Annotated in this window: 44 protein-coding genes (1 of these 44 running past the window's edge); 23 read left to right on the top strand and 21 right to left on the bottom strand. The window is 44.3% G+C overall.

The features are described from left to right. Nucleotides 1-351: the 3' portion of a response regulator transcription factor gene (locus P5Y91_RS07620; protein ID WP_182448468.1), read on the top strand. The gene continues 339 nt to the left of window position 1, outside the view; 351 of the gene's 690 nt are visible here — the last part of the coding sequence; its start codon lies off the left edge, out of view; its stop codon occupies nucleotides 349-351. Continuing rightward, the gene (locus P5Y91_RS07615) at nucleotides 351-1,238 is read left to right on the top strand and encodes a sensor histidine kinase (protein ID WP_118396512.1); all 888 of its coding nucleotides are present in this window, start codon (nucleotides 351-353) and stop codon (nucleotides 1,236-1,238) included. The genes P5Y91_RS07620 and P5Y91_RS07615 overlap by 1 nt, the downstream gene beginning before the upstream one ends. Before the next feature lie 20 nt (nucleotides 1,239-1,258). Here P5Y91_RS07615 and P5Y91_RS07610 read toward each other — a convergent pair whose 3' ends face one another. The 4 genes from P5Y91_RS07610 to pabB form a co-directional block, all read right to left on the bottom strand. After that, nucleotides 1,259-2,011, bottom strand: coding sequence for an ABC transporter permease (locus P5Y91_RS07610; protein WP_277839206.1), 753 nt, complete (start codon nucleotides 2,009-2,011; stop codon nucleotides 1,259-1,261). A gap of 54 nt (nucleotides 2,012-2,065) precedes the next feature. Then, on the bottom strand, nucleotides 2,066-2,974 hold the full coding sequence (locus P5Y91_RS07605) for an ABC transporter ATP-binding protein (RefSeq protein ID WP_118396514.1): 909 nt from the start codon (nucleotides 2,972-2,974) through the stop codon (nucleotides 2,066-2,068). 583 nt (nucleotides 2,975-3,557) lie between these two features. Next, complete coding sequence (locus P5Y91_RS07600; RefSeq protein ID WP_049488958.1) at nucleotides 3,558-4,172, bottom strand: alpha/beta fold hydrolase; 615 nt, start codon at nucleotides 4,170-4,172, stop codon at nucleotides 3,558-3,560. Further along, nucleotides 4,172-5,899, bottom strand: coding sequence for an aminodeoxychorismate synthase component I (pabB, locus tag P5Y91_RS07595; protein WP_118396516.1), 1,728 nt, complete (start codon nucleotides 5,897-5,899; stop codon nucleotides 4,172-4,174). The genes P5Y91_RS07600 and pabB overlap by 1 nt, the downstream gene beginning before the upstream one ends. Nucleotides 5,900-6,017: 118 nt before the next feature. Here pabB and P5Y91_RS07590 point away from each other — a divergent pair, with 118 nt between their 5' ends. The 6 genes from P5Y91_RS07590 (at nucleotide 6,018) to P5Y91_RS07565 (ending at nucleotide 16,370) form a co-directional block, all read left to right on the top strand. Then, nucleotides 6,018-7,073: an acyltransferase family protein gene (locus tag P5Y91_RS07590; protein ID WP_023919081.1), complete on the top strand. Its 1,056-nt coding sequence runs from the start codon at nucleotides 6,018-6,020 to the stop codon at nucleotides 7,071-7,073. 302 nt (nucleotides 7,074-7,375) lie between these two features. Then, nucleotides 7,376-12,775, top strand: coding sequence for a Cna B-type domain-containing protein (locus tag P5Y91_RS07585; protein ID WP_118396518.1), 5,400 nt, complete (start codon nucleotides 7,376-7,378; stop codon nucleotides 12,773-12,775). Between the two features lie 602 nt (nucleotides 12,776-13,377). Continuing rightward, nucleotides 13,378-13,980, top strand: coding sequence for a hypothetical protein (locus P5Y91_RS07580; protein WP_003008715.1), 603 nt, complete (start codon nucleotides 13,378-13,380; stop codon nucleotides 13,978-13,980). Then, nucleotides 13,980-14,771 carry an energy-coupling factor transporter transmembrane component T gene (locus P5Y91_RS07575; protein WP_171963570.1) on the top strand — a complete coding sequence of 264 codons (792 nt, stop codon included), beginning with the start codon at nucleotides 13,980-13,982 and terminating at the stop codon, nucleotides 14,769-14,771. Before P5Y91_RS07580 ends, P5Y91_RS07575 begins: the two co-directional genes overlap by 1 nt. Further along, nucleotides 14,747-15,583, top strand: coding sequence for an ABC transporter ATP-binding protein (locus P5Y91_RS07570; protein ID WP_049517909.1), 837 nt, complete (start codon nucleotides 14,747-14,749; stop codon nucleotides 15,581-15,583). Before P5Y91_RS07575 ends, P5Y91_RS07570 begins: the two co-directional genes overlap by 25 nt. Then, nucleotides 15,570-16,370, top strand: coding sequence for an energy-coupling factor ABC transporter ATP-binding protein (locus P5Y91_RS07565; protein ID WP_049497944.1), 801 nt, complete (start codon nucleotides 15,570-15,572; stop codon nucleotides 16,368-16,370). The genes P5Y91_RS07570 and P5Y91_RS07565 overlap by 14 nt, the downstream gene beginning before the upstream one ends. An 81-nt stretch (nucleotides 16,371-16,451) precedes the next feature. Here the strand turns inward: P5Y91_RS07565 and P5Y91_RS07560 are convergent, their stop codons facing one another. Both P5Y91_RS07560 and P5Y91_RS07555 read right to left on the bottom strand, forming a co-directional pair. Continuing rightward, on the bottom strand, nucleotides 16,452-16,580 hold the full coding sequence (locus P5Y91_RS07560) for a hypothetical protein (protein WP_014713855.1): 129 nt from the start codon (nucleotides 16,578-16,580) through the stop codon (nucleotides 16,452-16,454). Between the two features lie 14 nt (nucleotides 16,581-16,594). Next, nucleotides 16,595-16,756 (bottom strand): hypothetical protein, encoded by a 162-nt coding sequence (locus tag P5Y91_RS07555; RefSeq protein WP_182448469.1) that lies wholly within the window; start codon nucleotides 16,754-16,756, stop codon nucleotides 16,595-16,597. Between the two features lie 224 nt (nucleotides 16,757-16,980). On the opposite strand from P5Y91_RS07555, the gene P5Y91_RS07550 reads away from it, so the two are divergent. Continuing rightward, the gene (locus P5Y91_RS07550) at nucleotides 16,981-17,919 is read left to right on the top strand and encodes an AEC family transporter (RefSeq protein WP_118396520.1); all 939 of its coding nucleotides are present in this window, start codon (nucleotides 16,981-16,983) and stop codon (nucleotides 17,917-17,919) included. Nucleotides 17,920-17,967: 48 nt separating this feature from the next. Here P5Y91_RS07550 and P5Y91_RS07545 read toward each other — a convergent pair whose 3' ends face one another. From P5Y91_RS07545 to P5Y91_RS07535, 3 genes are read right to left on the bottom strand one after another with little or no spacing between them, the layout of a single operon-like run. Beyond that, nucleotides 17,968-18,300, bottom strand: coding sequence for a hypothetical protein (locus P5Y91_RS07545; RefSeq protein ID WP_049497946.1), 333 nt, complete (start codon nucleotides 18,298-18,300; stop codon nucleotides 17,968-17,970). A gap of 34 nt (nucleotides 18,301-18,334) precedes the next feature. Further along, complete coding sequence (locus P5Y91_RS07540; protein ID WP_049497947.1) at nucleotides 18,335-18,805, bottom strand: HXXEE domain-containing protein; 471 nt, start codon at nucleotides 18,803-18,805, stop codon at nucleotides 18,335-18,337. A 15-nt stretch (nucleotides 18,806-18,820) separates the two neighbouring features. Next, nucleotides 18,821-19,360 carry a TetR/AcrR family transcriptional regulator gene (locus tag P5Y91_RS07535; RefSeq protein WP_347272207.1) on the bottom strand — a complete coding sequence of 180 codons (540 nt, stop codon included), beginning with the start codon at nucleotides 19,358-19,360 and terminating at the stop codon, nucleotides 18,821-18,823. A gap of 132 nt (nucleotides 19,361-19,492) precedes the next feature. Between P5Y91_RS07535 and P5Y91_RS07530 the strand changes: the two genes are divergently transcribed. Both P5Y91_RS07530 and P5Y91_RS07525 read left to right on the top strand, forming a co-directional pair. Further along, entirely contained in the window at nucleotides 19,493-20,401 is a 909-nt protein-coding gene (locus tag P5Y91_RS07530) for a cation diffusion facilitator family transporter (protein WP_277839204.1), read from the top strand. Nucleotides 20,402-20,476: 75 nt separating this feature from the next. Beyond that, nucleotides 20,477-21,514: a zinc-binding dehydrogenase gene (locus tag P5Y91_RS07525; RefSeq protein ID WP_277839203.1), complete on the top strand. Its 1,038-nt coding sequence runs from the start codon at nucleotides 20,477-20,479 to the stop codon at nucleotides 21,512-21,514. A gap of 53 nt (nucleotides 21,515-21,567) precedes the next feature. On the opposite strand, the gene P5Y91_RS07520 is transcribed toward P5Y91_RS07525, so the two are convergent. The 4 genes from P5Y91_RS07520 to P5Y91_RS07505 all read right to left on the bottom strand — a co-directional run bounded on the left by P5Y91_RS07520 (nucleotide 21,568) and on the right by P5Y91_RS07505 (nucleotide 27,687). After that, nucleotides 21,568-24,282 carry a DEAD/DEAH box helicase family protein gene (locus tag P5Y91_RS07520; protein ID WP_118396532.1) on the bottom strand — a complete coding sequence of 905 codons (2,715 nt, stop codon included), beginning with the start codon at nucleotides 24,280-24,282 and terminating at the stop codon, nucleotides 21,568-21,570. A gap of 149 nt (nucleotides 24,283-24,431) precedes the next feature. Beyond that, the gene (locus P5Y91_RS07515) at nucleotides 24,432-25,850 is read right to left on the bottom strand and encodes a VWA domain-containing protein (RefSeq protein ID WP_037585379.1); all 1,419 of its coding nucleotides are present in this window, start codon (nucleotides 25,848-25,850) and stop codon (nucleotides 24,432-24,434) included. A gap of 271 nt (nucleotides 25,851-26,121) precedes the next feature. After that, nucleotides 26,122-26,931, bottom strand: coding sequence for a Cof-type HAD-IIB family hydrolase (locus P5Y91_RS07510; RefSeq protein WP_118396535.1), 810 nt, complete (start codon nucleotides 26,929-26,931; stop codon nucleotides 26,122-26,124). Nucleotides 26,932-26,943: 12 nt separating this feature from the next. Then, on the bottom strand, nucleotides 26,944-27,687 hold the full coding sequence (locus tag P5Y91_RS07505; protein ID WP_031574559.1) for a DeoR/GlpR family DNA-binding transcription regulator: 744 nt from the start codon (nucleotides 27,685-27,687) through the stop codon (nucleotides 26,944-26,946). Nucleotides 27,688-27,864: 177 nt separating this feature from the next. On the opposite strand from P5Y91_RS07505, the gene P5Y91_RS07500 reads away from it, so the two are divergent. The 10 genes from P5Y91_RS07500 (at nucleotide 27,865) to P5Y91_RS07455 (ending at nucleotide 43,135) form a co-directional block, all read left to right on the top strand. Then, entirely contained in the window at nucleotides 27,865-28,434 is a 570-nt protein-coding gene (locus tag P5Y91_RS07500) for a sugar O-acetyltransferase (protein WP_031574556.1), read from the top strand. Then, nucleotides 28,431-29,195 (top strand): nucleoside phosphorylase, encoded by a 765-nt coding sequence (locus P5Y91_RS07495; protein ID WP_070588686.1) that lies wholly within the window; start codon nucleotides 28,431-28,433, stop codon nucleotides 29,193-29,195. Before P5Y91_RS07500 ends, P5Y91_RS07495 begins: the two co-directional genes overlap by 4 nt. A gap of 31 nt (nucleotides 29,196-29,226) precedes the next feature. Continuing rightward, a complete protein-coding gene (locus P5Y91_RS07490) occupies nucleotides 29,227-30,609 on the top strand; it encodes a TrkH family potassium uptake protein (RefSeq protein ID WP_118396537.1) in 1,383 nt (460 codons plus the stop codon). Nucleotides 30,610-30,618: 9 nt separating this feature from the next. Further along, nucleotides 30,619-31,284 (top strand): potassium channel family protein, encoded by a 666-nt coding sequence (locus P5Y91_RS07485; RefSeq protein ID WP_049490379.1) that lies wholly within the window; start codon nucleotides 30,619-30,621, stop codon nucleotides 31,282-31,284. Nucleotides 31,285-31,699: 415 nt separating this feature from the next. Beyond that, nucleotides 31,700-32,458, top strand: coding sequence for a CPBP family intramembrane glutamic endopeptidase (locus tag P5Y91_RS07480; protein ID WP_118396539.1), 759 nt, complete (start codon nucleotides 31,700-31,702; stop codon nucleotides 32,456-32,458). 147 nt (nucleotides 32,459-32,605) lie between these two features. Beyond that, nucleotides 32,606-34,837 carry a glycoside hydrolase family 31 protein gene (locus tag P5Y91_RS07475; protein ID WP_118396541.1) on the top strand — a complete coding sequence of 744 codons (2,232 nt, stop codon included), beginning with the start codon at nucleotides 32,606-32,608 and terminating at the stop codon, nucleotides 34,835-34,837. Between the two features lie 68 nt (nucleotides 34,838-34,905). After that, entirely contained in the window at nucleotides 34,906-36,513 is a 1,608-nt protein-coding gene (locus P5Y91_RS07470) for an alpha-glucosidase (protein ID WP_118396543.1), read from the top strand. Between the two features lie 314 nt (nucleotides 36,514-36,827). Next, nucleotides 36,828-39,077 carry a 5-methyltetrahydropteroyltriglutamate--homocysteine S-methyltransferase gene (gene metE / locus P5Y91_RS07465; protein ID WP_049497962.1) on the top strand — a complete coding sequence of 750 codons (2,250 nt, stop codon included), beginning with the start codon at nucleotides 36,828-36,830 and terminating at the stop codon, nucleotides 39,075-39,077. 113 nt (nucleotides 39,078-39,190) lie between these two features. After that, nucleotides 39,191-40,066, top strand: a complete 876-nt coding sequence (gene metF, locus P5Y91_RS07460; protein WP_118396545.1) for a methylenetetrahydrofolate reductase [NAD(P)H] — start codon at nucleotides 39,191-39,193, stop codon at nucleotides 40,064-40,066. Between the two features lie 132 nt (nucleotides 40,067-40,198). Next, entirely contained in the window at nucleotides 40,199-43,135 is a 2,937-nt protein-coding gene (locus tag P5Y91_RS07455; protein WP_118396547.1) for an ATP-binding protein, read from the top strand. Nucleotides 43,136-43,260: 125 nt separating this feature from the next. Here P5Y91_RS07455 and hutG read toward each other — a convergent pair whose 3' ends face one another. The 8 genes from hutG to hutU form a co-directional block, all read right to left on the bottom strand. Further along, nucleotides 43,261-44,253: a formimidoylglutamase gene (gene hutG / locus P5Y91_RS07450; RefSeq protein ID WP_024054987.1), complete on the bottom strand. Its 993-nt coding sequence runs from the start codon at nucleotides 44,251-44,253 to the stop codon at nucleotides 43,261-43,263. Nucleotides 44,254-44,335: 82 nt separating this feature from the next. Next, complete coding sequence (gene hutH / locus P5Y91_RS07445) at nucleotides 44,336-45,877, bottom strand: histidine ammonia-lyase (RefSeq protein ID WP_031576511.1); 1,542 nt, start codon at nucleotides 45,875-45,877, stop codon at nucleotides 44,336-44,338. A gap of 216 nt (nucleotides 45,878-46,093) precedes the next feature. Further along, entirely contained in the window at nucleotides 46,094-47,437 is a 1,344-nt protein-coding gene (locus tag P5Y91_RS07440) for an APC family permease (RefSeq protein WP_049471849.1), read from the bottom strand. A 21-nt stretch (nucleotides 47,438-47,458) separates the two neighbouring features. Beyond that, on the bottom strand, nucleotides 47,459-48,037 hold the full coding sequence (locus P5Y91_RS07435) for a HutD/Ves family protein (protein WP_003008647.1): 579 nt from the start codon (nucleotides 48,035-48,037) through the stop codon (nucleotides 47,459-47,461). A gap of 15 nt (nucleotides 48,038-48,052) precedes the next feature. Beyond that, on the bottom strand, nucleotides 48,053-49,726 hold the full coding sequence (locus P5Y91_RS07430) for a formate--tetrahydrofolate ligase (protein ID WP_118396549.1): 1,674 nt from the start codon (nucleotides 49,724-49,726) through the stop codon (nucleotides 48,053-48,055). A 35-nt stretch (nucleotides 49,727-49,761) separates the two neighbouring features. Beyond that, entirely contained in the window at nucleotides 49,762-50,391 is a 630-nt protein-coding gene (locus P5Y91_RS07425) for a cyclodeaminase/cyclohydrolase family protein (RefSeq protein ID WP_024054843.1), read from the bottom strand. A 12-nt stretch (nucleotides 50,392-50,403) separates the two neighbouring features. Beyond that, a complete protein-coding gene (ftcD, locus tag P5Y91_RS07420) occupies nucleotides 50,404-51,303 on the bottom strand; it encodes a glutamate formimidoyltransferase (protein WP_118396551.1) in 900 nt (299 codons plus the stop codon). Between the two features lie 83 nt (nucleotides 51,304-51,386). After that, nucleotides 51,387-53,417, bottom strand: coding sequence for a urocanate hydratase (gene hutU / locus P5Y91_RS07415; protein ID WP_023919033.1), 2,031 nt, complete (start codon nucleotides 53,415-53,417; stop codon nucleotides 51,387-51,389). 199 nt (nucleotides 53,418-53,616) lie between these two features. Here hutU and hutI point away from each other — a divergent pair, with 199 nt between their 5' ends. Both hutI and P5Y91_RS07405 read left to right on the top strand, forming a co-directional pair. Further along, nucleotides 53,617-54,864, top strand: a complete 1,248-nt coding sequence (gene hutI, locus P5Y91_RS07410) for an imidazolonepropionase (RefSeq protein ID WP_118227865.1) — start codon at nucleotides 53,617-53,619, stop codon at nucleotides 54,862-54,864. A 291-nt stretch (nucleotides 54,865-55,155) separates the two neighbouring features. Next, the gene (locus P5Y91_RS07405) at nucleotides 55,156-57,540 is read left to right on the top strand and encodes a phosphoketolase family protein (RefSeq protein WP_118396553.1); all 2,385 of its coding nucleotides are present in this window, start codon (nucleotides 55,156-55,158) and stop codon (nucleotides 57,538-57,540) included. The last annotated feature ends 131 nt before the right edge of the window (nucleotides 57,541-57,671 follow it).

The raw sequence follows: 57,671 nt of genomic DNA, 5'->3' as shown, positions 1-57,671 counted from the left end.
CAGTTGAGAAATCAACCGACGGTAGTACAGGAAGCTCAAGTGTCGCAAAAGCTTTCCTTTAAAAATTTGGTCTTAAATCCAGAAACCTTTGAACTGGAGTCCGGCGAACAGACGCTTCGCTTGGGCAAAAAAGAATTTCAAATTTTTGAGACCTTACTGGCGCATCCAAAGAAAATTTTTACCAAAGAAGAATTGTATGAGGTGGTCTGGGAAGAGGTCTATCTGCCTGGTGACAATACCCTCAATGCCCAACTGAGCAATCTCCGAAAGAAAATTGCCCAGCTTGATCCAGATGAGGACTATATTGAAACGGTCTGGGGCTTGGGTGTTCGCTTGAAAGGAGACAAGTAATGTGGGTTTTAGTTCTAATTCTTGTCGTCCTTGTCCTTTTCTTGGGTTTGGGCTATGCTCGCTTGCTTTCTGCCTTAAAGGATTTGCAGGAGCAGATTCAAAAGAAGCTTCAAAGTGGGAGTGGGGTACGACTGACCTCCCAGGTCTCAAAAAAAGAATTGGTCGCCTTGACCAAGCAGGTCAGTGATCTCTTTGATCAGATCGAGCGGACCAATCGGATTGCCTTTCAAGAGAAAAAGACCTTGGATATGGCTATCAGTAATATTGCTCACGATATTCGGACGCCTTTGACCATTGCGTCGGGCTATACCCAACAAATCATCAAGGGTGGGACGCAGGAAGAGGAAAAGCTGAAGAAAATTGCTTCCAATCTTCAAGTCGTCTCAAAACGCCTGGAATCTCTCTTGGAATACAGACGCTTGATGGAGGGAGCCATTCAGCCTCGGATTTCAGACGTCGATCTCAGCCAAGTCCTAACTCAGCAGTTATTCCAGTATTACGATAGCTTGTCTGAGGCGGGGATTGCCTTAGAGGTAGAGCTAGAAGAGCATCTTCATTATGCTACGGATCCAGAGCTCTGGGAGCGCCTCTTGCAAAATATGCTCAGTAATGTCCTCAAGCATGGGAAGGATCAGGCGCGTTTAACCTTAATGTCGGACGCGGACACGATTCGGGTCGAGCTACGCAATATTGTGCAACAACCGATCCAGCACTTAGATCAATTAGCTAGTCGCTTCTACTCTGAAAATCTGTCGGATACAGAAGAGTCTTCCGGCTTAGGGCTCTACATCATTCAAAATTTTGTAGAGATCTTAGGGGGCGACTTGCAACTGGCAACAGAGGCAGATTGGTTTATCTTGACCATTACACTAAGAAAAAAGGCTTGAGCACCGCTCAAGCCTTTTTGTTATAAATCTTTGTGTTTAAAAGTAGCGAGTCCTAGGAAGCCAAAAACAAGGATGAATCCAAGGGCAATCGAGAGGGTGTTGTTTGTTGCTATCGTACTTTGGACCATGGAATATTGGAACTCCAAGTTTATAAAGTGGAAAATGTCAATATCTTTAAAGAAGAGCGCAGGCAGGCTTAAGAGGATATTTCCGATGAAGTAGCCAACGAAGGCCAAGGTGATGGATTGGCTGGCGTAGAGAAGGAAGGAAATGATACTGACCCAAGCCAAGGTGCAGAGGAACTGAATCAGCACAGTCAGACCAAAATGAGCCAAGAAGTGCTCTGGCATGGTGCCAAGTCCATTGTAGAGGGTCGCGATCAAGAAGACGAGACCATAAGAAACAAGAAATTGAAAGAGAGCAATGGTCAGGACGACTGCGCTTTTGGCAAAGTAGTAGCTAGTGCGAGAAACGCCATAGGCTAGGCTGTTTTTATATAAGTTTTGCGTTAAGTCTGTTCCCAGAACTAAGGTGATGACAATAATGGTAAAGAGGATGGTCACACTGATGCTGGAAGAGTAGTTGGTCAAGGCTTTAAAGCCCGTCCAAACTTCGGTTGCTTGGGGTAATTTGGATTCCGTATTGACGCCGACGTGGCCGGTAGCTCCAAAGATGACTCCAGACAGGATGTTAAGAACGAGAATGGCTTCTGTAATCCAAAAACCTTTGGAGCGAAAAAGTCTGTAAAAATCTGCTTGAATGGTATGCAACATGATAAATCTCCTAAATGAAATATGTGGGATAAGTAATACGAGACGGTGGTTTGACTAATCTACCAAGTCCGTAAAGAATTTTTCCAGATCTTGGCGGGCATAGTAGATTTCATCCACGTCGATATCCGCTTGAACGAGGGCTTTGACAATGATTTTAATATCGTGAGTCTGTCCGAAGATATGGATTTCTCCATCCTTATCGATGACCTTGATACGGTGATGGAGTTGATCCTGGATCAGTTGACTCGCAAGGGCTAGCTGGCTGGTCTTGAGGATGATGTAGTCTTCTCCTTGTTCTTCGAATTCAGCCTTGCTAATTTCTTTGATCAGGCGTCCTTGGTCGACAATGCCAAAACGATTGGCAACCAGATAAAGTTCGGACAGGATGTGACTGGAAATGAGGATGGTCATGCCGAGTTCATCATTGAGGCGCTTGATCATCTGACGGAATTCCTTGATTCCGACTGGATCGAGGCCATTGATGGGTTCGTCCAGAATAAGGAAATCTGGCTTAGCAATGAGCGCGATCGCTATTCCCAACCGTTGTTTCATCCCGAGTGAAAAATCACGGAATTTCTTCTTACCCGTATTATTCAGGCCGACATAGTTCAGGGTTTCTTTGATGACCTGGTCGGGATTTGGGATATGGCGAGCCTTGCAATAGTAGACCAGGTTTTGATAAGCGGTCATATGCTTGTGGGCCACGGGACTCTCAATGACGGATCCGACCCGTTTTAGGGCTTGCGTCCACTGGGAGCGATTTTTAGAAGCAAAGAGGGAGATGCTTCCGTCAGTTTCCTGAATCAGTTGGGTGATCACCTTGATGAGGGTGGTTTTCCCTGCGCCATTTTTACCGATCAGTCCGTAGACGTCGCCTTTGCGAATGGTGAGATTCACATCATTTAAGGCGTATTGATGACCGAATTTTTTACTCAAATGGGAAATTTCTAATACTTTTTCCATGGTTTTCTCCTTCGTCCAAATGACTAGTTGTTTTCTTTACACTCTTAGTATACAGCTTGCTTTTCAAATAACTATCAAGCAATTCTCAAATATTTCTAAAAAATTGCGGTAAAGACTTCTTATAAAATAAAAATGTTGAATAGGTGACTCTACAAAGAAATAAAAAGAATTTCTAATGTTGAAATTCAATCCAAAATATATTAAAACTTTCCGCTGTGAGAAAAGTGCTAGAAACGATCATGTTTCTAGCACTCGGGAGTTTTGGAAGTAAAACAGTTTGGGAAACTGTTTTAGCCTGAGCTTTGAAATTAAAAAGCGAAGGGGTTTAAAACAAATTGAACACGGGCTGCGGATTGTGTCAAAAAGATAAGTTCTCCTAGAATCTACAGATTTTGTGTCAAACCTCCTATTTTGACTTTATCCGCAGACGCCCTTTGTATCTTGATTAAGTCATGGAACTTCCTGGATTGCTGAAATCATCCACTGGATAATTTCACCTAACGTCCGTACTCACCTAAGGAAAGTTTTAAAAATGACTTTATATATATTATGAATAACTGTTCTAAAAGTTAGCCTCTTCATTTTAAAATTCAGCAACAAACTCTTTGATGGCTTGCGCGAGTTCATAGGGTTTCTCGGTATTGAGTAGATGACCTCCGTCTGCGATTTCTTGATAGCGGCCTTTTGGCAGGAGCTTGGCCAATTTTTTAGAAGAAGATTGATTGGCCCAATCTCTGCTGCCACAAATAACCAAGCTAGGGAGGGGGCAAGCTTTAGCGGTATCGGTTAAATTGAGCCCTTTTAATTCGGTCAAGATTTGAAGCATCTGTTGTTTATTGGCATCTTGTTTTTCAAAGACATGCTTGGGAAGTAGACGAAAGAGAAGGATCTGGAGCCGATAGAGGGGGTTGGTGTTGAGTTTGTATTGAGTTCCTGCAAGGACCAAGCCCTTGAGTTGCGGGAAGTCTTGTCTGGAGAGATCAAGAGCGAGCACGCCACCTAGTGAGAGTCCTACCAGAATAAAGGGTTCGCTTTCTTGCTGGAGGCGCTCCATCAACCTTTCTTTGACTTCCTGATAGCTTTCTTTTGGGTGGGAGAAAATATCAAAAGTTTTGGAGTGCAAGGGTGAAAGTGCAAATTGGACTCCTTGCCAAGAGAGGACATCTTGCCCTAGTCCATGTAAAAAAATAAGTTTCATCAGGAATCCTTTCTTTGAAAATCGAGTTCGTAGAGACCACGAAGAGCATTGCAGGCATAAATACGATCAGCGTCTGTTAAATCGTTCAGAGTTAAGAGTTTTTCTTCAACTTGCTGGGTCTCAAGAAGATGGCGCCGATAAATGCCATCGAGTAAGGGGAGGTGAGCTGGTGGGGTATAGAGTTGTCCCTCTATCTCCAGCACCAGATTGCCAATCGTCGTCTCTAGCAAGCTTCCGTCTGGCAGATGGAAAATTTGCTCGTGATCTGACTGGCTGAGATGGTCTCTCTGACTCGTTTTGAAATAAGTAAATGGCGTCGCTAAATCAAGCTTCTGCTCGGTCAGTTGGGCCTGTAGATAGCTAGCTGGCAAGTCTGTCAGTTCCGTGATCACTAGGTGGAAGGTTCCGTTTTTTTGCAAGGCAATCCGACAACGATAGTCAAGGTTGAGATCTAAATGAGCGAGCTCTTCTTGAAGTTCTTTCAGGAGTTTTTGCTCATCATAAGGATAGGCAAAGTAGCGACTAGCTTCTCTCAAGCGTGTTACATGTTGGTCTAAGAAAGACAACTCTCCTTGGTGGATGCGGCCGGTCGTCAGGAGCTCAAAGCGAGGCTCTTGCCGGTAAAGGACAGCCGATTTTTGCTTGGTTTCCTGGTATTCACTTTCCCATTGACTGTCCCAAGTGATACCTCCTCCTACGCCATAGATGGCTTGATCCCCCTGCATTTGAAGGGTCCGGATGGCTACATTAAAAATCCGTTTCCCTTTTGGAAGAAGGATGCCGATCGTTCCACAGTAGACACCTCGAGGAGCCTTCTCCGTCTTTTGGATGATTTCCATAGTGGAGATCTTCGGTGCTCCTGTAATCGAGCCACAAGGAAAGAGAGCTCGGAAGGTTTGGACCAGATCGACCTCAGCTCGCAAGCGACTTTCGATGGTCGAGGTCATCTGCCAAACAGTGGAGTATTGCTCGACTTGGCAAAGACGGGTCACCTGCTCACTTCCAATCTCCGAAATCCGGTTCATGTCATTGCGGAGGAGATCCACGATCATCATGTTTTCTGCTCGATTTTTGGGGTCGGCTTCTAACCAAGCAGCCTCTTGAAGATCTGATTGGTTAGTGAGACCACGGTGTGTTGTTCCCTTCATAGGGCGCGTGGTCAGTAGCCGGTCGTCTTGCTCAAAAAAGAGCTCAGGGCTGATAGAGAGAATGGAGACATCATCGTGCTGGATGAAAGCATTGTAATGGGCCTTCTGTTCTACCACCAAGCGATTGTAAATGGCCAAAGGATCAGCCTCTAGCTCTTGGGAAAGCTGGACGGTGTAGTTGACCTGGTAGGTATCTCCCTGGCGAATATGGTGATGGATGGTCTCGATGGCTTTTTGATAAGCAGGCGCCTCTACCTCTTCCTTCCAATTGGCTGGAAGCTCCACAGCCTCATAGTCCTCTGGAAAAGGAAGAGTTTCGACCTCCTCGTGGATAGTAAAATAGAGGAGATACTCTCCCATAAGAGGTGCTGGATGGACAGCAAACTTCTTCTCAAAAGCAGGAGCAGCCTCATAGCTGATATAGCCGACGGCATAAAAACCAGCCTCCTGGTAAGTTTCCACTTCTTTAAGAAGTGCCTCTACTTGGTCGAGGTCTCTGGTTTTTAATTCCTTTATGGGCTCGGTGAAAAGGTGGCGCAAACCAAGCTCTTTAAAATCAATGATGGTTTGTTTATGCATGCTTTGAGTATATCAAAAATAGAGGAAAAAAGGTAGATAAGGATGTAAGATTCCTTGCTTGGCCTTCCCTTTCATGCTAAAATAACCATAGAAACTGCTTTGGGCAAGGAGTAGGACTATGCAAAAGAATCCCCTCTATAACACCTCTAGTATCAGCTTTTTTCAATACCTCTTTGCGATTGCAGTGATTTTGGTGCATAGTGGTCGCTTGACCTCTTATGAGCCACTGCATTTTGGTCTCAAGAGTATGCTTGGCCGGCTAGCAGTGCCATTTTTTATCGTCTGTGCCAGCTTTTTCCTCAAGCAATCACTAGGGAATTCTAAGAAAATGAAGACCTATCTGGCCAAAATCGTAAAAACCTATTTGTTTTGGAGTTTTGTTTACCTTCCTTATGCCTGGCTCTTTTTCTCTAGTCTCCATCTTCCTATCTATCTTTTTCCAGCAGGTGTTCTCATTGCACTGATCTATCTGGGGATGTGCTACCAACTCTGGTATATCCCAGCCTTTTTGCTGGGTTTGTTTTTGGTCAATCAATTGGTCAAACACCTAGGTATGGTTTGGACGGGGGTGATCACCTTTCTTCTTTACTGCTGGGGCTTGATCGAGACCTATTCGGCTTATCTGGACACCACAAGTCTTCTCAAAGGTTACCAGCTCTACAGCAATTTATTTTTTACAGCGCGAAATGGTCTCTTTTACACGCCCATTTTTATTTATATGGGTTATTATCTGTATGACCATTTTCATGCACAAACTTTTAGAATTCACCGTTGGCAAAAGCTAGCTCTTGCCTTTGGATTGCTCTGTCTAGAAGGGATCATTATTTTTCAACACCAAGGAATTGATAAGAACTTTTTCTTTCTTCTTCCTTTTGTGACCGTTTATTTTGTCAATGCCTGCCTGCGATCGTCCTTTTTGAAAAGCTATAATTTACAGTATTTAAAGCAAATGAGTATAGCTCTTTACTTTTCGCATCCGATCTTTATCGAGTGGGCTCGCTATGGCTTTAGCAGCCTCCCTCTCTCTTATCCAGACAGGGGCAAGCTGATTTTTGTGACTGCCTTGTTTGGTAGTCACCTTTTTGGACTAGCTATGCTGTGGGTACGAGAGAGAAGGGAAAAACAAAAGATTCCTTCAAATGGTGAAGAGTTAGATAAAATAATCAACCAATAGTAGGGTGTACAAAACTCAAGCAGATGTGTTTGAGTTTTTTTGTATGAAGAAAATCAAGGAAGAATAAGAATTGGCAGACTGCTCCTCCTTGTTTATAAATGTTTTATTTTCTTGCCCTTGGATAGAAGAAAGGGGAAATCAGTACCAGATAGTGATTTATAATATAGACATCATTGCAAATAATGTCTATATTATTGAATAGTGATGATTTAATTTGAAAAGCAAAGGATATTTTAAAAAATAAGTGATAAAATTAAAGGGAGGGCCTTTTGGAAGGCTAACAAAAGTAAAGGAGATAAGACATGAAAAAGCTTCGTTCATTATGGAAAGACTTTTTGAAAAAAGGTTTTGCCATTTTAACAATTTTCATGATGCTAGGCCAGCTTGGTCAAGGGGCGATCACAGCCTTTGCCAATGAGCTAGCAGTCGGGGATAATGGGGCCTTGGATGTTACCCTTATGTATGGGGATAAACAGAACCATCCAGATGGGATGTCCTATTACACAGGGGATACCATGTCTGGTTATATCCAGATCACCCCTAAGAATTTGACAACGGATATTAATGAAGTAACGGTGACCTTGAAGGTTCCTGGAAAGTACTTACGAGAAGTTAGTTTCCCTGACTTCAATAGTGCTTCAGAGCATGACAAACCAACGGTTACAAAAGTTGGAGATGATTATCAAGTCACACTTCACTTTAACAATTACCAAAAGTCAGAGGTCCTGACTTTACCATTTATTGGAAAATTTAAAGTCGGTTATGCACCGACCAATTATTCATTGGATATTACGGGTACCTTGAATATCAATGGTCAAGAAGCAAAACTCAATGATATCATTTGGAAACCCAAGTACAATGACTATCGCTTAACCAAGTATATCAACCAAAACTTGAACGAAGCCATGTCCAAGGACTATGCGGAAGCCATGCCTGGTGTTGTCAAAGGGGCTGACGGAAAAAATTATATTGAAACCCCATCATCTGTTCCATTTGCATTTCAATTGGAGGGAATGCAAGGACAGTATGGGGGACAATATCGTCAATTAGAATCAGTAACGCTTACCGATAAGTTGCCAACCTATACAGATAAAAATGGCAATACCCGGACAGCAGTTTTAGATACAGCTAAGTCTGAAGGTTGGGTAGATAATGGAGATGGCACCGTTTCTAAGACGTTTACAGCAGATGCAAACGGTAATCCAGCAGCTTATCACCAAGAATTCATGGCAAAAATCAAGAATACAAGTTACCTTTACTTGAAGTTTCCTGATTTAGTTTTGGAAAAGGACCAGACTCTCAAAGACGTCCTTAGTAAGGATTTGACAAACTCAGGAAGTATTGTGGGAATTCCTGCCAATCGTGGAGAGGGAGAACCGGATATTACAGCTGAAGATTCTCTTATTTTCCGCTTGACCTCTCGTGACCTGGAAGGGGCTGGAAGTTTTGCCAAAAAAGCAGATGGTGATGTCTATGATTCAACTGAATACAAGGCAGCAAACTATAAATGGATCATCGCTTTTGATAATAAAACTCCTTCGACACAAAAGAATTTTGTTTTCTATGATGAGACAGTGGACTCTCGGTTAAAATTCACCAAGATTGATTACGCTCGTCTTATGCAAGGAAATTACGGTATTGGTGAGTATATTAGCAAATATGTGAAACGCATCATCCTTACTTTAGAAGATGGTAGTCAAAAAGAAGTTCAGCCAGAAACCGATAAAGACGGCAATGGTTTTATCGACTTAACCAAGTATGGAACCGTTGTCGGTTGGCGGATGGAAATGAAGGATGATTTTGTCCTAAAATCTGGTCAAGGAATTCGCTTCAATACCTATACAAGCTTCAAAGATCCAGAGAAGACTCGTTACGATGAAAATGATGCGACCAAGAATGAATTCAAGAATACAGGTCGTGTCACTTATCAAACACAATCAAACCTTGCTAAAGACCAAACATCAGATTGGACCTTTAAGCTGATTCCTTTGAAGGAAAGCTTTGAGATTTCAAAAACGACAGATTACAATGATGTTCGTTATACTGATGGAGAAAATATTCGTTTTGGTTTGATGGCAACCAAAGTGGTCTTGGATCCTGATAAGGATTATGGAGACCTGCGAATCATTGATCTGTATGATCCAAATACCCTTAAAGTCGACTATAAAGATTTTGAAAGAAACCTTGCCTCTAATGAAAAAGGTATGAAATTCTTAAAGAGCTACGATGTCATTGAAAACTACCACAATTCTGGACGGACAGCTCTCATCATGCATTTGGATCAAAAAGAGTTTATTAAGGCTTCTCTTCAAGATCTTAATCGCGTGCGTCTACCATTTATCGTGGCCGATCTGAAAGGGAAAGACGATGGTGGGACCTTCACCAATAAGGTTTATGTCGCTGGAAATGGGATCCACGATCTTGAAAATGCCAACCCTGATCGGGTCACGGAAGATGTGTATGATCTGAACGGAAATGGTTCAACAACGGATAAAATTCCATATGCTCAATCAAACTATACGATTGTTGCTGCTGAAGGAATCTATGCACGCAAATATATCGCTAAAAATGATGACCTGTCAGACGCTTCGATTGTGACACGTACCTTCAAACCAGGTGAAACCTTTAACTACAAACTCACCATTAAAAATAATACGGATAAGGCAGTAGAAGACGGAGTCGTCTATGATGTCCTGCCAAAAGTAAAAGACGTTAACACACTAGACGGATCTGGTCGGATGACAGAATACACGGTCAGCCTTCGTGGACCAGTGACAGCTCCAGAAGGATGGACGGTCTACTATACAACTGATACAGGCGTTACGACAGATACCATGGCGCAAGCTGCTGACAAAGATATCTGGACGACAGCTGTGGCTGATTACAGTCAAGTAACAGGAATCAAGTTAGTTGCAAATGCTGGTACTACGATTCCTGCGCGTGGAGAAGCAAGCTTTGGTGTCCCAGTTGTAAATCCAAGTGAATTGACTGATGAAGTCAAGGCTTTGATGCAAAAACGCACCAAAGATAATGAAGATAACGGCGGTCGTTCTGGTCTTGTTCAAGCCCATAACCAGTTTGGTTACAAGGCGAAAGGTCATGAAGGAAATCGTGAGTCTAATACCGTAACTGCACAAATCTTCTCGGCTGCTTTCCACGTCAAGAAGGTGGACAAGGATGATCCTAAGAAAGTTCTTGAAGGTGCTGAATTTACCTTAACTGATGCAAATGGCGCGGTTGTTGCGACGGCAACTTCTGATAAAAAAGGGGAACTTTCCTTTAACACCTTAACAGAAGGAATCTATACGCTCAAAGAAACCAAAGCACCTGAAAACTACAAGTTGGATGAAACAGAACATGCCGTGGTTGTTACCTATGATGCGGACAAACAAATCTACCACGTCACGGTGGATGGAAAATCAGTCGGATCAAAAGCAGTCCCAGTTGAGATCGCTAATGAAGCAGATATCAAGTATCTCGATCTTGAAGCTTCAAAAGTTTGGGATGACCAAGACAACCAAGAAGGACTTCGCCCGGCAAGTGTGGAATTCCAACTCTATAAGAATGGCAAAGCTCAAGGAAAACCAGTCACGGTTTCAGCCGCAACAGACTGGAAAGCTCACTTTACGAATCTTCCAGATAAAGACAGTGACGGCAAGCTCAATACCTACACTGTTAAAGAAGTGAAAGTTCCGACTCATTATACGGTCGATACAGAAGAAGCCAGCTTCACAGATGGAAAAGCCACCATCACCAACAAGCGCACTCCTGAGACCACGACGGTAACAGTCAAGAAAGTCTGGGATGATGCTCAAAACCAAGATGGTCTTCGCCCATCTACCATCAAAGTTCACCTCTTGGCAAATGGAACAGAGGTGCAAGCACTTGACCTGACTGGTGAAGGAGATGAATGGACTCATACCTTCACAGACCTGCCAGTCTATAAAGATGGTCAAAAAGTTGTCTACACAGTGACAGAAGACAAAGTGGACAATTACACCACTAAGATTGATGGAACTACGATTACCAATACTTACAAACCAGGTAAGACAAGCCTTACTGTTACGAAAAACTGGAAGGATGCCAATAACCAAGATGGCCTTCGTCCAAAAACAATCAAGGTTCAATTGTATGCTGGTGATCAAAAGGTTGGTAAGGCGGTTGAATTGTCAGCAGATAACAAATGGACCCATACCTTCTCAAACTTAGACGAGAAGAAAGCTGGCCAAGTTATCAACTATACAGTCAAAGAAATTGATGTTCCAGAAGGCTACACACAAGCTGTCGAAGCAACTAACCCAGGTCAAGTAGTCGTGACCAACACGCACGAACCAGAAAAGACCAAAGTAGAAGTGAGCAAGAAGTGGGAAGATGGAGACGACCAAGATGGTCTCCGTCCAGCCAGCATTCAAGTTCAATTATACAAAGATGGCTTTGCGACGGATCAAGTGGTAGAACTTTCAGCCGCGAATGACTGGAAAGGTGCATTTGAAAACCTTGATGCCAAGGCAGCTGGAAAAGCAATCACTTATACGGTGAAAGAAGTCGCTGTCCCAGATGGTTACAAGGTGACGGTAAATGATAAGGACAAGGCCAATGTTGTCTTGACCAATACGCATGAACCAGCTTTGACAGAGATGAAAGTTACGAAGAAATGGGAAGATGCCAATGACCAAGATGGTCTTCGTCCAAAATCCATTAAGGTTCAACTCTATGCTGGTGATGAAAAAGTAGGAGATCCAGTGGAGTTGTCAGCGGACAATCAATGGACTCATACCTTTACCAAATTAGCTGAAAAGAAAGCTGGTCAAGCTATCAGCTACCGTGTGGAAGAAGTAGCTGTTCCTGAAGGCTACCAAGTATCTGCTGATACTTCTGACGTTGCTCACACGATCTTGACCAATACCCATACGCCAGCGGTGATCGATATTCCAGTGACCAAGATCTGGAATGACCAAGACAATCAAGATGGTCTTCGTCCAGCAAGTATTGTGGTGAATCTTCTTGCCAATGGTGAAAAAGTTGCTCAAAAAGAACTCACGAATGCGACAGATTGGAAAGAAAGCTTCACAGGTCTACCAAAATTCAAGGATGGAAAAGAAATCGTCTATACTCTTCAAGAAGAGAAGGTAGCTGAATATACGACTACAATTGATCAGGCTGCTTATACCATTACCAATACCCATGCACCTGGTAAGACAAGCGTCACGGTCACTAAGAAGTGGGATGATGAGAATGACAAGGATGGAATTCGTCCGAAGAGTATTCGCGTTCAACTCTATGCCAATGATCAAAAAGTCGGTCAAGAAGTAGAATTGTCAGCTGAAAACAAGTGGACCCATACCTTTGCAGATTTAGATGAAAAAGCAAATGGAAACACCATCACTTATACAGTGAGAGAAGTCAGTGTTCCAAAGGGCTATGAAGCTCGTAACGACGAGGATGGTAAAGGAAATGTTGTGATTACTAACAAGCATGTTCCAAAAGAAACTCCAAAACAACCAACTCCTCCAAGTTCATCTGAACCAAAGAAACCGGGTCAACCTGAACCTAAAAAACCAAGCCAACCAGAGCCGAAGAAACCAGGCAAGATCTTAGGATTCTTACCAAATACGGGTACGACCATCTCTATTATTAGCCTAGTTTTAGCCTTTTTCTTGGCAAGCATTGCAGCTTATATTTTGAAGAAAAAGAAAAAATAAGCTAGTGCTTCCTTTATAATATGAACAAACACCAGAGATGGTGTTTGTTCATATTAAAGACAAAGTCATCTTAGAAACTTTCCATAGGTGAGTGCGGACGTCAGCGAACTTCGAAGAAGTTCCATGACTAATTATTGAGCCTAAGGTCTCAATAATTCCGAGTGCTAGAAACATTATTGTTTCTAGCACTTTTCTCACAGAGGAAAGTTTCAGAAGATGGTCGAATAATACTAATAAATAAAACTTTATAGAAGTTATTAGATTTATATAAAAGAACAGTTTTTCTCTGTTCACAACAAACACCAGAAATGGTGTTTGTTTTTTTATAGTGGCCTCTTATAATTGTCTAGCGATCGTTCTCATGGGCGCTTGCTCTATTTTTTAATTCCCGAACGTTTTCAAAAAAAATTCAGAAAATTCTTGACTTCTATGAAAATCGGAGTATGATTAGTTGTGAACTGTTGAACAATTATTTTCAAGAAAATCCCTGATGTCGACTAAGGGATCTGTGAAAGGAGAAGCGGTTCAAATCAAAAATCTATAGAGCGTTGCGTCCGAAAGTCTAAACAGACACGGCTCTTTAAAAACAAAAGGAGAAAATTATGAAAACAGAACCGATTCATCGTACCAGTATGTGGAAATTTAAGTTAAGTGCTGCCACCATGACTTTGATTCCCGCTGCCGTGGGGATTAACTATGTTGCCAAAGCCTTGGCGGAGGGGTTAAAGTTGCCCGTTTGGCTGGGGTCTTTGGGAACCTTTCTTGCCAGCATGTTGGCTGGGCCGGTTGCCGGTGCCATCAGTGGTTTCATCAACAACGTGATCTATGGGCTGACCTTATCGCCAATTTCAACCGTGTATGCGATTACCAGCATCGGAATTGGGATTGCTGTCGGAGTTTTGCACGCCAATGGGTGGTTCTCGTCAGCGCGACGAGTATTTGTTTCTGCTATTATTATTGCCATCGTTTCAGCTGTCATTTCAACGCCACTCAACGTCATCTTTTGGGGTGGTCAGACCGGTATCGCTTGGGGTGACTCATTGTTTGCGGTAATGGTCGCCAATCATGCACCAGTGTGGCTGGCCTCATTTATCGATGAGTTTGTCTTGGATATTTTGGATAAAGTCTGCGTGGCCTACCTGGCATTCTTCATCTATCGTCAGCTGCCGAAGCGGATGGTGCACTTCTTTAGCGGTGATAAATGATGACTGATCAAACATTGATTTCTGGAGCGCCACGGGTCAAGCTCAAGTGGTACCAGGTGATCGATCCGATTACTAAGCTCTTGTTCATCTTGGACATGACGTTGTTGAGCTTTGCCAGTATGAATTTATTGCTTCAGGCCGGATTAATTCTTGTCGCAACACTGCTATTGTTATTTTCCAAATTGAGTTCTACCATCTTTAAGGCGCTGGGATTCAGCCTGTTTCTGATTTGCACCATGCTGATCATCCAAGGGTTATTTTACAGTCGGAATCAAACTGTGCTGTTTTCTGTGCTTGGGGTGTCGTTCTACAAAGAAGGCCTGATTTACGCCACCACACTGGGTTGTCGAGTATTGGTGATTATTTTGACCAGTGGCTTTTTTATGGTGACCACGAGTATTTCAGAAAACGCGGCCTATTTGGAACTGTCCGGATTGTCTTATAAAACCGTCTACGTTCTGATGTCGGTGTGTTATATTTTGCCGGAAATGATGCGCAATATGCGGAAAATCCAGCAGGCGCAAAAAGTTCGCGGAACCAATCCGCAAAAAACGTTGATTCAGAAATTAAAGTCAGTCCTGCCGGTTCTAATTCCATTGGTGATTAAGACCTTGGATCAATCGATGGCGCGATCGATTTCTCTCCAACTGAGAGGTTTTGATAATCCGAACCGGACTGTCAGAACCTCCCAGCGCGTGTATCGCCTGTCGCGGACGCTGCACATTGGTCTGACTGGATTGGCAATTTTATTGATTGGGTGGAAGATATGGACGAAGATAAACGGATTGTAATTGAAAATTTGACCACCCGTTATCCGGGTACTGAGCAACCACAACTGCGTCAGATTAACGCGGAGGTTCATACCGGCCAGGTGGTTGGGATTATCGGGAATAGCCACTCCGGCAAATCGACTTTGTGCCGTGTGCTGGCAGGGGTCATTCCCAAAATGGTGTCTGCTGAGATTGAGGGCGACTGGCACATGTTTGGCCAGCGAGTGTCCGACAATTGGCCCGTTTATAATGCCATGAATGGAGTTGTACTGCAAAATCCAGCTGGCCAACTAAGCGGGTTGGCAGACACGGTTGCCGATGAAATCGCCTTTGACTTGATTAATCAGGGAATGGCTGAAGGACTGATTCAAAAACGGGTTGAAGAAGTTGCCACGCAAATGGGGCTGATTGAACAGCTGAATTTGCGTCCCGAGAGCCTTTCCGGTGGTCAGAGCCAGCGGTTGGCAATTGCCACGGCGATTGCGGCTAACCCGGCTGTTTTGATTATGGATGATCCGACCAGTCAGATGGATCCCCTTGGCCGCCGACAATTTTTCCAATGGCTGGCCCAAGTCAAAGAGACGACTGTCTTCATTGTCACCAGTGAAATTGACGATTTGTGCGAAGTCGCCGACGTTGTGTGGGTGCTGCACGAGGGTCAAATGGTAGCCCAGGGCAGGCCGGGTGAGGTGTTTAATCATTTGGCAGCTGACTGGCAGATTCCAGCCCCGACAATCCAGCAACTTGCTCAAAAAATGGATTGGCACTTGGCTGATGGCCGGTATCCGGTGAATGACGCTGAACTGAAGGAGGTTCGTTATGTCCACAATTGAACTGAAACACCTGACGTTCACTTATCCGGAACGGTCCTTTAGCTTGGATGTTGAAGACAAACACTTCGCCGATCCGATGGTGGCGATTGTCGGCCAAAATGGTGCCGGCAAATCAACGCTCTTCAAATTGTTGACGGGCTTGCTGACACCACAAACCGGTGTGATTAAGATCGATGGAGAAAATTTTAATGATCTTAAACCAGTCGAAAAGTTACTGAAGGTTGGGATTACTTTTCAGAATCCTGACGATCAGCTTTTCAACCCGACCGTTCAACGAGAGGTGGAGTGGAGTGTCGCGCAGGTCATGGATGACCACGACACGATTACGAGGCGGGCTTTAGCGGCTCTAAAAAGAGTTGGCTTGGATGATAAAACAGCTGAAAGTCCATATGACCTGTCATTGTCGGAACGCAAGCTGTTGAGCGTTGCCACAGTTTTGGCAGTGGATCCGGCGATTTATTTATTTGATGAGCCGATGATGTCGCTTGATTGGGAAAGCCGGCGCAAGTTGACCGCAATTTTCCATCAGTTGGCTGATTCGGGCCACCAAGTTGTGACCATCACCCATGACATGGATTGGGTCGCCGCCGAGTTTGAGTCGGTGTATGTTATGGAACACGGGAAGTTTGGCTTCGCCGGCAGTCCACGGGAATTATTCAGCGATCACGAACTTGTCCAGCGAGTGGGATTACTACCACCGCGGATTATGGACATAGCGAAGTCGCTGGGTGATTCACAGACATATTTATCGGTTAATGATTATTGCCAGAAAAATCGAGATGTATAGAAAAAGTCACCTCTGCGGGTTTTCCAGGTTGAAGGATTAACTTCAGCTTCTGGCAAGAACTCACATGGGTGACTTTTGTGTTTAATAACGTTTCATGATCATCGGGTGCTTCCTCAGATCACTCGGTTTGGTTTTACTTTGTTTCATGGTCATAATCATATACCATTTCTTTTGGATCTTTTGTTTGACTAATACAAAATAGGTCTTCATAGGTCTTCGCATTTTTAGCGCCCATTAGGATCATCAGTATAATTTTCTGAATTAGGAGACTGTCCCATCACTATTCGAACTTTGTCTCCCAACTTACGCTGTTCCCATTCATCCGTGAATCCTTTAAATCGCAATTCTGGAACTTTCTTTTTAACTGAATCATCTATTTTCACCATAGTCCCCACCATTTTATTGGTTTTTCTTGATTTACTTTATCAACAGTCTCGTTGGTTGGTACCAATGGAGTAAGGCAGCTAAGAAGGGGTATTAGTGACAATTAATAAAATGCATGAGGTTGGGCATGTTGCCCCACCTCTTTTTATGATATACTAGAGTAGTTTTTGAGACTTGTAAAAAATGTTTTTTTTTAGTTCAAATTTAAAAAAGAAAAGGGGAGAACATGGACATCTTTTTGATGAGCATATCAGGGATTCTCGTCATCCTGGGCATGATTTTAGTGGGCTTTATCATTGGTGAAAAAGGCTGGTTCGATGACAAGTCGCGTGGCCTACTCGCTAAATTGGTCACTCAAGTTGCTCTTCCCTGCTATATGCTCTACACCATTACGCAACGCTTCACAGCAGCAGATCTACTTAAAATGTTGCCAGCCTTGCGATTTCCTGCCCTGTCTATGGTTATTTTACTTGGCATCGCGACAGGGGTAGCAAGGATCTTTGCAGTAAGACAGGACCGTCGTGGCCTCTTTATTTCCATGTTTTTTAACTCCAATACCATCTTCGTGGGACTCCCCATTAACCAAGCCCTCTTTGGAGATGCCAGTATTCCCTATGTTTTGATCTATTACATGTGTAATACGACCTTTTTCTGGACTTTGGGAACTTATCTCATTCAGCGAGATGGTGAGGGAGAAGCTCAGTTTGATCTCAAAACCAGTCTGAAAAAAGTCTTTTCTCCGCCCCTGATGGGCTTTCTCTTGGGACTAGTCTTGGTGATGCTACAGATCAAGTTGCCAGCCTTTCTAGCCAGTGATTTACAGTACCTGGGCAATTTAACAACCCCCTTATCCATGATATTCATCGGTTTGTCAGTGTCTCATGTAGGTGTGAAGCAGTTGGTTCTGGGAAAAGAGCAACTATTGATTCTACTAGGTCGCTTTCTGGTTGCCCCTCTCTTGATGGCCTCCATCGTCTACTGGGTGCCTCTTCCAAGTTTGATGAAGCAGGTCTTTATCATCCAGTCCGCTATGCCTGTGATGACCAATGCGCCAGTTGTTGCCAGACTCTATGGAGCTGATAGTGACTATGCAGCCGTCATGGTGACAGAAACGACCCTTGCAACCATGGTGGTGATTCCTATTCTCATGCTGTTGATGGCATAATAAATAGAAACTACAAAAGCTCAAGTTTTTTGAAAACCTGAGCTTTTCTTATATGAGAGCTAATAAAATTGTAATCACCAGAGCGATGCCCATCCGAATCAGGTGGTGGACTGGGTGGAAGTTTCCTTTGTGTTTTCCATTCCAATAGGCTCCGTAGCAAATCAAACCACATCCGATCAGCCAAAGGGCTAGAGAGACAATCGGTAAAAAGAAGTAGAGGATGAGAGATAAGGTCGCAAGGCTACTTCCGATGAGGAGAAATGTATTTCCTAAAGTGTGATTTCCCTTTTTAAATTCTGAAAGGGAGGCCAATAAGTGAAGAAGAACAAAAGCAAGGGCAAAGAAGGCCGTAAAAAAGCCGAGAAGAATGGGGAAGAACATAGGGTTTCCTTTCTAAGATATGATTGCCTGAGTACTATTTTTTATGACTGATTTTATGAAGAATCATAAATGATACTACAAGATTTAAAATAATAACCAATAAGGTAAAAAGAGAGTAACCATAAAGTTTAATTGGAAATTCATTTTTGAGATTGCAAAGAGCAAACAAACTTGTTAAAATGCCCGTTAACAACCCAGGCACATATTTTCGAATAACGACTGTCTGAATCAGATGTCCGAACACATGGTAGATATAAGCGATTATGATGCTTGCGTAAATGCTATAGTTATTAAACTGGTAACTAAGATATAGCGACGTCATTAGGATGAGAAATTGTTCCAAGACAATAAAGTTGAAAGCAAAAGGAGTGTAATAAGTTAGGATTCGATTGTTTGGATACTGGATTGATATTTTTTTGACAAAGGATGGCATCCAAACGATTTCTTCGAGTTCGTGAAGCATGAAGAGTGATGGAAATAGAAAGTAAAATTGTACGCTGGTCATTGAAAATACTCCCTTCTAGTTCGACCCCACTTTTAAAATCTCCAAATAAAACTGGGTCACTTCTTGTTCGGTGTAGGACTTGCCTTTTTTCAACCACCAGCTGAGGGTTTCAATGAAATGGCTGACGACCAGGTGTTTGAGATAGGAGTGGGGAATGTTAGGGTACGATTGGATGAGTTCGTCGGCTACCATTGGGTAGACATCGTGTTCTAGTTCTTTTCGCAGTTGCCGGATAAAATAATCGTTTTTAGAGAGCAAGAGACTGGTCACATGATCTTGATTTTTCTTGAAATGCTGAAAGATATGAGCTAGATAGTCTTGTGGTGAGAGGTGTTCAGCACGCTCAAAGAGATGGTGAAAGAGCTTTTGACAGAGTTCATCTAGCAATAATTCCTTACTCTCGTAATGGCTGTAAAAGGTCGAGCGCCCCACATCAGCAAGGTCTATGATTTCCTGAACCGTGATGGCTTCGTAGTCTTTTTGGTTGAGTAAGTGTAAGAAAGCCTGATAGATAGCTTTTCGAGTTTTGGTGATGCGACGATCCTGTGCTGTCATATGGACACTTCGAACAAACTGTTCAGTAACGTACACCCTAAACGGTTTGCCCCTATCCTTTCTGTTGTGAATGTTAGATAATGATAATGAACATGATGTTCATGAATCTATTATAACAAAGGAAATAGGATTATGAAGACAAAACATGCGGTCTGGATCGCTTTTTTCTTGAATTTGAGTTATGCCATTGTTGAGTTTATTGCAGGAGGGATTTTTGGATCCAGTGCGGTCCTTGCGGATTCGGTCCATGACTTGGGGGATGCGATCGCTATTGGGATCTCTGCCTTTTTGGAAAGTATCTCCAATCGCGAAGAAGACAGCCGCTATACCTTGGGCTACAAGCGCTTTAGCCTTTTAGGGGCCATGGTAACGGCAGTGATTCTCATGACAGGGTCCGTTCTGGTTATTTTGGAAAATATAACGAAAATCTTTCATCCACAACCTGTCAACGATGAGGGCATCCTTTGGCTAGGAATCATAGCCGTCAGCATCAATGTGCTAGCGAGTCTCGTCATTCGCAAAGGACAAACCAAGAACGAATCCATTCTCAGCCTGCATTTTCTGGAAGATACCTTGGGTTGGGTGGCTGTTATCCTAATGGCCATTGTTCTACGATTTACCGACTGGTATATTCTGGATCCGCTCTTATCTCTTGCCATTTCCATCTTTATTCTGTCAAAAGCAATTCCACGTTTTTGGAGCACGCTCAAGATTTTTCTCGATGCTGTGCCAGAAGGAGTAGATATCCAGCAAGTGAAGAGTGATTTGGAGCAGTTGGACCATGTGGCTAGTATCAATCAGCTTAATCTCTGGACCATGGATGGGCTGGAAAAGAACGCCATTGTCCATGTTTGTTTAGAGCATGTCAACCACATGGAGGTTTGTAAAGAAGCGATTCGTACCTTGCTCAAAGATTGTGGTTTTCAAAACGTCACCATTGAGGTTGATGAAGACTTAGCAACCCACCGAGCCCATAAGCGTAAGATCGAAGAACTGGAAGCTGATCAACATCATGGGCATGATCATCACCACCATAAATGACGAGTTGGTATGAGCAGAAGCTCGATAAAAAGTGTATACTATAGATAAGTGAGCAATAGAAAGTAGGTTGTTCCTATGAAGAAAACAGTCTATACAAAAGCTGGGCAAGTGGGGCTAGTAGAAGTAGAACGTCCACACATCGAAGCACCAGATGATGTTATTCTCCGTATCGTCCGCACCTGTGTTTGTGGATCCGATCTATGGAGCTACCGCAATCCGGATATTGAAGCAGGCCACCAAAATAGTGGCCACGAAGCTATTGGGGTTGTCGAAGAAATCGGAGAAGCCATTACAACGGTCAAACCGGGAGATTTTGTCATCGCACCTTTCACCCATGGCTGTGGGGAGTGTGATGCCTGTCGTGCTGGCTATGATGGGACGTGTGACCGTCATATCGGCACCAACTGGTCTGATGGGGTTCAAGCAGAGTACATGCGCTTCGAATACGCCAACTGGGCTCTTGTCAAAATTCCAGGGCAACCTTCTGATTATACAGAAGCTATGCTTAAATCCTTCTTGACACTAGCAGATGTCATGCCGACGGGCTATCATGCGGCGCGTGTAGCAGATGTGCAAAAAGGTGACAAAGTCGTGGTCATTGGTGACGGTGCTGTTGGACAATGTGCGGTTATCGCAGCTAAGATGCGGGGAGCATCGCAAATTGTCCTTATGAGCCGTCATGAAGATCGCCAACAAATGGCTCTGGAATTTGGAGCGACAGCCGTTGTTGCGGAGCGCAGGGAAGAAGGCATTGCCAAGGTTCGTGAAATCCTCGGAGGAGGAGCAGATGCGGCCCTTGAATGTGTCGGTACCGCGGCAGCTGTCGATCAAGCCCTTGGGGTTCTTCACAATGGTGGTCGCTTAGGCTTCGTCGGTGTCCCTCACTACAATAACCGTGCCCTTGGTTCGACCTTCGCCCAAAATATCTCAGTGGCAGGTGGAGCAGCCTCAGTTACTACTTATGACAAACAAGTTTTGTTAAAAGCAGTTCTTGACGGTGATATCAATCCGGGTCGTGTCTTTACTTCAAGCTATAAACTGGAAGATATCGACCAAGCTTATAAGGCTATGGATGAACGCAAGACTATTAAGGCTATGATTGTTTTAGAGTAACGAAAAAATCTAGTAGAAATCATCTACTAGATTTTTTGTAGTGAAATAAATTCTTATTTCAAATCTGACATCACTTGTTTCTTGGTGAAGGTGCGTTCTTGTTTGTTAGCCAAGGCCTTGATGCGAGCATCTAAAAGAACAGCACGACCTTCCGTACTTCGAGTATAGACCAGGTCATACTTACCTATACTCTTTCGGATTTGCTCGACAAAGGCTTGGGCCTCCTCTTTTCGCTTGTCAAAGAGGCTTGGCACGGCGAAATATTCTGTCTGGTCGGATACTTTTTCTTGGGCTTTTAGGATGTAACGCTGGTTTTCAATCGGTGCGAAAAATTCGATCATGGTTTGCGAGAAGAGTTCTTTCTCTCGCATGGTTCCGCCCTTCATATAGATCAGCGTGTTGATGGCATCCTTCCTATCTCGGACCACTTGGATACGGGTCTCCTGGGTCTGGATCTGGCCAGAAAGGAGTAAAGCTTGGTGAATGGCCTGGCCAAAGACTTCTAGCCGTTTGTAAGGGCTCTTATAGAGGTAGTAGCGTAGCCAAGCAAGAAGTGCGAGAACAGCTAAGACGAATAGAAGAATAAGAGAAACAGTGTTCCTTCCTCCTCTATGTGAGTAGTAAATCAGGTTGGCGAAAGAATCGGTCAAAGTAGCGGCCGTCAGCCAACGAGCTAGCTTTCTAGCATCAAAAAATAGGGCCAGGGGCAGGAAGTGTTTATCCACTTGGACCTCGTTTGCAATCTCCATATTCTCCAGAATTGGAAGAGCTTTTTGCCAGCCATCCCGGAGTTCTTGACGATGGGTAGAGCGCTCTAAGGTCTCTTCGTTGAGTTTCTGTAACTGTTTTTTAGTATAGCGGATATTGTCAAAGGCCAGACGCTCGATACCGGATTCGATAAAAGGTTCCTTGTAGTGGAGGCCTAAAAATTGCTTCATCCGTCTTTCTAAGAGCTCCAGATCAGGACTATATTGTTTCAGCTGATCAGTGATGGCTTCGATCTCTTCTTTTTCTTGATCGGACTTTTCATACCATTTCTTTAGGGAAAGATTGATGGAGACCAGATGCCAGATGTTACTGGTCTTGTCTGGATCTTGGGGCCATACTCGGATGGCACGGCCTCGCATTTGGTTGCTGAGCATAAAGCTACCGACAAAGCTCGCTAGGATCAGGGAGTTGACACAAGGAGCATCCCAGCCTTCTCCTAGAAGAGACTTGGTTCCAATCACGACTTGGATGAGTCCCTCTTGAAAGAGCTGGGTCACAGCTGTCACCAAATCATGTTGAGAACCAACTAAGCGAACTTTGAGAAAGTCATCAGGAGATAATTGGCCGACACTTTGGTAAGTCAGTCGATCCGCTCCTAGAAGCTCTTCCAATCTTGGCTTAGCGACCGTCGGGATGATGACGATACTACCTGTTAAGACTGCGATGGCAGGAGGAGTCGTTAGCTCGATGCTTTCTCTGCGAATGGATTCAAAATACGAGAGTACTCCCAACTGAGTGAATTGGGCATCCTTATCCCCGAGATGAACTTCAAAGTCTTGGCGAATATAGTCTGTTAAAACCAGTTGGCGCAGTTGGCTTCCAAGAGCCTGGTATTCCGCCTTGAAAATCTCTCGAACCGCATTGAGTTTTCCGAGGGATTGGTTGAGTAGAAGGTCTTGTTTTTTGTTGCGGACCAGTTTGACTTGTTTTCGATCGATCAAGCTGGCTGCTTTTAATTCATGAAGCAGTTGCTTTTCGTATTCTTCTGGTAGATTGTACCAGTGGGGAACCTGAAAAAGCAGGCCTTGCAGGAGAATTTCTAGCCAGTCCATGGTGAAAGCAGGAAGTTTTTTAGCTCCTAAAAGGTCTTGGAAACGTTTGGGAAAGACGATTCCCTTGCTACGAAGAAAGATCAGGGTGGCAGAGAGATACTTGGGCTCATTGAGCAATTCATAATCGCTAATCTGACCAGATAAGGCCTGGCAGGTTTGGAGGTATTGGCAAAAGAGGGGATCGGAAGTCAGTTGTTGCAAGAGAGCATTCTTTTGTTGGCTAAAAGCGTCCAACTGCTCTTGCTCTTCCTTGGTTGGAAAGGCAAAGTAGACATAGTCTTGGTGGGGACAAAGGGTGTCTTCCTTGACCAATTCGGGAACCGTAATTTCCTCATCGATCTCACCACACATGCGGATATAGCGATCCCAAAGGGCAGGATCCCCTTCATAGGGAGGGGTGGCGGTGAGGGAGATCATCTTTAAGTCAGGGAAGGCTTGACGAAAAGCTTCCAAACTCTTCCACCATTCATTGCGCAAGTGGTGGCACTCATCTAAACAAAGGGTCCCAAGTGAGATGGCCTTGAAAGTAGTAAAGATATCAAAGCCTTTGAAATCAAATGTTTCAATCTCTGCCTGGTCATCGGTATCCTCAGCTTGTGATTGACCGACGACTTGGTTCATGGCGCTGTGTAGGGCCTGATAGGTAGCCACTGTAATCAGCTTAGGATGTTTTAAGTCTTGTGAAATCAGTTGTTCTGCTTGGCTTTCATCACTCAAGAATGCCTGGATAATCCGGTCCACCCATTGTTGACGAATGGTGACCGTAGGAGCCAAGATCAGGGTTGGCTGGCCAAAGCGTCTGATAAATTCGATTCCCAGGGTTGTTTTTCCAGAGCCAGGAGCTGCTACCAAATGCAGGTGGCCATCCGCCATAAAAGCGTCACTCTTATCGAGAACGCGTTTTTGATAGTGTCTCCATTGGCCTGTAAAGGCTAGTTCTTGTAACATTGGTTTCCTCCCTTGTACTGTCTCCATTATATCATAGCGGGGGACAAGAATCTCTTGGTAGAAGTTGAAGATTTCCGCTTTCTAATGAAAATAGCAAAGGGGAAATTTTGAGTGATAAAAAGCCCAATCAACGGATTAGGCTTTTCATGTTAGTCTTTCTTTGTTTTACGAGAGAGGCCAAAGGCAGCACCCATGCTAAGAAGACCAAGACCTAGAGTCGTCAAAGCAATTGAGGTCTTGCTTCCTGTATTTGGAAGGCTTGCTTCTTTTTGAGGAAGAGCTGCTGGTGCGATATAAACTTCCGTTTTCACAGGCTCGTTTTTAGCTGGTGTGAATACGGTCGGTTTCGCAGGGGTTACAACAGCCGGTTTTTGAGGAGTAGGAGTCGGTGTTGCAGGCGTTTGGATGCTAGGTGTTTGTGGTTTTGCTTTCGCCACGCGATGAGTTTTTGAAATCAACTCATACTTGTCTGTTTGGACTTTGAAGACACGACCTTTTTGGACAGTTTCAACGACTTTATTGGCAAATTGAACGTTCAACAAGTCAGCAAAGTTTTTATCGATATCTAGGTAGAGACCATTTGTTCCATTGACCAATGGATCAAAGTCTTTTTTTTCACGTGTTTCACCAACCACTGTCAAAGAGATACCAGCATCTTGAAGGGCTTTCAGTGTCGCTTCTTTTGTTGGTGTATCCTTTGTAAGATCAATGTCCTCATCTGTAATCAAGAAAGCAAAGCGATGGTTGTTTGCCCCAGTCCCCCAGTTGTAGTCTCCTGAAGTAGCGATATGATGCAATGGAACAGTAGCATTTTCATAGTAGCCATCAGTTTTGATGGTTTTCAGGGCGGAAATGAAGCTTTCTGGATCACTTGTGAACTTAGATCCATTGAAATCATGGTATTTGACTTCACTAGCTCTTTCGTATTCAACCAATCCTAAACGAGCTTGAATATTTTTGGCCGATAGATTGCGAACGAAGGTCTCGACATTCTTCATCGTATCCCTGATGTGAGAATCCATTGAAGTTGATTTGTCAATGACAAAGACGATGTCGGATGTTCCTTGAACTTCTTTTTTATTGACCACATCGGCTTCTTTTGTAACTTCGACTACAGTTGTTTTATTGACTGTTTCGGTTGTTGTCTCAGTGTAGTCAGCTGTCTCTTTGGTTGATGTAGCTGTCTTGGTAGAAGAGACTGGTTTTGAAGTGCCAACAGGTGAGTCTTGAGCGGCTAAGCTAGTGGTTTTGATGGTTGCTGTTGAAGTAGTGGTTGTGTCTGCGCCGTCTGTTTTAGCAGATGGGCCAGTTTTTTTAACGTCCACAGCGATAATATCTCCAGTTTTTGCTTTATCAGCAGGAACAACTGGTGTATTGGCTTTGGCGTTGATTTCTTCTGTTGCAGTGGTGATAGGTGATTTTGCTACTGTAGTAGCTGCAGGAGCAGCTTGGGTTGTTGCAGGTGCAACGTCATCAGCTGAAGCAATAGTCGTTCCTGTGAAGATAGTTCCTAAAACAACGGAAGCTAAAGTTAAAGTTTGTTTACGTGAAATAGTATATTTTTTCAAAATACGTCCCCTTTTTAATAAACTTTTTTCTATCATACCGGTTTTTGAAAAACTTGTCAACAGTATAATAATCAAGGGTTTTGCTGGCTTTTATATCCCTAATTATTGATAAAAACACGAGAGAGAAAAATATACATAAAATAATTTAAATATACAAAGTGCGCAAAAGAAAATAGGATTCCCACAAATTTGCAGGAATCCTTATTTTATCGGCATTTCTACTATATTTTTTAGTCGTAAAAAATACTAGCTAGTCACTTTATTTATGTTTCTAAATCAGGACATAGGTTTCAACCGCTTGCCCAGCCCCGTTTTCATTGTTGGTCTTTGTCACGACTGCTGCTCCGTCTTTCACCTCTTGAGGAGCGTTGCCCATAGCGACCCCGATGCCTGCTTTTTTGAGCATAGGAAGGTCATTGAAGTTGTCTCCCATGGTGAGGACTTCTTCTAAGCTCAAGTGGTAGTGATTAGAGAGCTCAACCAGAGCATCTTCTTTAGAGACGTGCTTAGCAGTAACTTCTAGGTAGTTGGCTTTGGAGAGATAAAAGGCGGTAGAAGGGAAGTCGTCGGCAGAAATAGAGCGATAGAGGGCTTGGATCTCTTCTGCTTCCCCAATTAAGAGCAATTTGTGGAGGGGCTTTGTCGCATCCATCAAAGGATCCAATAGGGGGAGAATATGAGGTTTTTCACCTGTAATCCGGGCTTCCTCTTGGCTCCATTGGTCGAGATGATCGGTCATCCAGTCTTTTCCGCTATAGAGGTTGATCGAAACTTGAGGGAAGTGTTGGTTGGCCCAGTCGATAAACTGACGAGCTTCATTCTTGTCTAAGGGATGCTCAAACAGAACCTGCTCGCCTTTTTGAATCAAGGCCCCGTTGTAGCAGGCCATGGGGCAGTCTTCTATGCCGAGCTCTTCGGCAATGGGTGCCATTCCTTTTGGAGAGCGAGCAGAGGCTAGCACGAAAGGAATCTCTTCACGCTTTAAATCCGGGATCAATGCTGCCAACTCTGGGTCAATCTGATGGTGGTCATTTAAGATGGTGCCATCGATATCGCTGATGATGAGACGAATGTGAGACATAAAGATTACCTCCTAATAGAGAATAGTGGTTTCGTTGCCAACTTGTTTAAGAATTTCAGGGCTTGGTTTTTGATCAGTAATCCAATAGTCAAATTGCTTGAGACGAGCAAGATAGTAGTTGGCATTTTGGGAGAACTTGCTGCTTTCTGCCACAAGGATCTTGGTACGAGTTCGTTCAAAGACGAGGGATTTGACGGCAACGTCTTCAGCATCCTCAAAGGTGACTTCGCCATTGGCTAAGCTACTCGCTCCAAAAAAAGCGAGATCAAAGCGAAGATTGTCCAGTATTTGTGCTTGATTCGCGTCATAGTAGAAGCGGTTTTTAGGGTAGAATTTTCCTCCTAAAAGATGAAAGTCAACCTGGGAATGGCTACTGAGCTGGATGGCATTGTCAAGGGAATGCGAATAGATTGTGACTTCCTTATTAAGCAAACCAGCAAGCAGGGTCATCGAGGTGGAAACATCGAGAAAGATCACTTGTCCATCTTGGATCAATTGCAGGGCCTTTTGAGCCATGGCAGTCTTTTCCTTGTTGGCTTTCTGACTACGGTCTAGATAAGAAGGGCCGGGTTCTTTGTTTAAGGGAAGGAGACCACCATGGGTTCTGCGGACCAGCTGGCGTTGGCTAAGAAGGGCAAAGTCTCTGCGAATAGTATCTTTTGAAACCTTAAAGTAATCAACCATTTCTTTAGCCGATAGCTGTTTTCGCTCTTCTAAGAGTTCTAATATTTTTTCGAGTCGCTGTTCCTGGTACATGAATTCGCTCCTTATTTCTGTTCTTGTCTTCATTGTACACCATTTTGTAAGTGGATGCAAGTTTTGTTAAGTTTTTTTAAGTGTTTACGATCTTTTTTCTTGCAAACCCTTATTCTGACGTTTGTTTTAAAGGGGGAATTCTGCTATAATATGTCAAAATAACGTGGAGGTTTCCTTATGGCCAGTGAATATGAAAAAATGATTGCGGGTGACTACTATAGACCTGCGGACCCTGAATTACGGGCTTTGGCCCAATCCTCTCGGGAGAAACAAGAAGCTTTTAACCAAGAGGTGGATCCTAAAAAAGGGGCAGCTATCATCAAAGAGTGGTTTGGATCAACCGGTGAAAACCTCTATCTCAATCGTCAGGTTCTTGTGGATTATGGGGTCAACATCCATCTAGGAGAAAATTTCTATGCCAATTACAATTTGACCATGTTGGACATTTGTCCCATTACGATCGGCAATAATGCCATGATTGGTCCCAATTGCCAATTTTTGACGCCCTTGCACCCACTGGATCCAGACGAGCGCAATTCTGGTCTCGAGTACGGAGCTCCGATTACGATAGGAGACAACTTCTGGGCAGGAGGAGGCGTTACTATCCTTCCTGGAGTGACGCTGGGTGATAATGTGGTCGCTGGCGCTGGGGCAGTGGTCACCAAGTCCTTTGGAGACAATGTGGTCCTTGCAGGAAACCCAGCCCGTGTCATTAAAGAAATACTCGTCAAAAAGGAGAAACAATGATCCATAAACATGAAATACCCATTTTAGAGTTTGACGACAATCCGCAGGCAGTCATTATGCCGACCCATGAGGGGTTAGACCTGCACCTACCCGAAAAATGTGTTTATGCTTTCCTGGAGGATGAGATTGATCGCTTTGCCAAAGCTGTTGGAGCCAAACAAGTAGCTAGCTTTGTCTCAGCTACCAAGGTCTATCCGGTCTATGTTATGGAGCACCAAGGAGAGGAAATCTGCTTGGCCCAAGCGCCAGTTGGATCTGCAGCTGCTGCCCAATTCATGGATTGGTTGATTGGCTATGGGGTGAAGAAGATTATATCGGCAGGTAGCTGTGGGGTCTTGGTGGACATAGAAGAAAATGCCTTCTTGATCCCTACCAAGGCCTTGCGAGATGAGGGAGCCAGTTACCATTATGTGGCGCCCTCCCGTTATATAGAGGTGGACGGCCGTGCCCTGACTGCTATTGAAACAGTTCTCAAACAAGCGTCCATTCCTTATCAAGAGGTCATGACCTGGTCGACCGACGGTTTTTATAGGGAAACACCTGACAAGGTGGCCTATCGCATCGAAGAAGGGTGTAGTGTGGTGGAGATGGAGTGCGCCTCCCTTGCTGCAGTGGCTCAACTTCGTGGGGCGGTTTGGGGCTTGCTCCTCTTTACCGCAGATTCTCTTGCAGACCTGGAAAATTATGACCAGCGTGACTGGGGCTCTGAAGCATTCGAGAAGGCCTTAGAATTATGCCTAGAAATGGTTCATTACTTGTAGGTCTATTCTCTTTTTATGATACAATGAAGCTATGTTAGTGAAATCATATTTTAAACAATGGCGAGCCAAACTGACTCGCCTGTCTCCGGCAAGGCGGATCTTTCTCAGCTTTGCCTTGGTTATCCTGATGGGCTCGCTCTTACTGAGTTTGCCCTTTGTCCAGCAAGTAAGCTCAACAGCAGGCTATATCGATCACCTCTTTACAGCAGTCTCTATGGTTTGTGTGACGGGGCTTTTTACCCAGTCGGTGGCTTCGACCTATAATGGCTGGGGGCAATTGATTTGTATGCTCTTGATCCAGATTGGGGGATTAGGGATTTTGACCTTTATCGGTCTCTTCTTTATGGAAGGTCGCCAAAAGCTCAGTTACAAGGATCGGCAGACCATTCGGGATAGCTTTAGTTTTAGCAATAACCAGAGTTTGGCCCGTTTTGTCCGCTCCATCTTTATTACCACCTTTACCATCGAAGGACTGGGGGCCTTGCTCCTCATGACTCGCTTTATTCCTCGCTTTGGCTGGGGCCATGGGATCTTTAACTCCATCTTTGTTGCTGTCTCGGCCTTTTGTAATGCGGGCTTTGATAATTTTGGGGGCGATAGTATGATGAGTTTCCAGACCGATTGGTTGGTCAATCTGACCTTGTCTGCTCTGATCATTACCGGAGGCTTGGGCTTCATGGTCTGGTTTGACCTAGCCACCAAGGCCCGCAACCAATCTGGACGTCGGACTCTTCGCTTTCACACCAAGGTGGTTCTCTGGTTAACAGCTGCTATCCTTTTGTTTGGGACAGTAACTAGCCTCTTGACAGAGTTTGATAATCCAGCAACGATTGGCTCCCTGCCATTGGGAGAGAAGATCTTGGTCAGCTTCTTCCAAACGGTCAGCATGCGGACGGCTGGCTTTGCCTCACTGGATTATACAGCAGTTCGACCTGTGACACTCTTTGTCTATATCCTCCAGATGTTCCTAGGTGGGGCACCAGGTGGGACAGCAGGAGGGATGAAGATCACCACCTTCTTGGTCTTGATCCTCTTAGCTCGCAAGGAATTGCTCGGATTGCCTCATACCAACCTAGGCAAACGAACCATCGCACCGGACTTGTTCCAACGTTCTTTGGGCACAGCAGTGATTTTCCAGTTGACCTTTATCCTGGGTCTCTTTGCTCTTTGTCTCGTGACGCCGGACGGTCAACGTTTTCTGTACCTGGTTTTTGAGGTGGTATCGGCTTTAGCGACAGTGGGCGTGACGGCCAATGTGACCTCGACCTTAAATGGAGCAGGTCTTGGGATCATCATGGTGCTCATGTTTATCGGTCGAATCGGCCCCTTGACCCTTATGGTCAGCTTGAACAATTACAAGGCCAAAAAGGCAGACGCCTTGCAGTATGCCAAGGCAGACATCATTATCGGATAGGAGAGACTTATGGCAAATCGAACCATTGGAATTCTGGGATTAGGGATTTTTGGACAGAGTGTCTTAAAAACCCTGCAGGACCAGGATGTGGATATCATTGCAATTGACGATCATGAAGATGTGATCAACCAGTATGAATCTATGATTACAACTGGAATTGTTGGAGATATTACGGAAATGGACCTCTTGGATGCGGCAGATATTGGGAACTGTGACACAGTCGTCATTGCGACGGGAGAAAACTTGGAATCAAGTGTCCTGGCGGTCATGCACTGTAAGGCATTGGGCGTCGAGCACGTCATTGCTAAGGTCAAGAATGAAGTGACCAAGGAAGTTCTTGAAAAGATTGGGGCTGATCTGGTCATCCTGCCGGAGGTAGAAGCAGGCATGTCCCTCGCTAAAATGATTCTTTTCCAACACCGGATTGAAGTTTTCCAGTTGGATGATGAGGTGGTCGTGGTTGAGTTTACCGTTCCATCTGCCTGGGTTGGAAAGAGTATTCGAGAGTTGGCGGTCAGAGACCAGTATCAACTCAATATCATTGGCTATCGAGATGCAGAAGAGCAGCCCCTGCGGAGCCAGTTAGGACCAGATTTTGTATGGCCAGCGGAGGTACGCGTGATGGCAGTGACAGACAACCAATATCTGGATAGAATCCAAGATTTGTTAGACTAATTGTGTAATGGAAACGGCCGAAAAGTTGTTTCAGAATGTTGATAACTTATGTTTTAAATAAAATAGGTTAAGTGATTCTGCAGAAAAATGATTTTTAATTTTTAAAATGAATCAACAATATACTGAAACTTTCCGCTGTGAGAAAAGTGTTTGAAACATGATTGTTTCAAACACTCGGGAGTTTTGAGACTATAAATTAAAAAGCGAAGAGGCTCAAAACTAAGTCATGGAACTTCAAAGAAGTTCGCTGACGTCCGTCCTCACCTAAGGAAAGTTTTTAAGATGACGTTGTCTTCATTATAAAATAAAACGGCCAAAAGGTCGTTTTTTTCTCTAGGTTAACTCTTCTTTAAGCAATGATTGCTAAAGTAAGAGAAACAAAAATACTTCCATGGTGGGAATAGAAGGATGAAAGATGACATTTTTTAACAGAATACGACCCAAACAGCCCTTAAAAGAGCTCAAATGGTTTGATATTGGCATTGTGACGGCCATTCTCTTTGGGCAATTCATTGTCCGCTCGACCCAGCTGTTTTTAGCCAGTTTTCAGCCAGTCGCGCAGACTGCAGTAGCCACAAACAGTAGCAATACTGCAAGTGAAGGAGCTGCTTATTCCAGCAATATGACCTTGCAGTTGATCTTGCTGGCTCTAGCTCTTCTTTACTTGCTACTCCGTCGCTTTGATTTTAAACAATTGCCGATCCGCTTCAAGTGGTCCACCTTGATCTGGGTGCCTTTGCTCTTTGCAGCGATGGGACTTTTTGGGGATGTTATCTCAACAGTCTCGGGTGAATACAATTACCTAAGTCCGAGTCTTTGGCCTTATATCGATCCCATGCAGATCCTCCATAAGTTCATGGCTTTGAGTCCCATGGCGATTGCTTATGGTTTGCTCAATGGATTTTATGAAGAATTTTTCTTTTTGGGCTTAATGACTTCGGTGAGTGAGAAGAACAAGTGGAAGGCGCTGGCCTTTTCAACCCTGATCCGTTTTTCTTTCCACACCTATCAAGGGCTTCTCTGGGCCCTTGTGATTGGCGTCATTTATGGACTCTTTTATTACTTCATGTACAAGAAGGTCGTCAAGAATCTCTTGCCATTTTTCCTCATGCATGCCTTGGCAGATATGTTTGGCTCGAGTCTCATGTATCTCTTGATCAATTGGGGAAGTTGATCTTATAAAATTTTAGGAAAGGCTCTGTCAAGTGTTGACAGGCCTTTTTTTGAGTGCTATAGTAAAATCGTAAGCGCTTACCTAGTGAGGCGGATCAGATGAAAAGAGGGCGAGTCAGATGCCCTATAAAAAGAGGAGGACAGACAAATGGCAGGACCAGTGATAAAGGGAGAAAACTATCGGATCTCCGTATTAACGGAATCCTTGGTGCGCTTGGAATACTCAGAGGATGGTGTTTTTGAAGATGGTCAGACGCAAGTTGTACAAAATCGAGATTTTGGACCTGTTGCCTGTGAGGTCGTAGAGACAGAAGAGGTCCTCGATCTGCATACGGAGCATCTCCACCTTCATTTTGAAAAGGGACCTTTTACACCGGATCGGCTTTTTATTGAGCTCAAGGGTCAGTATGCAGTCTATGGGAGCCGGTGGCACTATGGAGATCAGCCAGAGACCTTAAAGGGGACCAGTCGGACACTTGACGAGGTCGATGGGGCGATGGAGTTGGAAAATGGGATCTTGAGCAAGGCCGGCTATGCTCTTTTAGACGATTCCGCTTCCTACTTGTATGATGACGAAAGCGGCTTTAGAGCACGGTCCTATCCAGAAGTGGATCTGTATTTCTTCGGTTATGGGCGCGATTATCTAGGTGCCTTAAAAGATTTTTACCATCTGACGGGACAACCCCCCCTCTTGCCACGTTATGCTCTGGGAAACTGGTGGAGTCGGTATTGGCCTTATACCAGTCAGGAGTACACAGATTTGATGGATCGCTTCAAAGCAGAAGGGGTGCCTCTAGCGGTCAGTGTGATCGATATGGATTGGCACAAGACGGCGATTCCTGCTCGCTTTGGAAGTGGTTGGACTGGCTATAGTTGGAACCGGGATTTGATTCCTGATCCAGCTGCCTTCTTAAATGGCCTGCATGAGCGTGGTTTAAAGGTGACCTTAAATGTCCATCCGGCAGATGGAATTCGCGCCTTCGAAGATGCTTATCCCATGGTCGCAAAACGTTTGGGACTGGATGCTGAAAAAGAAGAAGCGGCTAGCTTTGACTTTTATAGTCCAGCCTTTCGCGAAGCTTATTTTGAAGATGTTCACCATCCTTTGGAAGATCAAGGGGTGGACTTTTGGTGGATTGATTGGCAGCAAGGTAGTCATGGCAAGATGGATCCCCTTTGGTTGTTAAATCACTATCATTATCTAGACAATTGCCGAAAAGGCCAAGCTGGTCTCATTTTATCACGATATGGGGGTCCCGGCAGCCATCGGTATCCGATCGGTTTTTCAGGGGACACTATTGTAACTTGGGAATCCCTAGCCTTTCAACCCTATTTTACCAGCACAGCTTCCAATATCGGCTACACCTGGTGGAGTCATGATATCGGTGGCCATATGCGGGGCTACTATGATGAAGACTTGGCTCTTCGCTGGTTGCAGTTTGGGGTTTTTAGCCCGATCAATCGTCTCCATAGTTCTTGTAATGCCTTTAACAGCAAGGAGCCGTGGTTTTACTCGCCAGAGACCTGTCGCTTTATGAAGCAGTATTTGCGCCTGCGCCATAGCTTACTGCCTTATCTCTACACCATGAATGTGGCAACGCACGAAGAAGGGCTGCCCTTGGTTCAACCCCTCTATTACCACTACCCAAACGAAGAAGAGGCTTATGAAGCGAAGAATCAATATTTCTTTGGCAGTGAACTCATGGTGGCACCAATTACCGAAGCGCTGGATCCTGTCTTTCATAGTGCTTCTGTGAGCGTTTGGTTCCCAGACGGCGTTTGGTACGATTTCTTCCATGATTGGAAGTATGAAGGAAGAGGCAAGCTTACGGTCTTTAGGACCAGCCAGGATGTTCCAGTCTTTGCACGTGCGGGAGCCATCATCCCTATGGATGCACAACCACAGACAGGAGTGAACCTTCCAGAAATGCTGGACTGGCATCTCTTCCCAGGCGACAATCGTTCCTTCGTACTCGTCGAAGGAGAAGGAGTTAGCAAGGTTGAAACCCGCGTAACAGTCGATTGGGATGAAAGAAAGATTAGACTGGATTTAACAGGTGATCTAGCCTTGCTTCCTGAAAAGAGACAGCACCGTTTCTTGCTCCATACCTTTGAGACAGCCCCTATTTTAGTGGACAATCAAAGTCAAGAAATTGCGATGGGTGAGCTGCAATCGCATCCGATTGCCAAAGAAGATCGGATGTTTGAGCTCTTAAAATCTGCCAACCTGGCCTACGATAGGAAAAACGAATTATTTGCGGCTTGTTCAAGAGCCAAGGATTGGAAACAGTTGATGAAGGTCATCACACCTTTAGAGGAAGGCTTGCGCCAACGTCTCTTTGAAGTGATTTATTCCAGTGAAGAGAATGAAGACTTGTAAATTCTTGCAATTTCACCCCTATTTTTGTATGATGAAAGTGATTTCACAATCATAAAGGAGAAGAAAAAATGGAACAAAAATGGTGGCATAACGCCGTAATTTACCAAGTTTATCCAAAAAGTTTCAAGGATAGTAATGGCGATGGCATCGGGGATCTCAAGGGGATCACGAGCAAGCTAGACTATCTGGAAAAGCTAGGGATTACAGCCATCTGGCTCTCACCAGTCTACAAGAGTCCCATGGATGATAACGGCTATGACATCTCGGATTACGAGGATATTGCCTCCATCTTTGGTACCATGGAAGATATGGAAGAATTGATCGCAGAAGGTCAGAAACGCAAGATCAAAATCATCATGGACTTGGTGGTCAACCATACCTCTGATGAGCATGCTTGGTTTATCGAGGCGCGTGAAAACCCAGACAGTCCAAAGCGGGATTTCTATATCTGGCGCGATGAGCCCAATGGCATTATTTCTGCTTTTAGTGGCTCTGCTTGGGAATTTGATGAAGCATCAGGCCAATACTACCTGCATAACTTCAGTAAGAAGCAACCAGACCTCAACTGGGAAAACGAGGAGCTTCGTCATCAGATCTATGACATGATGAATTTCTGGATTGACAAGGGAATTGGTGGCTTCCGTATGGATGTCATCGATATGATCGGTAAGATCCCAGATCAGGAAATCATCAGCAATGGTCCCATGCTCCATCCTTATTTGAAGGAAATGAATCAAGCTACCTTTGGCGATAAGGATCTGCTCACCGTGGGAGAAACTTGGGGAGCGACTCCAGAGATTGCTAAGCAATATTCCAATCCAAAAAATCAAGAATTGTCCATGGTATTCCAATTTGAACACATTGGTCTTCAATACCAACCGGGTCAACCAAAATGGCACTACGCTAAAGAATTGGATGTGCCAAAATTGAAAGAAATTTTCACCAAGTGGCAGACGGAATTAGGAAAAGACGAAGGCTGGAATTCCCTCTTTTGGAACAACCACGATCTCCCACGGATTGTGTCAACTTGGGGAGATGATGGCGACTACCGTGTCAAATCTGCCAAGGCTTTAGCAATTCTGCTTCACTTGATGAAGGGGACTCCGTATATCTATCAAGGGGAAGAAATCGGGATGACCAATTATCCATTTAAGACCCTCGAGGATGTGGAAGATATCGAGTCAATCAACTATGCCCATGAAGCCTTAGAAAAAGGAGTGTCACTCGAAGTGATCATGGATCAGATCCGCCATATTGGTCGGGACAATGCACGGACACCGATGCAGTGGAATGATGAAGCAGAAGCTGGCTTTACGACAGGTCAACCATGGCTTGCGGTTAACCCAAACTACAAAGAGATCAATGTTGAGGTTGCTCTAGCAGATCCAGACTCCATTTTCTATACCTACCAAGCTCTGGTGGCCTTGAGAAAAGAGCATCCTTGGCTTGTGACGGCTGATTATGAATTGGTGGACGCGGCAGACAAGGTTTTTGCTTACAAGCGGGTAGAAGGAGTGGAAGCCTACCTCGTCGTTGTCAATCTCTCAAGTCAAGAGCAAGACTTACCACTTGTCAATGGAGTTGAAGAGGTTCTCATTGCCAATACCAAGGTGGAGCAAGTCCTCGAATCGGGCAAGTTAGCCCCTTGGGATGCCTTCTGTGTCAAATTAGCCTAATACAAGTAAAAAAATAGAGGAAATTCCTTCCTCGTAGAAGCAGGTCTTTCTCAGTAGAGAAGGCCTGCTTTGCTTTTTAGGGGCTGTTCTTCTAGCAGAATCCGCTCAAAATCCGCTCAGAAATGGTTCAGGGACGCTTGGGCTATAGGAAATATTTATAAGGAGTCCTAGTTTTTACTTTTGATTTCTGGTCTCAAGGCCCATTAAATCTGTGTTATAGTTTTTAGCTATATCAAAATTCGTGTAAAAGCAATTATACAAGACGGCTATCTTCTGATATGATAGTGTCAATTAGAATTTTTGGAGGACACAACATGTCAACTACAATTATCGGTTTCCCACGTTTGGGTGAATTCCGTGAATTAAAATTTACAACTGAAAAATACTTTAGAAAAGAAATCTCAGCAGACGAGCTCTTGGCAGCTGCTAAAGACTTGCGTGCAAAACACTGGAACATCGTTAAAGAACAAGGCATCTCAGAGATTCCTTCAAATGACTTTTCACACTACGACAATTTCCTTGATGCAGCCTTCCTTTTCAACGTCGTGCCTGCATCTGTTCAAAACTTGGATTTGACAGACCTTGAACAATACTTCGCTTTGGCGCGTGGTTACCAAGGTGAAAAAGGGGATGTGCGTGCCCTTCCAATGAAAAAATGGTTCAACACCAACTACCATTACATCGTTCCTAAATTTGAAAAAACAACAGAAGTGAAATTGGCTGGTCACAAGATTTTTGATGAGTACCAAGAAGCTAAAGAATTGGGGATCAACACTCGTCCAGTAGTCGTTGGACCATTCACTTTCCTTCAATTATCTGACTTTGAAGATGGTGTGAAAGCTGAAGACTTCGTCGACAGCTTGGTTGCTGCTTACCAAGAAGTCTTTGCCAAATTGGCTGAGCTTGGTGCGACTCGTATTCAACTCGATGAGCCAGCTCTTGTTAAAGACTTGACAGCCGAAGAAAAAGCTCTCTTCTTGAACCTCTACAACAAACTCTTGGCTGATAAGAAAGGTCTTGAAGTCTTGATCCAAACTTACTTTGGTGATGTTCGTGATGTTTACAATGACCTTGTAAACTTGCCAGTAGATGGTATCGGTCTTGACTTTGTTGAAGGCAAGAAAACACTTGAATTGGTGAAAGGTGGCTTCCCAGCTGATAAGACTCTTTATGCAGGTATTGTCAATGGGAAGAACATCTGGCGCAACAACTATGAAAAGAGCTTGGAAATCTTGGATCAAGTTCCAGCTGAAAAGGTTGTCTTGACGACTTCTTGCTCCCTTCTTCATGTGCCATTTACAACGGCTAACGAAGATTTTGAACCAGCTATTTTGAACCACTTCGCCTTTGCAGTTGAAAAATTGGGTGAATTGCGTGACTTGGATGCCATCCGTAACGGTCAAGGTGCAGAAGCTCTTGCTGCTAACAAAGAACTCTTTGCAACAGAACGCGTTGGAGCAAATGCTGAACTTCATGCTCGCATCGCAGCTTTGACAGAAGCAGACTACACTCGTTTGCCAGCTTTCGCAGAACGTGAAGAAATCCAAAAAGAAGCCTTCAAGCTTCCAGCACTTCCAACAACTACCATCGGTTCATTCCCTCAAACTAAGGAAGTTCGTGCTAAACGTTTGGCCTTCCGTAAGGGTGAATTGACACAAGAAGAATACGATGCCTTCCTTGCTGAAACGATCGACGAATGGATCAAATGGCAAGAAGAAGTTGGATTTGACGTACTTGTACACGGTGAATTTGAGCGGAACGACATGGTTGAGTACTTCGGTCAAAACTTGTCTGGTTACCTCTTCTCTAAAAACGGTTGGGTACAATCATACGGTATGCGCGGGGTGAAACCACCAATCATCTGGGGTGATGTGACTCGTCTTAACCCAATCACTGTGAAATGGTCTAGCTACGCACAAAGCCGTACAGACAAACCGGTTAAAGGGATGTTGACTGGACCTGTTACCATCCTTAACTGGTCATTCCCACGTGAAGATATCTCTATCAAGGATTCTACTCTTCAAATCGCTCTTGCCATCAAGGATGAAGTTCTTGACCTTGAAGCTGCAGGCGTGAAGATCATCCAAATCGACGAGGCTGCTCTTCGTGAAAAATTGCCACTCCGTCGTAGTGACTGGTATGAAGACTACCTTGACTGGGCGATTCCAGCCTTCCGTTTGGTACACTCAACTGTCGCACCAGACACACAAATCCACACTCACATGTGTTACTCAGAATTTACAGATATTATCCCAGCTATCGACAACTTGGATGCGGACGTTATCTCATTTGAGGCTAGCCGTTCAAACCTTGAAATCTTGGATGAGTTGAAAGCGAAAAACTTCCAAACAGAAGTTGGACCTGGGGTTTACGATATCCACTCACCACGTGTCCCACAAGACGGTGAAATTGATCACACTATTGAAGCAATCTTGGCAAAAGTACCAAGTGGCAAAGTTTGGATCAACCCTGACTGTGGTTTGAAGACTCGTGGAATTAAAGAAACAAAAGAAAGCTTGATCAAACTGGTTAATGCTGCTAAAGAAGCGCGTGAACACTTGTAAGAACTGTTTCGAGGACCTTCTATCATCGTGTAGAGGGTTTTCGAATCGTTCCCTTATCCTAGAAATAGTGGCTCAGAGTTCTTGATCAAAGAAACAAAAGAAAAGGATAGAATATGTCACAACACACACCGTCTCTGTCATTTGAAGTTTTTCCTCCAAATCCTGAAGTAGGCAATGCCAAGCTCTTACGTGCCTTGGCAAATATGCAGGAGCTAGCCCCTCACTTCATTAGTGTGACCGCTAGCAATAATAAATACAATATCAAAGAGACGACGGTTGCTTTAGCCAATTATATTCAAAATGAATTGTCTATTCCGACAATTGCTCACTTACCAGCCGTTTATTTGAGCAAGGAAAAAGTGGCCGATACTCTTCATGAGTTAGATGAAGTAGGGGTTCATCGGATTTTGGCTCTGCGTGGGGATATTATCCCTGGTGTGGAACCTTTAAAAGACTTTCGTTATGCAACGGATCTGATTGAATTTATTAAAACAGAAGCTCCTCATTTTGAGGTGATTGGTGCTTGCTATCCTGAGGGACACCCAGATTCTCCAAACCAAATTTCAGATATTCAAAATCTTAAAAAGAAGGTAGATGCAGGGTGCTCTAGCTTGGTCACTCAACTTTTCTTTGACAATGAGCGTTTCTATGATTTTCAAGATAAGTGTACCTTGGCTGGGATCGATGTTCCTATTCATGCAGGAGTGATGCCGATTCTCAATCGTAATCAGGCCCTTCGTCTCCTTAAGACTTGTGAAAATGTTCATATCCCACGGAAGTTTAAAGCCATTCTGGACAAGTATGAGCATGATCCTGAGTCACTCAGAGCAGCAGGACTTGCTTATGCAGTCGATCAAATCGTTGATTTGGTTACTCAAGATGTGGCAGGTGTCCATCTTTACACCATGAACAATGAAGATGTCGCTTACCACGTCTACCAAGCAACAAAGGCGTTATTTGATCATCAACCGAATTTTGAAGTGAATTAATCAACACTTTTAGTAGGAAGTGTAGAGATTGAGAAAGAATCGTTCTCAATCTCTTTTTATTTGGATAAATCACTTGCTAAAAGCCAACTTTTTTTTTATAGTATTAATATGAAGTTTTTGGAGGCGCTTGCAATGAAGAAAGATCTCACGTTAAAGTTATTTGGACCCCCTAAGGTTGTTTTCAATCAGAAAACTATTCGGTTTTCTTTTTCGAAGATGGAGGCCTTGCTTTATTATTTAGCGGTCATGGGCCAGGTCAACCGCGATGAAATAGCCGGTATCCTTTGGGGAGATAAGGAAAACCAAGTAGCTCGCAAAAACTTACGGAATACGGTTTACCAAGCCAATAAAATCTTTGAAGGAGATATCATTGTCTCTCCAAGTCGGAGCAGTTTGGCCCTTAATCCTGATTTGAGCCTTTCTTTGGATGTCAAACTCTTTGAAAGAGATCCACTAAGTGCCTTGGATCTTTATCGGGGAGACTTTTTAGAGGGCTTCTATGTCAAGGATGATGAAGACTTTGATCAGTGGGCTTCTCGAAAACGGGATGCTTATAGGAAGCTCTATGTCGAAAGTTGCTATCAAAAAATTGAGCAGGTCGGTTTTGGAGACTCTAGTATAGAACTCTTGCTCCATCATTTGGTAGAGCTGGATGAATTTGAAGAGAAAAACTACCAGCTCTTGATGGAATATTATAGCTTTCATCATCAGCTAGGAAAATTTTTTGAGACCTATTATAAGCTAGTCGATTTATTGGATCGCGAGCTCAGTGTGCGTCCCAGTCGAGCGATTGAGGAACTTTATCACTCCGTTTTGGAAGCCAAACGAACTCATAAACTGACCAATCGCTTGAATATCCGTGAACTTTCCTTTTTTGGTCGGAAACAAGAACTCTCGCAACTCGAGGAATACCTTTCCTTAGTCGAGACGGGTGAGGCGGTAGGTCCTTTTCTCGTGATGGGGCAATCTGGAACAGGTAAAAAACGTCTGTTGCGGCAGTTGGTCTTGATGTCCAATCGCAGTTTTAACTTTATCAAGGTGGAAGGAAAAGCTACCAGTCAGCGCTATGAAGGAAGCGCCTGGAATGATCTCAGACAAGCGCTAGAGAAAATGGGGGATGAGATGGGAATTTCCCTTCTGGAAGAGGAGGATGATCTCATTTCGGTATGGAATCAGCTTCAGAGCCTTAGCAAAGAAAAACCGCTCCTGATCCTGCTTGAAAACGCCCAGTGGTTCGATGCAGTGTCTCTAGAAAAAGTGAAACAACTAGAGGAGCGAAGAAACCAGGAGAAATGGCAACTGATTTTTACAGCTGAAGAGCCTCTGCCAGCTTTCTTCGTCAACTTCTTGGGGAACTTAAAGGTAGAGAAACGGCTGTCTCAACTAGAGTTGACCAATTTTGATCCTAGTGAAAGTCGTGCTCTCTTGAAAGGGGAACTGGGAGCAATAGAGCCGGCAGTGATGGAGCAGATGGTCGAATGGAGTGAAGGCAGTCCGTTCTTACTATCCAGCTATATCGAAGAGTGGAAAGAAAATGAAAATTTAGAACCCTTGCCTGATATCATTCAAGCTTATCTTTCTCAGGAGCTTGGGGATATGAGCAGCGAGGAAGAGGCTCTTCTACACTACCTATCGTGTTTTCATAAGCCAATTTCTCTGTCTATCTTGGCGGAATTGACGGCTACAGAGCTTCCTGTTTTGACAGAATTAATCGAGCCTTTATCTGAAAGAGCGATCGTCTCAATCGTAGAAGAAGGAGAGGCTCTCATGGTTCAATTCTGCAAGCAATTGGTAGCTATGTACTTTTACCATCTTCTTTCGCCAGCTAGACGGCGCCTCTTCCACCAACAAATTGCGCAAAAATTGGAAGAAACTTTAGAAGATTCGACGGACCTTCTTCTTTATAAGGAAATTGCCTACCAATACAAGCAATCCCAAAATCTTTTGCGTTCCTTATCGTTTGAGTTGACCTACTTAGAAGAAATTCTTCAGCTGGAGCATGAACTGTTTCCGATATATTCCAAGGTAGATGAGGGGTTCCTATCAGATGGTACAAATAGTCATTTGGACATTTTTGGAGAGCTATCCCGCATTCGCCAAGAATTAGATAACCTCTTTTCAAGGCACCAAAGAGATAGAGAATACAAGTATTTGCAACTGCGTTACTTGTACCTAGAAGGTCGCTATTTTATTCGAAGTGGGGAGTATCAAAAGGGGATTCATGATATCCAAAAAGTCATCTCCTATGCGCGGGAACTCAAGCAATCCGACTTCCTCTTAGAGGGTTATCGGCAAATCATTTATTATTGCATTCAAACTGAAAATATCTCTGAGATGGCCTATTATACAGATTTGGCTCTGGAAGATGCCATCCAAGCCAATAATCATGAGGTCATCGCGATCCAGTTGCGTTTGAAGGGCTTGTATCACCTGATGGTTGGGGATGAGGAGCAGGCGACTCGGCATCTGTATCGCTCTATTGATTGCTTTAGTTTGACCAATAGCATGCAGGCCAAGTATGCCATTCAAATTGCAGCTTCTTTGGCCTACCTCGCTGAAATCGAGCAAATTAGGGGCCATTTCCAAGTAGCGGTCACCCACTTAGAAGAGGTTCTGCGCTTAGTGGGGGATCAAGCTGTTGATTCCGTCCGTGTCGTCTTTGATATTGATCTTGGGATCGCCTATTATTGGAAGGGAGATTTGATCCAAGCTCGCCGCTGTTTTGACAGAGCTCAGAAGATTTTGTCCAGTGTTCGTTTCCCTTGGAAGGAAGAATTGCTCGAATTTTATCAATCCTTAATCGCTTGCCAGCAAGGAGATCAAGAGAAGGTTGCGGCTTATCTGGCTCGAAAAGAAAGGACGATGAAACCATCTGCCAATTCTCGGGATAAGGGAATGGTTCATTATCTATTGGCTTTCTTATCTAATCAAAAGGAGAAGGGAGAAGAGCTCGATCCTGCCCTGAGGACCTTCTTGAAAGAAGATAAGAATTACTACAAGAAGGTGGCAGAGCAACACTTGAATCCCTACAGAGATCGTCAGTTTCTTAAGAAATTAAAAGACCTGTAGTGTCTCTTATCTAAATCATAAGAGAAGGCTAAGAGGCCATGCCTCCTTTCAGGCGAAAATGAAAAAAGCATAGAAATACCCAAGCAATGGGTGTTTCTATGCTTTTTATGTGTGTAGAAATCTTCTTAGTTCAGTTTTTGTTGCGCCAATATTTGGGTCAAGTAAAAGATAAAGGTCGCAGCAAGGTTTGAAGTATGGTTGTCAATGTCATGAGGAGGAGAAACTTCCACGACATCAAATCCGATTAGCTTACCACTAGCAGCAATGTGTTGGAGAAGCAGAAGGGCCAGTTTGGGATCGACACCCAATGATTGGATGGCGCTAACACCAGGAGCAGAGCCGACCGCAAAGCAATCCATATCAATAGACAGATAGATCGCGGTTTGGTTTTCTAAAAATTGATCGATTCGATCCAGAATGGCTTGGTGGCTCATCTGGAAGAGGTCTTGCCCTGTTAAGAAATCAATGCTTGGTGTTTTAGCGACATAATTAAAGAGGAAGAGGTTGTTATTGTGCTCTTGGATCCCAAGGATGAGGTAAGGGAAGTCCTGACCTTTTTCTTTCGCATGATCAGCCATTTGACGAAATCCTGTTCCAGAATTGGGACCGGTTTGGTCGTATGGCCGCAAATCAAAGTGGGCATCCAGATTGATCACAGCCAGTTGTTCATCTTTTTCTAAACTGGATTGAATCCCTAGATAGTGGCCGTAAGCAGTTCCGTGACCGCCTCCTAGGACAATGGGTTGGATCCCTAGTTGGTACATGCGCTGGATCGCTTGTGAGAGACTTTCTTGGAGTTCTTCTAGTGAATGGTTAGGCCCGTCAATATTTCCCACATCATACACTGTCACATTGGTTCCCCAGTGCCATGGAAGTTTAGCGATTTGAGAACGGATGGCTGTAGGACCCTCGACTGCTCCTACACGCCCATTATTGATATAGACTCCTTTGTCGCTCTTAAAGCCGATGATCCCAAAGGTCATACCCTCAAATGGAGTGAGGGTCTCGTCGTTTAGGTCTAAAAATTTGGTGACCATTCCCCATTTGGCCGTGTAGGGATTGTCCTCGATGCTACCTTGGTAGTAGCTGTAGGTCATTGGATAGTAGTTTGTGAGCAAGCTTGTCGCCTCCCTTATTTTTCTGAAAGCAGGCAGAGGCTGAGAAGATCGCCAGCCTCTGTTTTGCTTTATTCTTACTGTATCAGTATTGAATGCTTAAGTCAACTGCTTTTTCGATGGTTGCTAAGAATTCTTCGCTTTCGACAACAGCAGATGCTTTATTAAGTTCTTCAAAGATTTCGATATCTTTGTCAAATTCAATGAAGTTCAGTTTTTGACGAATCAGCTCATAAGCTGGTTTTGTCCCTTTACCAAGTTCATGATTTTCTGGCTTGAGATCCAAGGCTTGGCAAGCTGCCATGATTTCAGTAGCAACGATGCGACGTGAGTTTTTAAGAATTTCTGCTGCTTTACGAGCGGCAGTCGTTCCCATGCTGACGAAATCTTCTTGGTTTTCACAAGATGGAATAGAATCGACACTAGCAGGGTGAGCCAAAATTTTATTTTCCGATGCAAGGGATGCACAAGCATACTGGGTAATCATGAAGCCTGAGTTGAGTCCAGGGTGTTTGACTAAGAAGGATGGTAATTTACTGAGTTGGCTGTTGACCAAGCGTTCCACCCGACGTTCAGATACGTTCCCAATTTCAGAAAGGGCAATGCCTAAGAAGTCAAATGGTTGCGCCATTGGTTCACCGTGGAAGTTACCTCCTGAGATGACGTGTCCTTCTTTGGTAATGATTGGGTTATCTGTGACAGAGTTGATTTCGATTTCAACTTTTTCTTTTACGTAAGCAATAGAATCCTTGCTGGCTCCATGTATTTGAGGGATACAGCGAAGTGTATAAGGATCTTGTACCCGTTGTTGAGTCGCAACAGTGGTATTCTTACTTCCTTCAAGAAGGTTACGGATGTTGCGAGCAGTTGCCAATTGTCCACTTTGTGGGCGGATGGAATGAAGGTCTTCTTCGAATGGACTGGTAATTCCATTGTGAACTTCCATTGAGAGAGCACCAGCGATATCAGAGAGTTTGAGCAATTGGATACCATCATAAGTCGCAAGAGCACCGATACCGGTTAGGACAGTCGTACCATTGATCAAGGCAAGCCCTTCTTTGGCAGCTAATTGGATCTTTTCAATTCCAGCACGATCTAAGGCTTCTTGACCACTGAGAAGTTCTCCTTTGTAGTAGGCACGTCCAAGGCCCAACATTGGTAAAACCATATGAGAAAGAGGAGCAAGGTCTCCAGAAGCTCCGAGAGAGCCTTTTTCAGGGATATAAGGAGTGACTCCTTTGTTGAGCAATTCTAACAGTTTTTCAACGGTTGACAGACGAATGCCAGAATAACCTTTCAAGAGTGAGTTGATACGGATCAGCATGATGGCACGAACAGCATCTTCAGGAAGTGGATCACCGAAGCCAGATGAGTGAGTTCGGATCAGGTTTTCTTGCAGTTGAACAGTATCTTCTGGAGAGATGCTGACATTACAGAGGGAACCAAAGCCAGTGGTTACACCATAGACGACTCGTTTTTCCCGGACAATGTCATCAACGATTTTACGGGATGCGATAACGGCTTCTTTGGCTTGTTCATCAAGCTCACATTGGGCACCGTGCCGAGCGACAGCGATGACTTCTTCGAGTGTTAAGCTATTACCATCTAAATGAATCAATTGAGTCATATAAAACCTCCGATTATGAATAGTTGTTCTGTGGAAGTAGTGTTGTTTACTTCGGTTTGAATACCAAACATGGGCCCATTGTCTATTGATCTAAAAAAATTGAAAGGAGTCATAGAGAAAAGGGCTCAGGTTTGACATTCGTGGAGTCCTAGATGGGTTAGGGAGCAAAACCGAGCTTCACTCCCGTCTCTGTTCCCATCTAGTGTGTAAAGAAAATTAGTGAGGAAGGGTTTTCGATTTATGTAGTTTATCGCCGTGGAAAACAAAGTAGAGTCCACTTGCGATCACGAGACCGATGGCACCCCAAACAAAGTTCATTAGGTTGTCCCCTGCAATCATCAAGATACTGATCACAACAGCTAGAACTGGGATAACAGGACCAAATGGTACTCGGAAGGTAACCTTTTTGTCTGGGTACATTTTTCTGAGTTTGATGGCTGCCAAAGCAGTTGGAATGTATTGGAAGAAACGGAAGACAACACTGAAGGTTGCTAATGTTTCGAAAGAGCCAGATAACAAGAGTAAGAAGGCGAAGATACCAGAAATGATAATGGCAATGACAGGGGCATTCTTAGAGTTTGTTTTTCCAAGCCCTTCTGGCAAGAGTTTTTCAGTTGCTAATGCGGCACCAAAACGAGGGACCATGATGGATTCACCGATGTTTAGACCGGCGATTGAAATGAGGGCTCCGTAAGAAACGAGTGGAGCTCCGATAGGGCCAATCATTTCGACAAATGCGTCTTGTACTGGTGCACCAGTTTGCATAATGCGACCACCAAGCATGGCGATTGTTCCTGCGATGATCAACATGTAGAGAACAGATACAATACTGATAGAACCTAGAATAGCGCGGGGAACGTTCTTTTCAGGGTTGCGCATTTCCCCTGCAACGATAGACATGGTTTCAAATCCGATGAAACCGTAGAAGATGTAGACGGCTGTACTAGAAATAGAACTGAAGAGGTTTGTTCCACTTTCCAATTGAAGGAAAGGTGTGAAGTTGCCCTTGCTCACGCCACCGGGAATGAAGAAGATGGCAAAGAGTGAGAAGAGGACAATTGGAATTAATTTTGCAACAGTAGCTGTCAGAGTAAACATCTTAGAGGTTTTCAGACCGGCAATGTTCATCAGACTCAAGAGAATCAGCATACCGATACTGATCGGAAGGTTGTAGCCTTCAAATGCTGGGAAGGTGATGATGAAGATCTTAGCAAATCCGGCTAACATGGCAGCCCAAGCGATAACAGTAACGGCCCAACCGAGAATCCCAACGTTAAAGCCAACGAAGTCTCCGAAAGCGGCTTTTGAGTATTGCATGGCTCCACCGTTTTTGTCGAAGTAGCCAGCTGTTTCAGCCAGACAGGCTGATAGTAGCATGACGAGAATGGCAACCCCGAACATGACAGCTAGAGAAGCTGGTCCGAGGCCAGAATAAATTTTTTGAGGAAGGAGGAAGATACCAGATCCGATTACGGCGTTGATACCGTAAAGAGTGGCACCGCTAAAGCTGAATTTCGCTTTTTCTTGTTCCTCAATCGACTGTTTATGTGCTCCGTTCATAATGTTTCTCCTTTGTGAACATTATTGTAGTCCAGTCCAGATAGCAATCGGTTGCTCCCCAGACTGATGGGGTAAAAACGTGATTGTCATCTCTTGAAGAGGAGATGCTTGTTCGATCACCAGGAGCTCGTGAGTTTGGAGAGTTTGAGAATGATTGTTTCCCCATTCGAGTGTTAGTGGACAGAGAGCGTAGATCAATTGATAGCGACTCTGACTTTTGACACTCTCTTTTGGGGATATAGCACTCATATGCCCCTGATAAGAAGGTTTGTAAATCAAATTAAAGTCTTGACAAGTCCCTTGGCTAGATACAGGATCTCCCCCATCAAAGAAGTAGCTTTGAAAGGGGTTCAAAACCACTTCTTTATGGTGATGGGTGAGCCTAATGGAGGCATTCAAGGGCATCAAGATTCGGTGGTAGCCCGTGAGATCGGTAAAGTTACTTTTTTCAACCTCTACCGTTGCAGTAGAGAGGCGGAAGTCAAAGGTCCGATCTGGATAGCTTCCTCCCTCTGGGGAGAGAAAGAGTTGGGTGGTTTGGCCACCGGACCAGGTAGAAATTTGATAATCTGCGGGGGTAAGATGAAGGAGAGTCACCATAGGACGCCTTCTTTCTTAAAAGAGACCAGTGATATTGCCGTGGGCATCGATATCAATCTTTTCACTGGCAGGAACTTTAGGTAGGCCAGGCATGGTCATAATGGTACCAGTGAGAGCTACGATGAAGCCAGCTCCGGCAGCCACCTTAAGGTTACTGATTTTAACTGTGAAATCTTTTGGTGCTCCCATCTTCTTCGCATCGTCTGAGAAGGAATATTGGGTTTTGGCCATACAGATTGGGTAGTTTGAGAAGCCAAGAGCTTCCAATTCTTTGAGTTCGCGTTTGGCCGCTGGTGTTAAGCTGATGCCTTTACCACCATAGACTTTTGTGACGATCTTGGTCAATTTTGTTTCAATGCTGTCTTCTTCGTCATAGACATAAGAGAAGTGGTTTTCTTCTTGAGCCAGTTGAATGACTTTTTCAGCCAAGTCACGACCACCAGCTCCACCATGTGCCCAGACATCTGAAATGACCACATCTACATTGCGTTTCTTACAAGATTCATAGACAGCTTCTAGCTCTGCTTCTGTATCCAGTGGGAATTTGTTAATGGCAACGACCACTGGTAGACCATAGACTTCTTGAATGTTGGCCAAGTGTTTGTCTAGGTTTGGTAGACCATCGATCACGGCTTGGACATTTTCAGTAGCCAAGTCCGCTTTGGCAACCCCACCATGCATTTTGAGGGCACGGATGGTTGCGACGAGGACAACGGCAGCAGGTTTGAGTCCAGCCATACGGCACTTGATATCGATGAATTTTTCAGCACCGAGGTCTGCTCCAAAACCAGCTTCTGTCACGACATAGTCTGCATATTTGAGGGCTAGTTTAGTAGCCAGCACACTGTTACAGCCGTGGGCGATATTGGCAAATGGTCCACCGTGGATGATGGCAGGAGTATGTTCTAAAGTCTGCACCAAGTTCGGATGGATGGCATCTTTGAGGACAGCTGCCATGGCCCCTCCAGCCTTGAGGTCTTTGGCTGTGACCGGTTGTCCTTGGTAGTTGTACCCGATAATGATGCGATCAAGACGTTCTTTGAGATCAAGGATATTTTCTGAGAGACAGAGAATGGCCATGATTTCAGAAGCCACGGTGATGTCAAAGCCATCTTCACGAGGAACCCCGTTTGTTTTTCCTTGAAGGCCATCGACAATATGACGGAGCTGACGGTCGTTCATATCGACCACCCGTTTCCAGGTAATGCGACGAGAATCGATGCCCAACTCATTGCCGTGATGGATATGGTTGTCAATCAAGGCTGCAAGGAGGTTGTTGGCAATCCCAATGGCATGGAAGTCTCCGGTAAAGTGAAGGTTGATATCTTCCATTGGAACCACTTGGGCGTACCCGCCACCGGCAGCTCCACCCTTGATCCCAAAGACAGGGCCAAGAGAAGGTTCGCGCAGGGCAATGACGGCTTTTTCACCAATAGCTGAAAGAGCATCGACCAAGCCAACAGAGGTGGTTGTCTTTCCTTCTCCAGCAGGTGTTGGGGAGATGGCTGTCACGAGGATCAGCTTTCCATCTTCCTTATCCTTGAGTTGTTCCAGTTGGTTGCTATCAATTTTTGCCTTGTATTTTCCGTAGAGCGAAATATCGTCTTCGGTCAATCCAAGTTCAGCAGCGATATCGGTGATGGGCTTCATTTGGACAGAATTGGCAATTTCAATATCCGATAAAACCATAGAATCCCTTCTTTCTTTATTTTTATTTGCTAGGTTTAAGATAGACTTTCTAAAATGGTTTGGTAAATGTTATCTGCAAGATCAGAACCGGTTTGGAGAAGTTTGAGTCCCTTGCCGTGGTATTCTTGGACGAAGTCTTGGTCCTTGATTCCTGAAATGTTGATCAAGACATTGAGCCAAGCACCTTGAAGGCCAGCTTTAAGATTCAGAGCAGCTACCCCTAGGTCACTAGCCGCATTAGTGTTGGACTTGCCAACAGCTTCTTTGGTGGTTTCAAGAGCTTCAACGATGAGCTCCATCATAGAGAAAGGAGATACTGTCGCATGTTTCAAAGCTTTTTGCATGGCTTCACGACGAGCAGCTTTCTCTTCTTCCGTTTCTTTTGGAAGATCAAAGACAGCTGATACGACGTTGAAGGCTTCTGTATCCTTGTCGATGGCTTCTAGTAATTGGTCTTGGAGTTGAGCGCTTTTTTCATGAACCCCTTTGATGTGGTCTTCAAATTCTGCGTATTTTTTCTTTCCAATGGTCAGTTCACAGACCATTTTTGTAAGGGAAATCCCATTCGCAGCAGATAGAGCAGCAGCAGAACCACCACCTGGAGCTGGAGCATCTGAACCAAGAACTTTGGCAAACTCCGTAATACTTAAGTCAACTAGTTTCATAGAACTCCCTTTCTAACCCAACAAGTGATTTTCCAAGACTTGTTTGCTGTAGTCAAAGTCTTCTAATTGCAAGTAGTATTCAGCAGAGTCGATCAAAGCCTTAGCAGGAGCCAGTCCAATGAGTTCTGTTCCGATGATGCGAACACCATAGCGTTGCGCTTCGAAACGAACGGTTTCAACGACACGATACAATGGGAATTGTTCCAAGTTGACCATGTTGATGGAGACTTGGGCGATGTTGCGATCTTCTAGCATGACGCCGATCGCTTTACAGTACTTGTATCCACCGCTTGATCCACGAATGATTTTAGAAATCTTATTGGCAATCTCTAGGTCGTCTGTGTCAAGGTTGATATTGAAAGCAACGAGTGGCATACGGACACCGACAGCTGTAACCCCTGCAGTTGGGTGAATCTTGCGTTCACCGTAGTCTGGCTTCCAGTCTTCTTCCAACAATTTTTCTGGCATTCCTTCAAATTGTCCTTTACGCACTTTCGCCAAGTTCTTCCGTTCTGGGCGAGTTGCAGCATCTTCATAAAGGAAGATTGGAATACCTAATTCACGATTGATGCGTTCGGCTACTTTGTTAGCAATCTCAACGCATTCAGCTGTAGTGATATCCTTAACCGGAACGAATGGACAAACGTCTGTTGCCCCTATACGAGGGTGTTCGCCTTCGTGCTTGGTCATATCAATGTTTTCAGAAGCGTATTTCACCAATTGGAAAGCCACTTCTTGAATGCTTTCTTCATCCCCAACGAGTGTAAAGACGCTGCGGTTGTGGCTGGCATCGGACGAGTAGTCTAGTAAAGTGACACCTGGAATACTTTTTGCTGTAGCTGCTAATCCGTCGATCACAGCCTGATTGCGTCCTTCAGAGAAGTTTGGAATACATTCAACAATTTTTGCCATATGATTACCTCTTTTTATAGGAGAAGTTGGGGAGGAGGAGTCTTTGTATTTTCCTCCCCTTTCTCAGTTTTTATTTTTTGATGTTAAAACAATTTTTGAACGGCTTCTTTGACCAAATCTTCATCTGCCAGATACGGAATGGTGATGTGGTCTGTTCCTGCATGGAGACGGTTGTACTCGATGGCTGTTTCAATGGCATGATCGTTCCGTGCCCAGTTCCGACGAGCAACCCCGCCCATGGTATCCCAGGCAATGGCAGACTTGATGATTTCATCGATCCGGTGGCTACCGTCTAGAACGAGACCAAATCCACCGTTGATGGCTTTACCGATACCAGTACCACCACCGTTGTGGAGAGCGACGAGACTCATACCTCGAGCAGCGTTACCAGCGTAACATTGAACCGCCATGTCACAAGTGACGTTCGAACCATCTTTGATGTTTGATGTTTCACGGAATGGAGCATCTGTACCAGATACGTCGTGGTGGTCACGTCCGATCATGACCGGTCCGATCTTGCCTTGGCGAATGAGTTCATTGAATTTCAAAGCAATGTTGACACGGCCCATGCAATCTTGATAGAGGATACGTGCTTGTGTACCAACCACCAGTTGGTTCTTTTCCGCATCGCGAATCCAGTTGTAGTTGTCGCGGTCTTGGTAGCGACGAGTTGGATCGATCGCTTCCATGGCTGCATGGTCAGTTGCAATCAAGTCTTCGTGTTTACCGCTGAGGCAGACCCAACGGAATGGACCATAACCATAGTCAAAGAGCATAGGTCCCATGATATCTTCTACGTAAGATGGCCAAATGAAGCCGTCTTTGTCATCCAAGCCATTCTTAGAAATTTCCTTGATGCCTGAGTCGTAAACAGATTTCATGAAGGCATTACCGTAGTCGAAGAAGTAAGTACCTTTAGCTGTCAAGGCTTTGATCACTGCAAAGTGACGAGCCAAGGTTTCATCAACCAAACGGCGGAAGGTTTCTTTGTCTTCTGCCAGCAAACGTGTCCGTTCTTCAAAACTAATGCCAACTGGGCAATAGCCACCATCATAAACGTTGTGGCAAGAGGTTTGGTCAGACAAGAGATGAACATGGACTTGGTGTTCGTTGACATATTCGAGCAAGTCTACGATATTACCATGGTAGGCAATCGAAGTGGATTCACCAGCTTCCAGTGCTGCTTGAGCTAATTTCACAGCTTCTTCGGCACTGTCTGTCACTTGGCTAATCCAGCCTTGAGAGTGACGAGTTTCGATCCGAGAGCGGTCCACTTCAGCGACGATGGCCACCGCTTTTGCGATTTCAGCTGCTTTCCCTTGAGCTCCGCTCATTCCACCGAGACCAGATGAAATAAAGAGTTTACCGGTCAAGTCGCCATCATCAGGCACACCGAGTTTGAGACGACCAGCATTGAGAAGGGTGTTGAAAGTACCGTGAACGATCCCTTGTGGACCGATGTACATCCAGCCACCAGCCGTCATCTGACCGTAGTTGGTCACTCCCATCTCTTCAGCAATTTCCCAGTCGCGCATGTTGTCATACTCACCGATCAAGAGACCGTTGGTAATGACGACACGAGGAGCTTCTGGTTTCGATTTGAAGAGGCCAAGAGGGTGACCAGATTCAACCACCAAGGTTTGGTCTTCTGTCATGACTTCCAAGTATTTCTTGATCAAGTTGTATTGCATCCAGTTGGCACAGACAGATCCTGTTTCCCCATAAGTGACCAATTCATATGGATAAAGAGCAATTTCAAAGCTCAAGTTGTTGTCAATCATGACCTGCATAGCCTTAGCAGCTGTGCATTTTCCTTTGTACTCATCGATTGGTTTTCCGTAGATCCGATCTTTTGGACGGAAGCGATAGCCATAGATCCGACCGCGAGTTCTCAGTTCTTCCAGAAATTCTGGGATCAACTCTTGGTGGAATTTTTTAGGAATGTAACGCAAAGCATTTTTAAGGGCAATTTCAGTCTGAGCTTGCGTTAAGCGGAAGCCTCTATCAGGTGCACGACGGATGCCTTCTTGAAAAGTCGCCTTTTCAGGTAGGACATCAAAGTCAAGTTTGACAGACATAGCAGCTGCAATTTCTTTCTCGTCTATAAATGACATAGCAGAACCCTCCTTATAGTTGGACTGTGAATTTATATTTTCTTTATTGTATCGAAGAAACGTCAATAAAGAGTCAAAAAAAAATATAATTTTTAATAAAGCAAAAAAAAATGAGGGAAAAACTTTTTGACTTTTTTTTGACGCTTTTCCTGTAGAATTGTAAAATGAATAACAATGGAAATAGAAAGGAATGTTTCATATGTCTGCTGATATCCTATTAACCCACTTTAACCAATTGTTTTGTCCAAATGATCTAGGTCATCCTCTCTATGGCAAGGAGATGGCAGAGGCAAAAATTCTTTCCGATGCTTATATCGCCATTAAAGATGGAAAGATTCTTGCAGTTGGGACAGGTCAACCAGATCCAGAACTGATTGATGACCATACGGAAGTGAAATCCTGTGAAGGAAAAGTTGCGACTCCTGGCCTGATTGACTGCCACACCCACTTGGTCTATGGAGGCAGTCGTGAACATGAATTTGCGAAAAAGTTAGCAGGTGTTTCTTACTTAGACATCCTCGCTCAAGGCGGTGGAATTCTGAGCACGGTTCGGGCGACACGAGAAGCTTCCTTCGATAATCTCTATGACAAGTCCGAACGACTGTTGGATTACATGTTGCGTCATGGGGTGACTACTGTCGAAGCCAAGAGTGGCTATGGTTTGGATTGGGAAACTGAAAAACGCCAACTAGATGTAGTAGCTGCCTTGGACCGGGATCATGAAATTGATCTGGTATCAACCTTTATGGCAGCCCATGCGATCCCAACAGAATACAAGGGCCGTTCCCAAGAATATTTAGATCTCATTGTGGAGCAAATGCTTCCCAAAGTGAAGGAAGAAAAGCTAGCTGAGTTCTGTGATATTTTCTGTGAAAAAGGTGTCTTTACAGCAGATGAATCCCGCTATCTTCTTTCTAAAGCTAAGGAGATGGGCTTCAAACTGCGGATTCATGCCGATGAAATCGAATCCATTGGTGGTGTTGACGTGGCGGCTGAATTGGAATCTACTAGTGCAGAACACTTGATGGTGATTACGGATGAAGGGATTCAAAAACTAGCAAAAGCCAAAGTTATCGGCAATCTGTTGCCTGCTACAACCTTCAGCCTCATGGAAGATACCTATGCACCGGCTCGTAAGATGTTGGACGCTGGGATGGCCATTACCCTAACAACCGACAGCAATCCAGGATCCTGTCCGACAGCCAATCTCCAGTTTGCCATGCACCTGGGTTGCTTCATGATGCGCCTAACTCCAGTAGAAATTCTCAATGCGGTAACCATTAATGCAGCCTATTCAGTAGATCGTGCTAAAACAATCGGCTCTTTCGATGTTGGTAAACAGGCTGACATTACCATCTTTGATGCACCAAATCTAGATTATCTCTTCTATTTCTTTGCGACAAATCTCGTGACAGATGTCTACAAGAAAGGTCAAAAAGTCATTTAACCGACTCCATTTCATTTGGGACTTTGCTCGTTTGCAAAAATTAGCAAAGTCTTTTTTTAAAACCTATCCCTGTAGGGAATAGGACCACTTTAGTGGGGAATTAAAATTTGACGTTCAAAGAATATTTTTCTTACTTTCTGATGTACAAAAAGGGAAATTCTTGATAGAATAGAAGTAATATTGAATATTTTCTTCAATATCATCTGTTTGACTTGAAAACAGATTGTTTAAATTATTGATCAAACGAACAGGTTGTCCAACAGACCTGTCTAGAAATTGTGAGGAGACAAGATGACTGTCGATTATAACAGCAAAGCTTACTTGGATAAAGTAGACGCTTGGTGGCGTGCAGCCAACTATATTTCAGCTGCTCAAATGTACTTGAAAGATAACCCATTGTTGAAGCGCGAAGTCGTTGAAAATGACTTGAAGGCTCACCCAATCGGACACTGGGGAACTGTACCAGGGCAAAACTTTATCTATGCTCACTTGAACCGTGCCATCAACAAATACGACTTGGATATGTTCTACATTGAAGGACCAGGTCACGGTGGACAAGTAATGGTATCGAACTCTTACTTAGATGGTTCTTATACTGAATTGAATCCAAACATCCCACAAAATGAAGAAGGTTTCAAACACTTGTGTAAGATCTTCTCATTCCCAGGAGGAATCGCTTCTCACGCGGCGCCTGAAACACCAGGATCTATCCACGAAGGTGGAGAACTTGGTTATGCCCTTTCTCACGCTGCTGGTGCTGTATTGGATAATCCAGATGTGATTGCTGCCACAGTTATCGGTGACGGTGAAGGAGAAACAGGTCCATTGATGGCTGGTTGGTTGTCAAATACCTTCTTGAACCCAGTCAACGATGGGGCTATCCTTCCAATCTTCTACCTCAATGGTGGAAAGATCCACAACCCAACGATCTTCGAGCGCAAAACAGACGAAGAATTGGCCCTCTTCTTTGAAGGTCTTGGTTGGAAACCGATCTTTGCGAATGTCACTGCAATTTCAGAAGACCACGAAGCTGCACACGCTTTGTTCGCTGAAAAATTGGACGAAGCAATTGAAGAAATCAAGAAAGTCCAAGCAGAAGCTCGTAAAGGTTCTGCTGAAGAAGCAACTCAACCAGTATACCCTGTCTTGATTGCTCGTATTCCTAAAGGTTGGACTGGTCCAAAAGCATGGGAAGGAACACCAATCGAGGGTGGATTCCGTGCTCACCAAGTGCCAATCCCAGTAGATGCTCACCACATGGAGCATGTCGATGCCCTTCTTTCATGGTTGGAATCTTACCGTCCAGCTGAATTGTTCGACGAAACTGGTAAATTACTTCCTGAAATTGCGGAAATTGCACCAAAAGGTGACCGTCGCATGGCGATGAACCCAATCACAAATGCTGGTGTGATCAAACCAATGAACACAGCTGATTGGAAGAAACATGCCCTTCAATTCAACACACCAGGTGAAATCATGGCTCAAGACATGATCGAATTTGGTAAGTATGCGGCAGACTTGGTAGATGCGAACCCAGATAACTTCCGTATCTTCGGTCCAGATGAAACCAAATCAAACCGTCTTCAAGAAGTCTTCACTCGTACAAGCCGTCAATGGTTAGGACGTATGAAACCAGACTACGATGAAGCCTTGAGCCCTGCTGGTCGTGTCATTGACTCTCAATTGTCAGAGCACCAAGCAGAAGGTATGCTTGAAGGATATGTCTTGACAGGTCGTCATGGATTCTTCGCCTCTTACGAATCCTTCCTTCGTGTTGTGGATTCTATGATCACTCAACACTTCAAATGGTTGCGTAAGTCTAAGACCCATACAACATGGCGTAAAAACTACCCAGCCTTGAACTTGATTGCAACTTCAACGGTCTTCCAACAAGACCATAATGGTTATACTCACCAAGATCCAGGTATCTTGACTCACTTGGCTGAGAAAACTCCTGAATATATTCGTGAGTACTTGCCAGCAGATACCAATAGCTTGCTTGCAGTGATGGATCAAGCCTTCAAGGGAGAAGATGTGATCAACTTGATCGTTTCTTCTAAACACCCACGTCCTCAATTCTACTCAGCTGACGAAGCAGAAGAATTGGTTCGTGAAGGATACAAGGTGATCGATTGGGCATCAACTGTTTCAGCAGATGAAGAGCCAGATCTTGTTATTGCAGCTGCAGGTACAGAGCCAAACTTAGAAGCTCTTGCAGCCATCACAATCTTGCATAAAGCCTTCCCAGAATTGAAGATCCGCTTTGTCAATGTGGTAGACATCTTGAAATTGCGTCACCCATCCGTTGATGCGCGTGGACTTTCAGATGAAGAATTTGACAAAGTCTTCACAACTGATAAACCAGTCATCTTTGCCTTCCATGGTTACGAAGGCATGATCCGTGATATCTTCTTCAACCGTCATAACCATAACCTTCGTGTACATGGTTACCGTGAAAACGGGGATATCACCACACCATTTGATATGCGTGTGATGTCTGAGTTGGATCGCTTCCACTTGGCACAAGATGCAGCTAATGCAGCTCTTGGAGATGCAGCAAGCGCATTTGCAGCGAAGATGGATGAAACAATCGCCTTCCACCATGACTACATCCGTGAAAACGGAGACGACATTCCAGAAGTTCAAAACTGGAAATGGGAAAACGTGAATAAATAAGAAAAGAGAGTGGGACAGAAATCGGTAATTCGTTAGAATTCGATTTCGTCGTCCCACCTCCGCACAGTTGAGTAGGGCTGTAAAAGCTGATGAAATCAGCGTAGTAGAGCCCACTCAACCACTGCGTCTTG

Origin of the sequence: Streptococcus taoyuanensis (genome assembly GCF_029589235.1) — a bacterium.
GTDB classification, from domain to species: Bacteria; Bacillota; Bacilli; order Lactobacillales; family Streptococcaceae; genus Streptococcus; species Streptococcus taoyuanensis.
The sequence above is the reverse complement of the archived record's forward strand: the minus strand, read 5'-3'. Positions and strand labels throughout refer to the sequence as shown.

Coding starts and splice junctions, on each gene's coding strand:
- P5Y91_RS07615 (WP_118396512.1), top strand. CDS start 351: ATGTGGGTTTTAGTTCTAATTCTTGTCGTCCTTGTCCTTTTCTTGGGT.
- P5Y91_RS07610 (WP_277839206.1), bottom strand. CDS start 2,011: ATGTTGCATACCATTCAAGCAGATTTTTACAGACTTTTTCGCTCCAAA.
- P5Y91_RS07605 (WP_118396514.1), bottom strand. CDS start 2,974: ATGGAAAAAGTATTAGAAATTTCCCATTTGAGTAAAAAATTCGGTCAT.
- P5Y91_RS07600 (WP_049488958.1), bottom strand. CDS start 4,172: ATGAAACTTATTTTTTTACATGGACTAGGGCAAGATGTCCTCTCTTGG.
- pabB (WP_118396516.1), bottom strand. CDS start 5,899: ATGCATAAACAAACCATCATTGATTTTAAAGAGCTTGGTTTGCGCCAC.
- P5Y91_RS07590 (WP_023919081.1), top strand. CDS start 6,018: ATGCAAAAGAATCCCCTCTATAACACCTCTAGTATCAGCTTTTTTCAA.
- P5Y91_RS07585 (WP_118396518.1), top strand. CDS start 7,376: ATGAAAAAGCTTCGTTCATTATGGAAAGACTTTTTGAAAAAAGGTTTT.
- P5Y91_RS07580 (WP_003008715.1), top strand. CDS start 13,378: ATGAAAACAGAACCGATTCATCGTACCAGTATGTGGAAATTTAAGTTA.
- P5Y91_RS07575 (WP_171963570.1), top strand. CDS start 13,980: ATGACTGATCAAACATTGATTTCTGGAGCGCCACGGGTCAAGCTCAAG.
- P5Y91_RS07570 (WP_049517909.1), top strand. CDS start 14,747: ATGGACGAAGATAAACGGATTGTAATTGAAAATTTGACCACCCGTTAT.
- P5Y91_RS07565 (WP_049497944.1), top strand. CDS start 15,570: ATGTCCACAATTGAACTGAAACACCTGACGTTCACTTATCCGGAACGG.
- P5Y91_RS07560 (WP_014713855.1), bottom strand. CDS start 16,580: ATGAAGACCTATTTTGTATTAGTCAAACAAAAGATCCAAAAGAAATGG.
- P5Y91_RS07555 (WP_182448469.1), bottom strand. CDS start 16,756: ATGGTGAAAATAGATGATTCAGTTAAAAAGAAAGTTCCAGAATTGCGA.
- P5Y91_RS07550 (WP_118396520.1), top strand. CDS start 16,981: ATGGACATCTTTTTGATGAGCATATCAGGGATTCTCGTCATCCTGGGC.
- P5Y91_RS07545 (WP_049497946.1), bottom strand. CDS start 18,300: ATGTTCTTCCCCATTCTTCTCGGCTTTTTTACGGCCTTCTTTGCCCTT.
- P5Y91_RS07540 (WP_049497947.1), bottom strand. CDS start 18,805: ATGACCAGCGTACAATTTTACTTTCTATTTCCATCACTCTTCATGCTT.
- P5Y91_RS07535 (WP_347272207.1), bottom strand. CDS start 19,360: ATGACAGCACAGGATCGTCGCATCACCAAAACTCGAAAAGCTATCTAT.
- P5Y91_RS07530 (WP_277839204.1), top strand. CDS start 19,493: ATGAAGACAAAACATGCGGTCTGGATCGCTTTTTTCTTGAATTTGAGT.
- P5Y91_RS07525 (WP_277839203.1), top strand. CDS start 20,477: ATGAAGAAAACAGTCTATACAAAAGCTGGGCAAGTGGGGCTAGTAGAA.
- P5Y91_RS07520 (WP_118396532.1), bottom strand. CDS start 24,282: ATGTTACAAGAACTAGCCTTTACAGGCCAATGGAGACACTATCAAAAA.
- P5Y91_RS07510 (WP_118396535.1), bottom strand. CDS start 26,931: ATGTCTCACATTCGTCTCATCATCAGCGATATCGATGGCACCATCTTA.
- P5Y91_RS07505 (WP_031574559.1), bottom strand. CDS start 27,687: ATGTACCAGGAACAGCGACTCGAAAAAATATTAGAACTCTTAGAAGAG.
- P5Y91_RS07500 (WP_031574556.1), top strand. CDS start 27,865: ATGGCCAGTGAATATGAAAAAATGATTGCGGGTGACTACTATAGACCT.
- P5Y91_RS07495 (WP_070588686.1), top strand. CDS start 28,431: ATGATCCATAAACATGAAATACCCATTTTAGAGTTTGACGACAATCCG.
- P5Y91_RS07490 (WP_118396537.1), top strand. CDS start 29,227: ATGTTAGTGAAATCATATTTTAAACAATGGCGAGCCAAACTGACTCGC.
- P5Y91_RS07485 (WP_049490379.1), top strand. CDS start 30,619: ATGGCAAATCGAACCATTGGAATTCTGGGATTAGGGATTTTTGGACAG.
- P5Y91_RS07480 (WP_118396539.1), top strand. CDS start 31,700: ATGACATTTTTTAACAGAATACGACCCAAACAGCCCTTAAAAGAGCTC.
- P5Y91_RS07475 (WP_118396541.1), top strand. CDS start 32,606: ATGGCAGGACCAGTGATAAAGGGAGAAAACTATCGGATCTCCGTATTA.
- P5Y91_RS07470 (WP_118396543.1), top strand. CDS start 34,906: ATGGAACAAAAATGGTGGCATAACGCCGTAATTTACCAAGTTTATCCA.
- metE (WP_049497962.1), top strand. CDS start 36,828: ATGTCAACTACAATTATCGGTTTCCCACGTTTGGGTGAATTCCGTGAA.
- metF (WP_118396545.1), top strand. CDS start 39,191: ATGTCACAACACACACCGTCTCTGTCATTTGAAGTTTTTCCTCCAAAT.
- P5Y91_RS07455 (WP_118396547.1), top strand. CDS start 40,199: ATGAAGAAAGATCTCACGTTAAAGTTATTTGGACCCCCTAAGGTTGTT.
- hutH (WP_031576511.1), bottom strand. CDS start 45,877: ATGACTCAATTGATTCATTTAGATGGTAATAGCTTAACACTCGAAGAA.
- P5Y91_RS07440 (WP_049471849.1), bottom strand. CDS start 47,437: ATGAACGGAGCACATAAACAGTCGATTGAGGAACAAGAAAAAGCGAAA.
- P5Y91_RS07435 (WP_003008647.1), bottom strand. CDS start 48,037: ATGGTGACTCTCCTTCATCTTACCCCCGCAGATTATCAAATTTCTACC.
- P5Y91_RS07430 (WP_118396549.1), bottom strand. CDS start 49,726: ATGGTTTTATCGGATATTGAAATTGCCAATTCTGTCCAAATGAAGCCC.
- P5Y91_RS07425 (WP_024054843.1), bottom strand. CDS start 50,391: ATGAAACTAGTTGACTTAAGTATTACGGAGTTTGCCAAAGTTCTTGGT.
- ftcD (WP_118396551.1), bottom strand. CDS start 51,303: ATGGCAAAAATTGTTGAATGTATTCCAAACTTCTCTGAAGGACGCAAT.
- hutU (WP_023919033.1), bottom strand. CDS start 53,417: ATGTCATTTATAGACGAGAAAGAAATTGCAGCTGCTATGTCTGTCAAA.
- hutI (WP_118227865.1), top strand. CDS start 53,617: ATGTCTGCTGATATCCTATTAACCCACTTTAACCAATTGTTTTGTCCA.
- P5Y91_RS07405 (WP_118396553.1), top strand. CDS start 55,156: ATGACTGTCGATTATAACAGCAAAGCTTACTTGGATAAAGTAGACGCT.